Below are 57,671 nucleotides of genomic sequence, written 5' to 3' on the forward strand. Positions count from 1 at the left end.
GATATAATCAATGTTGTCTTTGCGCAGCTCATGCTCCTCCAGGAATTCATAGACAAAGCCGGGCATGTCGCGGATGACCTTGGCGGCAATCCCGCGCCCGTCCGCCCAGCTCATGAAATCCATTCCCTCGAACCTTGGTGCGGGCATATGGATTTTGGGCGATACATACAGCGACAGCTCCCAATCCGCATGGTTCCTCTGCTCCCCGTAGTACTTAATGGACTTCTTGCCATTGTCGGCACTCAGCAGCATCGCGGCGGCTCCGGCTCCGGCGAACAGCAGATTCATTTTGTAATCCGCTTCTTCAAAACTGCCGACCTTGCCCGCATAGTTGGAGGCCTCCAGCAGCTCCAGCGGATTCTCACTGGTTACAACGAGGATATTGCGGTATTTGCCCGATTGAATATAGAGGCTGGACAGCTCCATCGCTTTCAGGAACCCGTTGCAGGTGTCGTTGATGTCGTAATAATTGCCCCGGGTCATTCCCAGCTCATGCGCCAGAATAATCGAATACGACGGCTCGCGGAAGGGATTGCACACACCGACGAACAGCAGCAGATCGATGTCGCTTGCGGAAATTCCCGCTTTGCGGATCGCTTCCTGCGAGACCTTAACGGCCATTTGCACAGAGCTCTCCTCCCGGTAGTCCGCAGAGCAGGAACGGTTCGTGATTTCCAGGAAATCGAGCTTGCGCTTGCTGCCGTACACCAGCTGCTCCAAATCATCCTTCGGCAGATGGTGAAAGTACTTCTCCGCAAACAAATCTACGATCTCCCCGTTGGTCATCCGCCCCTTGGGGATGTAATAGGATAGGGCACGTATAGACAGATTCAACATGGTCATGCTCCTCTGCATCAAGATGATTAACTGCCGGTCTGCGCGTCCCGGACCAAACTTCTATAGTTGTCAAACAGCTCATAGGCTTCGCCCAGTGTCCGGGTCATTACCCGGTCTTCGGGATTGAACATGACCTGGTACTCTCTTTCGAGCCTAAGCATCACATTGACCAAAGATAAAGAATCCACCCCCAGCTCCAGCAGCAGATTGACCTCAGGGGTCAGTCTTGAAGCTTCAATCCCCAAATATTCGGCAAAGATTCCCTGGAACTGTGCAAAGCTTATCCGTTCTTCCATATGCTCACCTGCCTACTGTTATGTTTTGTCTAACCTGTTCAATCAGGAGCGGCACCGCCTCGAACAGATCGGCAACAATACCGTGCGCTGCCAGTCCCAGAATAGGGGCTGTCCTGTCCCTGTTGATAGCAATCACGGTGTCCATTCTGCGGATGCCCACAGTATGCTGAACCGCTCCCGAAATGCCGACGGCGATATAGATTCTGCCGCTCACATTCCGGCCTGTTAAGCCAATCTGCCGGGAATAATCCAGCCAGCCCTGGTCAATCACGGGTCTTGTTGCACCCAGCTCTGCACCCAGACATGCGGCAAGCTCTCTGACCAGCTCTATTCCTTCCTTGCTGCACACGCCCCTTCCTGCGGCAACGATAATACCGGAAGCGGCGGAGCCTGGCGCCTCTCTGCTCTTGATCACCTCAAGGATAGAGGTGCGTAGCACGGATGGAAGCTGGAGCTGCGGATGTATAATCCGTCCGGTCCGCTGCGGATCGGGTACGCAAGGGGGCATGGCCCCGGGCCGGACTGTCGCCATTTGCGGTCTGGCCTCCGGGCAGCAGATGGTCGCCATTAACGCCCCTTCCCGGGCTGGCCGGATCTGCAGCAGTACCCGGCTAGGCAGATCAATGTCTAGCTCTGTGCAGTCCGCAGTTAATCCGGTGTTAAGCCTTGCAGCTAATCTTGCGGCGATGGATTTGCTATGTATAGTGGAGGGAAGCAGCAGGATTTCCGGTTTAACCTCCAATACCAGCTGATGCAGCAGCTCCGTATGAACCTCTTCGCTCAGCGGACTGAGGCCGGGCTGATCGAGCACATAGACGGTGTCCGCGCCATGGCTGATGCAGGAGGCCGTATAGGCTGAAGTACCGCTTCCGATAAGCACGACGGCAATGTCCGTCTGCAGTTTCCGGTTCAGCTCACGGGCTGAGCCCAGCAGCTCATATACAGCCGGGCTAAGCTGTCCTTCCGCGTATTCACCGGCAATCATGAGACCTTCATATTCTCTGGCCCGCAGGCTCTGATCCGGCATGGGAGCCTCCTTATCTGAATGAAAATAACAAGTGGAAACGGCTTTGCCGTCCTTTTGTAAGAACGGTACTGTTTCAGCGAGAAATAGAAGGATAAGTTATCATGTGAAACATATAAATTCTTATATTTTAGAAAAAGCATCATATACCCGGTGACATATTCTTAGCTGTCAAAAGCTGCGCGATCTCCTCAATCTGCTCCCGCAGGCTCTTGCCGCTTACTGTGAAGGGCACCTGCCGGTCTGCGGCATTCCGGGTTGCCTGCACCCGGGTGGGCGATCCCGCAAGCCCGCAGGCTTGCTTGTCCAGGCTCAGGTCCTGGGCGGACAGCCTGGTGATTTCACAGCGGTTAGCCTTCAGAATTCCATTAATGGTCGCCATCCGCGGCTGATTAATGCCTTTATGCACCGTTATCAGGGCCGGGAGCATCAGCTGCACAATTTCAAAACCGGTCTCTGTCATCCGCCTGCAGGTGATGTGCTGCTCCTCCAGGGCGAGGATCTCCAGCACATGCGTGATGTGCGCAGTGCCCAGCTTCTCCGCCAGGGCGGGACCGACCTGCGCGGTCTCCCCGTCAGTCGAATGGGTGCCGCAGAGAATAAGATCCGGCTTGCCTGTTAGCTCAAGCCCACGGGAGAGCACAGTGGCCGTTGCGAGTGTGTCCCCGCCTGCGAACAGCCTGTCCGTCAGCAGCACGCCTGCATCCGCACCCAGTGAGATGCAGCTCCGCAAGATCTGGGCTGCGGATTCTGCTCCCATGCTTACGGCGGTTACACTTCCGCCCTGGCGCTCCCTGATCCGCAGCGCCTCTTCCAGGGCAAAGACATCCGCCGGGTTCATAACAGGCCCCATGTGAGCGGAGGGTACCTGCTTGACACATACAGCGATTTGCAATCCGCTCACTCCTTCCTGGACACGGGCCTGCTCATGAGGTCTGGCGCAGTTCCTGGAGAATCGGCGAAATGTTTTCTTTACGCACATCGTCGCAGTTTCTGACCATTTCTTCGGCCATTTCCTTGCCCATGAACAGCCGGGTCATTTTCTGTCCGACCTTCATCATGGTTTTATCCTTGTCGGCCAGCTGTTCAAAGTTAAACCGGCCTTCCAGCGGGAAATATTTCAGCCCGGCACGGATTTTTTCGGGTATGCTTTTGTTGTAGTTTTTGACGGAGGCTTCGCTTTGCACAGGCGTTTTGGAGACGGAAAAGAGGATGACCTTCTTATGCTTCAGCTGGTCCCAGACCTTCTTGAGATAATCGGCAATGACCAGCTTCTGAACCCGGACATAGGTACCTATAATTACGGTGTCATACGGGCCTACCTGCTTAATGTCAAACGTGTCGATGTCCGCGAGATCGGCTCCAAGCTCCTCCGCGATCCATTCTGCATACTGCTTCGTACTTCCATAGACGCTTGTGTAAAGGACGAGACTTTTCATAAAGCACCTCCTGAAATGGTTGATACTCTTACGTTATAATGGCAGCATCTCTTGCAGACATTGCATTAACCGGGCTTCCGAGCCGTCAGTCATGGCCTTGGCCGGAAGCACAATGGTAAAAACATATTCACGGCGCAGAACGGATATGGCCTTGAATTGCGGGAAATTCTTGAACTGGCTGATCACTCCATGTCCGCTGCATGCGCAAGCTTTGATTTCGAACAGATCGGTGGGAACGGTGAAGCCGGTCTGAAGCACCTTGGACATCGCTTCCTTCGCCGTCCAGAGCAGGGTCAGGAAGAACGGCGGCGCAAGCTCAGGTCCTATGTCCTTCATCAGGCCCTCTTCCTCCTTGGAGGTAATCCTTCTTAACGCGTCCATCGCCTTCTCATCCACAAGCTCCATGTCAACGCCCAGCAGCAGGCGCGGGTCATAATCAACCGCCGCTCCCAGGGTGTCGCAATGGGTAATCGTAATCTTCCGGTCCCTTCCGGCCACCAGCGGCTGACACATAATCCCGTGATCGATCTTAATTTCGGACAGATCATCCTGCTCCCCGGCCACGGCCATCTTGGCGGCCAGCTTGCCGAGCAGGTAGCTGTTGCGGCGTCTGGGATATTTGAAGCCGAAGTATTGCTCCTTCTCCGCCGCACTCAGATAATCCAGAGGCCCGTCCTCCTGCGGCAGGGAGACCACACTCAGCTTCAGCCCATAACGATCCTCCGGGCCTTCCAGATCAAAGCTGAGCCTTCTTACCGTCTGGGAGAGGAACTGTTCATATTGCCTTGCGAAGGTTGTATATAGCATCTCTGTGCCCCTATTCTTTTTCCCAGGGAAATCTTTTGTAACGCACATAATTCTGAATGTTCTCTCTGACTTCTGCGGAAGCGGTCAGCTTGTCAATCTCGGCTACGGCGTCATTTTCCATCGTTTCGTTGATAATCCACATTTGCCGGAAAAAGCCTTTGATCTCCCTTACTGTCTGCGGCGTGATCCGGCTGATTCTCCGGTATAGCCGCAGAATGCTGGCATCCGGATCAGCAGCCACTTCATCGGCCAGTCTGCACCCTAGCGCTTCTTCCGAGGACAAGGGCAGTGTGGTCAAGGTCATCTTGTACGCCTGCCAATAGCCGGTCCGCCGGATTAGATAAGGACTGACCAGAGCAGGCACGAGGCCCCAGATCGCTTCGGGCAGGGCAAAGGTGGAACGCGGCGAAGCGACCACATAATCACAGGCAGCCATCAGCCCCACACCACCGGCAAGCACCTGCCCGTCTACCTTGGCGATCACCATCTTGGACAGCTCGCCGATCCTCTTCATCGTCTGCAAAAAATCTACGGATGGCGGGGCGGCAGAATCACCGGGTGCGTCGACCTCCCCGTCCGTAAACGCCTGAAAATTCATCCCGGTACAGAAATAGCCGCCCGTACCTTCAAGGACAATCACCCGGCAGGCGCTCAGCTCTTCCAGCATCCCTAAGGCATGCTGCAGCTCTGATACCAGGGTGGCGGTGATACTGTTCTTATGCTCCGGACGGTTCAGCCGGATGCTGTAGAGCCCTTCTTCCAGGTGACTTACGGCAATAGAATGATACTCCATAGCAGTCACTTGTCAGCTCCACGCATATTTGCGGTGAAAGTCATCGACTTCGGTCAGAACCAGATAACCTTTGCCCTTGAAAAAGTGATCATAGATGCGGCTGAATCCGGAGAAATCCACCTTCTTGTCCCGAATCCCGAACAGCCACTCCACGTTCTGGTCCAGGATGTCGTCATATTCCTCAAAGCTGAGCTTATATCGGCTGTCCAGCCCCGCCTGAATATTCATCGCACTTAGCTTCCTTACGGATTCCGGCGTAATCACCCCGCTGTAAAATTCCGAAGAGCAGCCTGAGCCGTAGGAGAATAACCCGACTCTGCGGTAATCCGCAATGTCCGCCTGATCAATCAGACTACATAGGCTGAGGTATAAAGCTGCGGAATAGACATTGCCCACCTGCATGCCGTAGGTCAGGGACGGGGCGACTCTTTTGTCAAAATCCTGCTGGACTGCCGGGCCTCTCAGTTTCAGCTCCTCATGGATCAGCTTGCGGTGTGCACCTTTGACCATGCCGCCGAAGGGCGTATGGAAGGCCAGGAAATCAAAGGTTTCCTGAAAATGGACGCCGTCCACCTTTTCTTTATAATTCTTATAGGCATTCTCCAGGCAGTCCAGATAAGACAGCAGCGACAAATCCGGGTTCCCGGTCTCGATCTCCGGCAGCGGCCGGCAGGTATCCATCACCTCATAGCTGTAATGTCCGGTTGCGCCGAAATCCAGCTCCAGAATCTCCGGATTGGCACTGATGAGCATGGCCACGGCTCCAACAGCCTGAGTCGGCTCACCGTAGGTGCTCTTGGCTGCGGCTCTCGCTACATCCGTGGCGATGACCAGCGCCTTGGCTCCGGGGGAAGCACCCGAGGCGATGAAGCAGGCAGCCATGTGCAGCCCGGCTGTTCCGCCGTAACAGGCCTGCTTCAGCTCGAACAACCGGCAATGGCGGCTCAGCCCCAGATAGTCATGGATATAGGTACTGAGCGATTTGCCAAAATCCACACCGGACTCGCTGGCTGTAATCACCAGCTCGATCCGGTTCTTGTCCTCTTCGCTTAAGGCATCGATGATCGGCTTCGCCGCATTGACTCCGCCTGTTACAGCATCTTCGCAGGCTACACCCACAGATTTCCGGTCCATCATCAGATTATCGAACCGGCTGAGGTCAAGGCCTCTGCCTTCAAAGATACTGCGGGCGGAGATCACCGCCGGCCCCCCGTAAAAGTTGATACTCTCAATTCCTACTCGCATTCAGCTTGCTCCTTTTCTGATGATAATGCTGGTATTGATTCCTCCGAAGCCGTAGGAATTGCTAAGCCCATAAGTAAATCCCGCCGGTTCCGCCAGGCTGGAAGCGAAATAGTGCTCACGGCTGATGGGGTCCTCCAGAGAGGGCAGCGGATGAAGGAAATTCCCCTGCAGCTGAAGGATCGTAGCCACGGCTTCCACCACTCCGGCTGCATACAGGCAATGTCCGGTCAGCGCTTTGGTCGAATTCAACCGGATGTGACTTAGCTGGCCGCCAAACACCCGTGAGATTGATTTCAGCTCCGTCACATCCCCCAACGGTGTAGAAGTGCCATGCGCATTGATGTAATCAATGACAGAGGGGGCGATTCCGGCGGTGTGGAGCGCCTGCTCCATCGTCCGCACCTGTCCATCTTCGCTCGGGTCAGACAGGCTGTGTCCGTCCAGAGCAGCCGCCCCGCCGGCTATAGTTGCCAGTACCTCCACTTGCCGGGCCTCAGCACTGTCCTCCCCCTCCAGGATCAGGCAGGCGGAAGCCTGTCCGAAGATGAAGCCTTCATGCCTGCTGTCGAACGGCCGGCACGCCGCGGCGGGTGCATCATGGAAGCTGCGGCCTCCGTACGCCCCAATATTGAGGAAGCCCTGCAGCTCCAGCGGGGACAGATCGGCCAAAGGTCCGATAACCATACAGACATCGACAATCCCGAGCTGGATTATTTGCGCTGCCCTCAGCACCGCCGCATTGCCGCTGGCTGAGGCGCCGCCAACCGTCGCCCCCTCTCCCTGAATGCCGAACATTTCACTAAGTACCCCAAGCTGATGGGTATCCATGTAATTCAGCGCATATCTGGGATGGAGCAGCTCCAGCTGGTGTCCGCATTCCATCATTGCTGCATAGCTGACCGCCGGAGAAATATTGCTTCCGGCAATGATCAGGCCGATCCGCTCTGCCTCCGGCCTGCTTACATTCAGCTTCGCCTGCTGCCATGCCTCAGCCCCGGCCAGCGCCGAGGCCTTGACCGACTTGCCGGAAATTCTGAACAAGCGGCCGGCGTTCCGGGATAAATCCCCTTCATAGCGGCCGAAGGATTCCTGCAGCCCTTCCCCGCTCAGCTCAGCACCGATCAGCGGCTGTCCGTCCGCATAGGTTAATCCTGAAAGATAGCCAATTCCGCTGCGGCCGTCTTTCAGGGACCGCCCGAAGGCTTCCACACCGCTTGCTGCCGGGCTGAGGATACCCATCCCGGTGACGGTCACCAGGCGGAAATCCTCAAACCGCCAGCCGGCTGCACCGTTATAGATTCTCATGCAGGAAATCTACGACCTCACCGATATTCTTCAGGCTCCCGAACTGCAGCAGCGGGATCTTAATATTCAACTCATCCATGGTGTCGGAAATAATATCAAAGCGGTCAATGGAGTTCGCGCCGAGGTCCTTCATGCTTACTTCTCTCTGAATCTGCTCGGTGGTCAAATCCGGCAGGATATCGATCATTTTACTCTTCATAATTTCCAGTACCTGGTCTTTGTTCATACGAGAACCTCTCCTTTTATGATCTGGGCAGCCCCGTTCATCATTGTGACGGCAATCTCGCCAGCCCGGCGGTTTCTCCAGGCTTCCAGCGGTGTTCCCTTCACCCACTGGTTGAAGGCTCCCATGGCCGGACCGCACATAATGCTGTAATTGACCTTATTGGCGGATTCACCGGCGATGGCGGATGCTTTGCCTTTGGCGATATACCATTTGAAGACGGCCGCAAGCTGCTGCTTCGAATCACCCTGGACAGCTGCTTTCTCCTCCGCAGACATTCCACGCTTGCATACCTCCAGGACGTCCGTCATCGGCTGGCCGAAATATTTGTCTTCCAGCTGAGACTTCGTCTTGCTGTCCAGCTGTGCAATAGAGCCGGTATTGCGGTACAGCTCATACAATTTGTTGGCTCTTGCCGAGAAGAACAACCCCTTCTTGAGCACCTGGGCCTTGCCGCCCAGCTCGAACAGCTCCAGGGAAGGGACATAGGCCATGTCGTAGACATTCACCTGCTCCAGAAGCTCCTTCACCTCCGGGCTTGCGCCGCTCTCCACCGTGCATTGATTAATCGATCCGGTCAAAATAAAGTCTGCGCCCATCAGGAATACGCCAGCTGCAGCTTCCGGGGTTCCAATCCCTCCAGCGGCACCGATGTGCATCTCCTGCACCGGAGCGAAGGTACGGGACAATTCCTTCTTCAGACGCAGTAGCGTCGGCAACAGGCTGATGAGATTGGCCTGATCGGTCGGTCCTGCCGAATCACCTGCTGCGCAAAGATCATCCGCCACCGGAACTAACCGGGCCAGCTCTGCCTGCTCTGCCGTAATCTGCCGGTCAGCCAGCAGCTTGTCCACGATACGGGCCGGAGCCGGAAGCATGAACAGTGTAGCGATATCCGGCCGGGATACCTTGGCAATGATCCGGTTGGCACGGCGCACAGATCCATCCTCCGCTCTCGTAAGTCCCAGCAAACGGTACTTTACAAGCGCCGGTGTCAGGGTGAGGTACGAGGAGGCTTCAACCAATTGAATCTTCTCTCTCAATAGAAGATCTATCAGCTCCTCTTCCCGGTTCGGATAGATCGGATGATAGGTTACGGCAACCCCAATAGATTTGCTGTTCCCCAGCTCCCGGCGGATATGGCGGATGGCATCTGCAAGCTCTGCCGGCTTCATCCCGCCTGCGCCCAGAAAAGCGAGACAGCCTGTCTTGCCAGCCTGTACAACCAGTTCTGAGGAGGAGATTCCGTCATTCATCCCTCCCAGCAAATACGCATAATCCAGTCCGTAGCGCTGCTTGAATGCCGCGCTTCCGAGCCGGGTTCCGGTGAAGGCAGTCTGTACCAGCGCCTCTTCCTGCGTCTGGACAGGCTCCGGCTCCACTGTGAAATCTGCGGCCGGAGCTTCAACTACAGCAGGCTCAGCTGTGTTCAGAGCTTCAATTGCTGCATCGGACTCAGCCGTTTCCGGCGCTGTCTCGGCTTCGGCAGTTGATGCCGATTCGGCAAATAACAGCCGGGCCTCGGCGGCATCATCCACGATCAGCGGCTCCGCTTCCCGTTTGATTTTGCTGACCAAGCCTGCGATGACGTGACCCGGGCCGATCTGGGTCAGCTCCATTTCGGGGTGTCTGCCCATGAGGTAACGGACCGATTCGGACCATTTCACGCTGCTGACCATCTGCTCTGTCATGTAATGTACGGCATCACCTACGGAATAAGGCCGCGCCGTCAAGTTGGCGATAACCGGAATAGAGGGCGGAGCGAACTCGAACTGGCTGAGGAACTCCTGAAATTGCAGCGCCGAGCTGCGCATATACCGGGAGTGGAAGGCGCCGCTGACATTCAGAACGACATAAGCAGAAGCTCCATTCTGTTCAAAAATCTCTTTGGCGGCCTGCACATCCTCCATCAGCCCCGAAAGGGCAATCTGCGTAGGCGTATTCAGGTTGGCCACATCCAGCTTATCGAGGCGGTGGTCGGCGAGAATCCGGTGAATGGCTTCCTCGGTCAGCCCGATGACGGCGGCCATACCGCCACCGGTCGCCGTGTTCATGAGCGCGCCTCTCTTTTGCACAATCTTAAGTCCGGTCTCGAAATCGAACACGCCTGCCGCATACAGCGCACTGTACTCGCCTAAGCTGTGTCCGGCTACGAAATCGGGAGCCTCCCCGGAATCCCGCAGCTCCTTAAGGTAGGACAAGACATTAACGACATAGAGCGCGGGCTGCGTATAAGCGGTAGTATCCAGCAGCCTGCTGCTGTTCTTCAGACATAGCTCTTCAATGGAGTAGCCCAGCACCCGGTCGGCAATCGCGGTGTATTCGGGGAACTCCTTGAACAGTGTGCCTCCCATACCCATGAATTGCGCGCCCTGTCCCGGGAATAAATAAGACTTCATCTTCATCTTCGCCTCCCACGCTTCTTTCTTAAGGTTCATTTGCCCATACTCAGCCACGATCTCATTCAGCTTCTTCAGCTCGCTGCCCATTGGCGTAATCACAGAGCGTACCTGCCGGGCCTGCGGCTGCTCCAGAATGTATTTACTGAAATTCTCCAGCGTACCCGACGGACCCAGGTCGAGAAACAGCCGCTCCCCGCCGGAGGACAGGCTCTCCAGTGCACCGCGGAAATTCATCGGCTTCCTTAGCACATCCCACAAAAAGGACTCTCCCACAGCCTGCACGCTCCCCCCGGTCATAGCCGATACCAGACGGACTCCCCGGGCTGGAGTCTTATAGTCAATCTTCTGCAAATATGTACGGTAAGGCTCCTCCAGTTCATCGATGGAAGCGGAATGAAAGGCATAGTTCACAGGCAGCTTCAGACTGGCGATGTTACGTTCCTTGATGAACTGCTGGATCTCTTTGACATGCTCGCGTTTGCAGGCGATTGTAAAATGCTTCTCAAAGTTCACAGCAATCAGCTCCGAGCGGGTGTTCAGCTCCGCATTCCCGTGATACAGCTGTTCATTGTCCAGAATGGCAATCATCGCACCGGTTTTGCAGGTCTTTTTGAGCAGCTCGACCTGCTTCACGATAAGCTCCAGCGCTTGCTCAGCCGTCAGCACCCCAGCCACCGCCAGCGCCACATATTCCCCCAGGCTAACCCCCAGCGTATAGCGGGGAGTCATTCCCTCAGCCTTCAATGTCTCCGCCAGCGCATATTGAACCATGAAGATCGCAGGATGGGTATACAGGATATCCTCGAATCTGGAACCCTTGCGCTTGGTGTTGAGATATAGCTCTTCTATTACGCTTTTGCCGGTCAAATCATGAAAAATACGGTCCAGCTGTTCCATGGCTTGACGAAACACAGGCTGATTCTCGTATAATTCAAGACCCATTTTGTTGTATTGCGAGCCTTGCCCGGAGAACATAAACACCATTTCACTGTGCATTACGGTACCTCCTGAATTTGAGCAGCTTATTTGAAATCAAAAACTCTGGCATTGTTCTTTCTGTTCCTGTATTTCACAAAATGATTGATGTCATCGATTTGGAAATACAGATTTCTTTTATAGAGATAGCTCATCTCTTTGCCCGGCGGATCGCCGAAGGAATGGCCCGGGAAAACACGCACATGTGCCGGAATCAGCCGGATCAGCCGGTGGATGCTGTAATACATATCCTCTGCCGAGCCCCCCTCGCTGTCGCATAAGCCGCAGCCTTCGATAAATACCGTATCCCCGGAGAAAAGGTTGTCTTCACCCCAGTAGCAGACACTTCCCTGCGTATGCCCGGGAGTCACCAGACAAGTAATCTGGGTGTCACCGATACGTATCCGGTCCATGTCTTCAACGGTTCTGAGCCGGGTGCAGCGGTATCTGTAGTAGTCCGCCTCTGTTCTGGAAATATAGACCGATGGGTGATAGAGCATTTCCAGTTTTTTGACCATATTGGTGTGATCGAAATGAGAATGCGTCAGCAGTACAGCCTCCAGGGAAGCGCCCTGCTTCTCCAAAATCTGAATCATCTGCGATACATCCCAGGACGGATCAACAACAAAAGCTTTACGGGAGGTCTTGTCAATTCCGAGATAAGCGTAGTTAGAAAAAGTCATACACTGCGTTTTGATGGTAAACAGATCATACGTTGCTTCCATGTCCGCCTCCTCGAAAATCTGGTTTGTCATATTTCCACAATTTTCTTGATGAATCTACTAAATTATCATCTACGATTTCCTTCAATGTCAATGAATGTTTATGCTGTATAATGTTAAAATTAGTATCATATTTTTGAATTTTTACCTTTTATGCGCTGCGACAAGAACACAGTCGGCCATAAAGCGCCGTTCATCGTCGCCAGGGAAGACCTGAATGTCCTGATAACCGGCATTCGTGAATACTTTCTCCCAGGCATACGGGTCAATAATCGGAGATTTATCGCGCAGGCTCCGGTCCTCGAACATCCACCAGCCTTCCGCCAACCCCCAGACCATATCCACCCAGCGCAGGCGTTTGCAGGCCTCAATCAGCAGCATCAGACCATCCGGCACAAGCAGCTGCCGCAGATTAGCCAGCGTTCCGCCGATATCTTTAGTGGCATGAACCACATTCAGCCCGAGCACAACATCAAAGCTGTACAGTGCCAGGCCCTGCTCCGCCGGATTTTTGCTGATATCAAAAGTCTTAAAGCGCAGGGAAGTGAATTCGGGCTCATCCTTCGCCTTGTTAATAAAATACTCGCCGATATCGGTGAAATAGTAGTTCACATTCGGGAGTTCTGCCAGATCCAGCAGCTGCCGGGTCAAGAGTCCGGTTCCGCCGCCGACCTCAAGGATATTAAGCGGCCCGCCGCCTCCATCCCTGGAGATCAGCATGGAGAGAATATCATGCACCACCCGGGCATAGACCCGTTCCCTGCCATGCTCCACGGTATCCCGGTTGCTCCGCTCCAGGGCGTCAGAGCTGCCCTTAGGGAACAGCACGCTGACCGGAGGGACCCGTCCGCTAAGCGCATCCTTATAATTGCCGGTGCAATAATCCAGGAACTGGAGCATCCCCCGGAACTCAGGGAAATCCTGCAGACAGGCCTCATACAGCTCCTGCGGCTGGGGAATCTCCGCTTCGGCCTTGATGAATTTGACGCGGCTGTTCAGCAGCTTCACTACACCGTCTTCTGCCAGCATGTCGATCATGCAGTCCAGCAGCTTGGTATACCCGGGGAGGATCTTCAGCCGCTTCACCCACTCTGTCCGGTCATGAATCGTGCCGGGAGTGGTGTCGAGACCGCACTGCCTGATATAACGGTAGGCATAGCTCATGCACAGCTCATTCAGACGCTCTTCCAGTCCCTCGTAGCCTTCGATTCCCCGTATATTCAGCTCTGCTCTACGCAATTGCTCAGCATCCAGAATTTGCGCATAGCTGTCCCGCAGGCTGAAGGGTTCAGCCTCCGGCCGGAAGATGAACTCTTCCATCGCCCGGTGCAGCTGCTCATGATGCGTCATGAACAGGAAGTGGGCGGCATCTTCCATTTCAACGCAGCGGGCCCCCGGAATTGCAACTGCCATTTCCTTGGATTGCCGGGTATTGATGATGGTGTCGTTCTTGCCATAAACGATCAGTACAGGCACCTGAATGCGGCCGATCAGCTGGATGGTCGAGTAGCTTTTGTGATTGCCGGGCAGATAATATTCCATGTACTTCGTGAAAATCTGCTTGTTGATGCTCTTCCCGTATTCCATCAGCTCCAGGGAATCCAGTCCCCGCTCGACTGCTTCAAGATCCTTCTTCATCGCTGCGTCGGCATTCATTTGCGGATTCTCATTGACGATTTCATAGATGGAGCTGACCAGGATCAGGCTGGAAACCCGCTCCGGATACTCCACGCTGAACGTTTGCCCGACGAGTCCCCCCCAGGAAATGCCGACAAAATCCACCGGCCCACTCACTCCCAGATTGTCCAGCACCTCCGCAATCACCTTGACCCTGTGCTCCAGCGAGTAATTGTCAATATCCTCACTGAGTCCGCAGCCCGGATTATGGATACTGATGACCCGGCAGCGGCTTGAGAAATAATCGAGCTGATGCAGAATCATCGGCGAAGCCATACCCACACCTCCGACAATGACCAGCGGCTTGCCCTGACCGGAGATTACTACCTCCATCTTCTGACCGGCCGAGGTATTCACCAGCAGCTGGATGTATTTGTGCGGGACGCTATCCAGCTCAGCAGTGGACAGCGGAGGATAACCCGTCCCGGGAGCGTTGATGGAGGAGTCGGCAAGCTTGCTCCAGAAGTCGAGGAAAAAGGTATCTGCACTGTTGACCAGCCACAGGAAATCCTGCCGGGCAGGGATCAATTGCCCAGTCTCAGCGGGGCTTTGAGAAGGCAGGTGGCCCGTTGGCTGTACAGCAGGCTCCCCGCTGAAGCTGACGTCTGCACCGGAGGTTTGGGTCAGTAGAAACCCGGTTAAGGTGTGGATTGTGCTGTATTCAAAGAAGACATCCAGGGGAAAGCTGAATCCCAGCTTCTCTGTCAGATAGCTGTGAAAGGCCGTGAAGCTGATGGAATCAAACCCAAAGCTTTTCCAGTCGGCATCCGGGTGGATTTTGCCCGCCGGTACCTTAAGCAGCGTGGCTACTCCCTCCACCAGGAGCTTGTTCAATTGCGAGCCCAAATCCTGCCGGTCCCCAGGAACCGCGTTAAGCGGATCCTCCTGAATCGGCGGCTGCGGCTGATGCTGTGGCTGGCCTGCAGGACGCTGACTGTTCTCCCTGATGATCTTCAATGCTTCCTCCGGAGACATTTGCTGGTTCTCCACCAGCTTTAACAACTGCATTCTCGAATAGGTGCTCATTCCAAGAGATCCCCCACTAACAGATTTAAGTTCTCGGCGCTTATTTCCCCTTTGTGTACCTTGTTCAGCCACAGCAGCAGCTGATCGTCATCCAGAACAACAGGCTCTTCTTCCGCATGTGCTCCTGCTTCCGGAGTATGAACCGGGCTTAGGACAGATTCTGGCGCGCTTATGCGGTCCGGTCCGGGCAGCCAGTATCTCTCCTCATCAAAGGCATACTCGGGAAGCGGCGTCTTGCGCAGCGGCTGCGGGTACCAGGCCGTCCAGTCGATGGCAACGCCCTGCACCCATAGCTGGGCAATCTTGTCCAGCTTCTCTCCCAGCAGCAGCTCATTCATGAACAAGCGGCTCTCCTCGCCGTCGAACAGCTTGCTGAGCGCCGAGCGCTGGCTGCTCTGTCCTTCATGTATGCCCGCCTGATCCTGCTTCCCGGACAGGTACATTCCCAGCTTCCCGTGAAGCGTGCTCAGGCTGTCGGCCACAATGGCCAGCCGTTCCGTCATCTCAGCGCGTCCGGTCTGCAGACTGTAAGCCAGCTGCTCCAGGGAGAGGCTGTCCGGCAGAGCAGTTCCTTCCAGGTGCACTACACTGCGTCCCGCCGCGTAGTAATTGCTGATCCCGCCGGGGTCGTGCTGCAACAGGAACATCACCAGACTGTTCAGCGAAGAGAAGCCGTACACGGCGTCCTTGAATTCGAGCGAGAATTTGTCCTTCAGCAATTCCAGCAATTGCACGTTCTTGACCGCGTCCAGTCCGTATTCCTCAAGCTCTGCCGCAGGATCAATGTCCTCACCGTCAAGAACCATCACCTGCCGGAACAAGGCGATGACATCGCGCCGCAGGCTTGTTTCCAGACTGTGGGCGTTGTCCTCCGCAGGAAGGGCCGCCTCTCCCGCAAGGCTGCGGGCGACAAAGGCCTGGAGTCTGCGGCTGTTCTCCTTTAGACTGCTTTGACTTTTGGCAGACAGGATAATGATGTGCCGGGAGCGACTGTTTGCAGGCAGCTCAACCGGCGGATTGCGGTATTCTTCCAGAATAATATGCGCATTGCTTCCGCCTACACCGAAAGCGCTGATGCCCGCCCGGCGCGGAATCTCGCTGCCCCGGCTGCCGGTGAGCGGCTTCCATGGGGCTGTATGCGCTGCAATGCTTAGACCGCTGCCTTCCAGCTTGATATAGGGATTCAGCTCCTTGAAGTGGATATTGCCCGGAATCTTCCCGTGCTTCATGGACAGTAGCACTTTGCTTACACCCGCTATGCCAGCCGCCGATTCCAGATGGCCGATTGCTGTTTTGACCGAGCCGATTACGCATTGCGGCAGCTCTGATTCCAGCTTGCCCCACTCTTGATACAGAGCCTTGAATGCCTTTTTCAGTCCCTCTACTTCAATCGGATCGCCCAGGCTGGTGCCTGTTCCGTGCGTCTCAATATAAGTGACCGTGGAAGGATCTATGCCTGCCCTCTCATGTGCGCGGATAATGACTTCCGCCTGGGATTTGGCATTCGGGGAAGTAATGGAATTCGACTTCCCGCCATGATTGACCGCCGTCCCCCGGATTACGCCATGGATATAATCCTTATCCCTTAGCGCGGCAGACAACGGCTTCAGCAGCAGCGCCCCCGCTCCTTCGCCTCTCACATACCCGTCGGCGTCCTTGTCGAAGGTCTTGCATTTCCCGTCCTTGCTCAGCATCCCCAGGCTGCTGCCGGCAATGAACAGGTTCGGGCTGGCAATCAGATTGATTCCGCCTGCGACTGCATAGGGGCATCCTTCATGCCAGATCGACTCCACCGCGCGGTGGATGGCTACCAGCGAGCTGGAGCAAGCCGTATCAACCGGTTCGCTGGGTCCGCTCCAGTTGAAGAAATAGGAGATCCGGTTCGTCAGCATCGTGCGGGTCAGCGTGGTGGCAATCTCATCCTTCAGCAGCAGCTCCTGATAATCCCCATTCGATACCCCGATGTACACCGAGGTCCGGGTTCCCGACAGCTGCTCCGGCTTGTAGCCCGCATTCTCGAGCGTATGCCATACGGTCTGGAGCATATGTCTTTCCTGCGGGTCCATCTTCTCCGCTTCCACCGGCGAAATGCCGAAGAAGAGCGGATCAAAGGTGTCGATGCGCTTAAGGAAAGCACCGTATTTCACATCGGTTCTGCCCGTCTCCCGGCGCGGGTCGCCGTAGCGGTTCTGCCAGCTCCAGCGGTCTTCAGGAATGGTCGTGACCATGTCCTTCTGTGCTTCCAGATTGGACCAGAACTGCTCCAGATTGTCCGCTCCGGGCATCATCCCGCTCATGCCCACGATAGCGATAGGCTCCTTGGTGTCCGGCAGGGCACCGGTGTTCCGCCCTGAACGATCCGCCAGGTCCGGGAACAAGGAGGGATCCGGTTTGCGGTGCAGCAGCCTGAATGCAGTCTCCGGCTGAAGGTACGGGTGCGGCGCTTCCGCTTGCAGAGCCTGAACCGGGAGGCGTTCGCCGCCTCGTTCCGTCGGGGCAAAATGAAGGTCGATCACCGTCCGGTATTCACTGTATATCGCTTCCGCAATGGCAGCCGGAGTAGACTGCTCGAAGAACAGCGTTGGTGTAATCTCCACTCCTAAGGCCCTGTTGATGGCATTCGACAGCTCAGTGAACGAGATCGAATCAAAGCCAAGCTCACTGAGATCGGAATCCCGGCTGACCTCGCTCCGGCTGCTCTTGAGAATATCCGCCATGATGCCGATGAGCGCTTCCTCCAGCTGATGGCTTTGTCCGTTATCCCCAGGCGCAGCGGCCGCAGCGGTGAAACTGCCTTCCGGCTGCCGGCTTTGCCGGCTGGCCTGGCGAAGTTGGCCGGTGAAGGTACGGATGAGCTTCTCCCTGTCTCCCGATACCGCCATCACCTGATCCTCCCGGAAGGACAGGCTATCTTCCAGGGCCCGCAGTCCCTGTTCATCGGACAGCGGGTTCATCCCGAACTTTGACCACAGCAATTCCCTGGTAGCGCCGTCCACCTGCATGCCGCCATTTTCCCACAGGGACCAGTTCACTGCGGTATCGCTTCTGCCCCGCTTCTCATTCATCAGCGCCACATAATGATCCAAAAAGCTGTTGGCATAGGCATAATCGCACTGGCCGATATTTCCGACTAAGGCGGTTGAGGAGGAGAAGGGCACGAACAGCAGCTCCGGATTTTCCCGTGACAACGCCCGGTACAAATATACCGTTCCGTATACCTTGGGACTGAGCACATCGGCAAAATCCGCCATGTTCTTCTTAACCAGCAGCGAATCCTTGATTACACCGGCGCAATGAATGACTCCATCCAGCTGATTAAACAAATTCTTAACCTCAGCTACCGTAAGCTCCACCGCTTTCGCATCGGCCAAATCCATCGGAAGATAGACCGCGTCTGCACCCAGCGACTTCAGCCGCTCAAGCTTGGCCGGGTCACCTTCCGGGCTTCTGCCGCACAGCACCAGGCGCGCCTGGTAATTCTCTGCGAGATGCTCGGCAACCCTATAGCCCAGTCCGCCGAGTCCGCCGACGATCATATAGACGCCGCGGGCCTTCAGCCTGCGCGTACGCTCCCGGGGCGGCTGTGCAGGAATTAACTGTCGGGTATATCTGCAGCCCGCTTCATATTTCACCTCATGCTCAGGCTGGCTGGCTGATAACTCCTGTTCCAGCACATGATTCAACCTCCTGTGATCCTTAATATGGATCAGGCTGCCCTGCAATTTGGGACTCTCCAGCACGGCTGAGCGGAAGAAGCCGGACAATGCGCTATAAGCGGCCACTGTTTTCTCATCGCGGTATATGCAGAACAGTCGGACCGGGCTTTGAAACCCGAAGGAAGCCAACCATTTGGACAGATGGAACACGGGATAGACGTCCTGAGCCACACACTCTCTGACCGTCCGGGCGCCTGTGCCGCTAAGCAGATAAACAATCTGCAGCTTCGTATCCTCAGCAATGCCGCAGGCTTTCGCCAGTCTCGTATAACTCTCCGGATCGGCTGGATCAATCTGAAACTGATTAACGGCTAGTGCCTTGTACACTGAGCCAAAGCTTACCCGTACAGCTGGGTCCCCAAGTGAGTTTGTCATACTCGCCTCCTTCTCCGCCAGAGCGCCGCCCATGAGCAGTAGTCTGGTTCCCGGAGCAGACGGCAGCGCAAGTGGATCTATGGGACTCTCCACCCAGCCAGGGGTCAAATAGACTAGCTCACTTCCGGCGAAATTCGGCTGCAGCAATGCTGCGGAGGCTCCCGCCAGCGGGTTCACCTGAAACGGACGGATGGCAAGCTCCCTCATTCTTGAAACCACTTGTCCTGCTTCTGCCAGAAAAGCGATATCGAATTTCAGTCCCTGACCCGGCGAACGCTGAACATAGGCGTAGGCAGGCTGTACTGAAGCATCCAGAATTTCGAGCTGTCCCAGCACGAACGGCACAAACAGCACCTGCCGGTCAATCAGCCCGGTCCGGTAGGCAAAAGCCACCGCAGACTGCAAGCCTCCGTCGGTCAGGGTCGGGTGCAGCTGATAATGATCCAATGTGGTCATAAGATTGTCCGGAACAGCCAGCCTGGAGACGGCTTCAAACGGATTGCAGTACAAAGCCTGAATCCCCGAGAACCGGCTGCCCAGCTCAGCGCCCAGGCTGCCCAGCAGCTCATAATAGGCACGCGCTTCCTGTTCGCCTCCGCTGCTTCTGCCGATTAAGGCGCTGATATCCAGGCTCTCCTGCCGGAAGTTCCCGGAAGAACCCAGCTCCAGCTTGCCCTGGGCATGGTCCACCCGCTGCCCGCCTTGCTCGGAGTAAATCCTGAAGTCAATCCCTTGGGGTCCGGGCTGCACAGCAGTTCTGACCAGTAACGCTTCCTTGTCCACAAGCACCGGAGTCGACCAGACCACATTGCGGATTCCGGTTACAACATGCTTAGGATCGGCCAAGGCTCCGGCTGCCCGGACCATCTCCAGATAGACAACGCCTGGCAGAACATGCCCATGATCAGCCAGATAGAACTCGTCGCCCTGAAAGGTCTTCCCGAACTCCTGTTCATACAGCGTCGACAGGTTGCGGTCGATCAGGGCGTGCAAGGCTGGCTCCGAGACCACCGTCTTGACGGAAGCGGGGTCTGCCTTCTTCAGCGGCATCCAATACCGGGTCTGTGCAAATGGATAGCCAGGCAAGGAAACTCTCGCCGGACGCTGATTCCCATATAGCTCGGTCCAGGAAATACGGGCTCCGGTTGACCAGGCCTTGGCGAGGGTAACGTGATCCGTAGCCGCCAAGGCATGGGCGATAACCGCTTGTGAATAGTCCTCAGCTCCTGTCTCTGAACGGGATTTCTTAACGCTGCCCGTGTACAGGCCGGATGCTTCATATCCGCCGCAATAGGCGGCAAGCCTGTCCCGCAGCTCCTCTGCAGTGGCTGCGACGATAGCCAGCCGTTCCTCCAGCTCTTCACGTCCCACCTGGAGCGTGTAGGCGATCCCTCGCATATCTACAGCCTCAGCTAGAGCGCCGCGGAAGAGTGCGGCGTATTCGCGCAGCCGGTCACGATTCTTGGCCGACAGGAGGAATACTACAGGTTCATCCGCAGTTTGAGCAGGAGCCGCAGACGGCACATACTCCTCGATGACGGCATGGGCGTTCGTGCCGCCGAAGCCGAAGGAGCTGACACCTGCGCAGCGTGGTAAGAACTGGCCGGACGCGTTCACCTTGGCCTCCCAGGTCTTCGTGCGTTCCAGCACGTAGAACGGGGAGCCTTCCAGTTGAATGTAAGGATTCAGCTCCTTGAAATTCAGGTTACCCGGCAGCTTGCCCCTGGAGAGGGAGAGCAGAACCTTAATCACTCCGGCAATACCGGAAGCCGGCTCCAGATGCCCGATGTTCGTCTTGAGCGCGCCCAGACCGATCTGCGGACCGGGGCACGGAGCCTGGCCCCGGCTCTGGTAAAGCTCGGAGAAGGCTTTTTTCAGCCCGTTGATTTCCACCGGGTCGCCCAGCTCCGTTCCTGTTCCATGCGTTTCGATATACGATACCGCAGCCGGATCTACGCCCGCTTCGGTGAAAGCCTGCACCACCAGCTCAGCCTGCGCATCCGGATTGGGAGCGGTAAGGGAATGCCCCCGGCCGCCGTGATTCTCGGCTGTGCCTTTAATAACGCCGTAAATGTGATCGCCATCCGCCACAGCCTGATCCAGCGGCTTCAGCACTACAACGCCGACGCCTTCTCCTTTGACATAACCGTTCGCACTGCGGTCAAAGGTTTTGCACTGTCCCTCCGGTGAGAATACCCCCATAACTCCCGCACCTACATAGGTATTGGGATCAAGCATCAGGCTCACCCCGCCGGCCAGCGCAAGGCTGCTCTCGCCGTGCTGAATGGATTTCACCGCCCGGTGCAAGGCTACGAGACTGCTGGAGCAGGCGGTATCAATTGATTCACTGGGCCCTTTGAAATTGAACAGGTAAGAGACGCGGTTGCTGAGCAAGGCCGTTGCGTTGCCGATGCTGGACTGGGCCTGAATCTTCTCCATATTCGCGGACAATAACTGCTGGTAATCGGTAAATTGTACGCCGGAGAATACACCCACCGGCTTCCCGGCAAGTGTAGACATTTTATAACCGCTGTCCTCCACCGCTTTCCAGACCGCCTGAATATATAATCTGTGCTGCGGGTCCATCAGCTCCGCTTCGCGGGGCGACAGCTGGAAGAACTTGGCGTCAAAGGTATCATGGCCGCCGATAAAGCCGCCCCAGCGGGAATTGGTGCGGTTCTCAGCCTGCGGGTCGGTGCTGTAATAGGCTTTCCAGTCCCAGCGGTCTGCAGGAATCTCCCGGATCTGACTCTCCTGGCGATCGAGGAAATTCCACAGCTCCTCCGCCGTGTCCGCACCCGGCAGCTTGAAGCTCACGCCAATCACCGCCACATCCCGCCGCGCCGAAGCTTCCGGCACGGCCTTGGTGCGGCTGGTCTTGCTGCGGCCGGAGAATTTCTGTGCCAGCGGCAGCAGCGCAGGCGGCTGTGCTTCCCCTGCACCTGCTTCTATGGAGCGGGGCAGACCGGCAGGATCCTCCTGCGGAACAGATTGCGGTGCCGGAGCGGTCTGTGGCTTCAGCTGAATTGCCTCCTGTGCGGGCAGCGGTGCAATACGTATCTGCTGCTCAAGTGAACCAGTCACAAGAGTCGCCGCTGCATAATGAGCCTGAACCTCCCGGCTGAATTCCTCCATCAGGAACGGGGTCAGCTCGCTCAGTGTGGTTTTGGCGAAAAAGACAGCCGGAGACAGTTCAATTTCATACAGCTCGCTTAACCCGTCAGCAAATTCCTTCAGTGAAATCGAATCAAAGCCGAAATCGCCCATGTTCTCCTCCGGATTCAGCTTGCCGGGCTGTGTCTGCAAAATTTGCGCCGCCAGGTGCAGCACATCGCGCATTACCTGTTCTTCCATGGACTCGGTTGTATTCCCCGTATGCTCCTCCAACTTAGCTATTCCTCCTCTGGCCTGCTCGGCCTCCTTCGGCTTCAGCCTCAGCTGCGTTTCCAGCCTTGTTCGTTCCCCGTACACTACTGCAGCTTGCTGCTCCTGGCCTGCCAGGATGGCTTCAAAAGCACTGATGCCCAGCGCCTCTGTTAAATACCCCATTCCGGAAGTCTGCAGATAGAGCTGTTCCCCCTGATTGTCCAGGTGCATTCCGCCCGCTTCCCATAGCGGCCAATTCAGGCAGAGGCTTCTGCCCTGCCGTTCGCCCTTCTCGGTCTTTTGCTGCCTGCGGCGGCAAAACCGGTCCAAAAACCGGTTCGCCACGGCATAATCACACTGTCCGAAATCACCAAGCAGGGATGAAGTTGAGGAGAAGGCGGCAAAGAAATCCAGCGGCTCCTGCTGCGTGGCTTCATCCAGAGCAGCAATACCCGCGATTTTCGGCTGGAGAATCTCTGTGAAGGCGGCCGTGCTTTTCTGAAAAATAAGCTGATGGCTCGCTTGTCCCGCCGCATGAATCACACCGTTAAGGACTCCGTAATGCTGCTTGGCCAGACGGACTGCCGAATGCACTTCAGCGAACTTCGCAATATCGCAGGTCAGATACAGCGCGTCTCCACCGGAGGCACGCAAGGCCGCCAGTTTATCCTCCAATGAGGCTGTAAGCGGACTTCTTCCCAGCAGAACCAGCTTCGCCCGGTAATTCTCCGCGAGATGAGTGCTCAGAATCATGCCCAGCGCACCGGCTCCGCCGGAAATCATATACACGCCGCCTTGCTTCAGAAGAGCAGGCCCGTCTGTCCCCAGGTTAAGCTCGCTGAACCGCTGCTCCAATCGGCAGCCACCCGTATATCTCACTTCATGTGCAAAAGCAAAGCGGGTCAGCAGGCTTTCCTCCCGGATGAGTTCCGCCAGATTCGTTTCTCCACCTTGCAGCCCGATATGGGTGAAGCGAAGACGCGGATATACCCGCTGCAGCGAGCTGCCGTAGGCTCCCAAAGCTTCGATTGCAGGCTGCTCTCCGCCGCCGCTCCGGGATACGGACAACCAGCGGATATTCAGCCGCAGCTTCAGGGCATGAAAGGCCTGGACCCAATGAAAAATAGTGAAAATAGCACCGGTGTCCGGCGGTGTCAGTAAATCATCCGGCGGCGCGGTATTCTTCCAGAGCATCGCCATATAGGCGATTTGCAGGTTGTCCATGGCAGCTTCAGCCAGCACAGCGGTATAACCCTGCTCCACCGCAGGATTGATCGTGTACGTATGACCGTCCTGTTTGTGAAAGGAGTTTCCCGCCAGCACGGTAATTACAGTGAAATCCCGGCTGAGTTCCTTCGCTGCCGCCTGGCCCTCCATGTCCTCTGCCTCCATAAACAGCAGCATTGCCTTAGCCTCTTCCTTAGAGGGGATCGCCCGGGCTTGCGGAACGGGGGCGGATTCCGCCCACAGCTCCTGGAAATAGATTAATTCCTTACGGTCTTCCGGTTTGTCCATGCTCATTGTGCTGACCACCAACCTATGTTTGATATGCTATATTCTGGCGCTTGCCCTCTTCAGACGGTTGCGGGTACTCCCCGCCGTTCTGCGTCTAAGACTGAGGCTCCTGTGAGCTTCAGGGTCAGCTCTTCCATGGTCATCAGAACCCGCGCTTGCGGATCAAGGATAGAGATGTCAACTGCCGTCAGCCCGTCACTCATCGTCCGCCACCGGGCGAGTACCTGAACATCCCGGGTCATCGGACCGAGCACCGTACATCTCAGCATCTTGCGGTATTCCACCTGGTCAGCCTGTACGGCCAGCTGCATCAGGCTAGCCAGCAGTTCTTCAACAGCTGAATAGTGAAGCAGCGCCCGGTTCTGCGCGGAGTCCAGAGTTTCCTTAAGGCGAACGCTGATTGCTGCCTGATGTGCGCCGGTCCGCAGCTCATGAATAGTCTCAATATGCTGAAAGGCGGTGGTATTAGGCTCAGGCCATGCAGCGGGCGCTCCCAGTTCAGCCATACGGAATGGCATTACTGCGGCTGCAGGTCTGTAAGGAGCTGCTGTGACTTTTCCCTGGGCACAAATAACATAATCGCCTTGCTCGTTGTCATAGCCTGTCTCACATTCAATGTGCGCACCAGCTTCATACAGGGAAGTCATAAGGCTGTCCGCCGCCACAGGCTGCGGCTGCACGCCCCAAATCACATCCTCAATCACATGGCAGGGCGACTCCAGTGACAGCTCTGCGGTGATACGGAACAGCTCGATAAAGGCTGTATTCGCCAGTCCGCTGTTCCTATCAGACGCCTGAAGGACCGTCTCGTACCGCTGCTTGCTGAAGCTGGACAGGTTGCGGTCCACCAGCGGATGCAGCTTGCGTCCTTCCCCGCCCTTTGCGGAAGCCGGCGATTCGGTCCGGGTAATCCAGTAACGCTCTCTTTCAAAAGCATAGGTCGGCAGCGGTATAATCCGCACTTCCTCGCCCGAATGCAGCTTCGGCCACTCAACCTCGGCCCCCTGCACCCATTCAGCTGCCACTTCTGCAGCATCTCCGGCCGTAAACACTGTCCCTTTCGTCCGCTTGGATACCTTGCCGGAAAAGATGTCTTCCAGGTTCTCACCGGCCAGATAGCTGTCCAGCTTCGCCTGTAATTCCGCGATGCTGGTACATACAAAGGCCAGGCGGCAGGTCATTTCTTCCCGTCCGGTCTGTAAGGTGTATGCGGCATCCGCAAGCGCGGTATCCGGATTGCCTTCCAGGAATGAGCGCAGCTTCACGGCCATTTGCTTCAGGGAATAAGGTGTCTTGGCTGACAGCACGATGAACTGAGCGCCGCTGCTGTGTCCGTTACCGGAACCAGACTGTGCCGAAGGCACACCCGCCTGGACTTCAGCGGTGTATTCCTCAATAAGCACATAGGCATTGGTTCCGCCGGCCCCGAAGGAACTGACACCGGCCCGCCTTATGGCTGAGCCGTCCGGTCCGGCCACCGTCCAAGGTGCCTGCTCATGCTGTACTCGGAAATAAGAATTCGCAAAATCAATATTGGCATTGGTCTGCTCCGCATGGATGGAAGGGGCAAGCTGCCGGTGTTTCATCTGCAGAAGCACCTTCGTAATGGAGGCAATGCCTGCTGCCGCTTCCAGGTGGCCGATATTGGATTTGACCGAACCGATGGCACAGGACTGCTTGGGCGGATTCGCTTCAGCAAATACCTGATTGAGCGCATTAATCTCGATGGGATCTCCCAGCTTGGTCCCTGTGCCGTGCGCCTCGACATAAGAGAGGTTGCTAGCATCCACTCCCGCCTGCTTCAGCGCCTTGGAGATCAGGCTGACCTGGGCATTCGGATTCGGAACGGTATACCCGCTGACCTTGCCGCCATGGTTGATTCCGGTCGCCTTAATCACGCCGTAGATATGATCTTTATCCTTAATCGCTTCGCTCAGAGGCTTTAAGAGAACGGCCCCCACCCCTTCGCCGGGGACAAAGCCGTCAGCGGCATCGCCGAAGCTGTGGCATTTCCCCGTCGGAGACAGCATCTTGGTCTGGCACATCAGCACATATTTATAAGGATGCAGATATAAGTTCACTCCGCCCGCTACCGCGAGGCGGCATTCTTTGTTCTTCAGGCTCTCGCACGCCGCATGAATGGCCGCAAGTGACGACGAGCAGGCGGTGTCTATCGCCAGGCTGGGACCGCTGAAGTTGAACATATAGGAAATCCGGTTGGCGATGGACCAGGGTGACACGTTCGGCATGGCCGAAAGATTGCCCCGTTCCCATTCCTCCGGTCCCCACAGCTGGTACGAATAGGTGGTCGCTCCGGCAAAAACGCCGATATTCGCGCCGTTCTCCTCCCCGTCCCGCTGCAGCTTCTTCTTGGTGTAGCCCGCATCCTCCAGAGCCGACCAGACCGTCTCGGCAAACATCCGTTCCTGCGGGTCCATGATCACTGCTTCCCGCGGCGCAATATTAAAGAATGCCGGATCGAACTTGTCCACATCATCGAGGAACCCGCCCCACTTGCTGTACATCTTGCCTTCCTGCACCTTCTCCAAGCTTCCGCCCAGATATTTCTTGTAATCCCAGCGGTCTGCGGGGATCTCGCGGATACAATCCCTTCCGCCAGCGATATTGTCCCAGAATTCGTAAATATCTCCGGCCAGCGGATATTTCCCGCTTAGACCGATAATTGCGATCTCTTCGCCCTTCCCGGCCGCCGCATGGGCCGTACCCCTTTGCCCGCCTTGTCCCGCGAAGGAGGTCAGTTCTTTCCATAACGGCGGCTGGGCGGCAGAGATTACCGGCTGGCCTGCCAAATCAGCGGTTGAAGAAGTAATAGTCTGCTCCATGGGCTCCCGGCTTGCCCCGTGAACGCGGAACAGCTTGTTCAAAGCACCGGTGTAGCGGCTGACCATATGTGCAGCGAGGCTCTTAAGGGTCTGGTATTCAAACAGCAGGGTCTTGGAAATCTCGCCGAGATCCTCTTCCAGCTTGCCGTTGAAATAGCCGACCATCACCGATTCAATGCCGTATTCTTCAAATTCGGCGGTAATATCAATCTCTTCCGGCTGAAGCTTAAGCAGTCCGCTGAACAGCTCCGTCAGGTAGTGCAGCGTCCGGTCCAGCAATTCAGTGTCAGACAGGCTGCTGTCTTCAAGCTGATCCGGGTGAATCTCCGCTTCCGCCGGATCAACGCGGTTAATCCGCTCCAGCAGCCTGCTTACGCGCTCCAGCTGACCGTATCCGACAATCAGCGGATTGATATTGCCCTGCTGGAGCAAGAATTCAAAAGCTGCGATGCCATGCTGCACAGGGAGCGGCGTCAGGCCGGTCTGCAGCTCCAGCATCCTCCGCTGTTCCGTGGTCAGCTGCATGCCATCTGCTTCCCACAGCGGCCAGGCCACCGAGAAGGTGCGCCCGGACCGTGCGCCTGCTTCGGCCAGCCGTTCGCGGTAGAGCGCGAATTCATTCATGAAGCTGTTCGCATAGGCGTAATCCGCCTGCCCGGGATTGCCTGTCTCTCCGGTAATGGAGGAGAACAGCAGGATGAAATCCAGCTTCTCCTCCTGTGCAGCCTGATCCAGATTCAGTGTGCTGAGGATCTTGGAGGAGATGACCTGGTCAAAGTCTGCCTGTTCTTTGTTCAGAATAAAAGCATCCCGGTGAATCCCCGCACAGTGCAGAATGCCGTCAATCCGGCCGTATTTCTGCTTCGCATAGCCGACAAGCTCCCGTGCTCGCTGTTCGTCTGCGGCGTCCGATACGAGGTATTCGGCAGAACCCCCGTGCGCCCGGAGCGCCGCGAGCTTCGCCTCCTTCTCCCGGTCCAGCGGCGAACGGCCGGTCAGGACAAGCTGCGCCTGCGCCGTTTCGGCCAAATAAGCGGCGAACACGCGCCCCAGCCCGCCAAGCCCTCCTGTAATGATGTACACACCGTTTGCTCTGACGGTTACCGGAGTGCCGGGCTTTGCTTCACTTCCGGCTTGAACGAGCCGCTTAACGAACCGGCCCGCGCTGCTGTATTGAACCTCTTGCTCCCCAGGGTCCAGCAGCAGCTCTTGTTCCAGAATGGAATGAAGCTCCTCCTGCGGCAGCGAAGCTGCCAGGGAGACGGTCTTGAAGTTGTAGTTCGGGCTTTCCAGGTGCAGCGTCTTGATGAATCCGCCCATTGAGGCATCCAGCAGACTGCCTGCATCCCCTGTCTCCCTGAAGGCATACAGCAGCCGGATGCCGGCCGCAGCCTTACTCTCCATCAGCGCCTGGGTCAGGAACAGCAGCGGGTATACGCTGTGGTTTAGCTTGTCGCGCGGCTTCATTGCAGCCGAAGCTGCCAAATATATAATCTGCGTCAGGCTTACACGCCGCGCCTGCAGAGATTCAAGCAGCATATGAATATGCTGCTTGTCGTCAAAGCGCAAGCTGTAGAGATTGTCACCGAGCTGGGCATATTGCTCCCCGGCGGTGACGAAGATCAGCCTAGCGCCCGCTGCGAAGCTGCGCTTGAAGTGCGGCAGCTCCTGCATATCATCCAGGAACAGCACTACATCACCCGTCAGATTTCCGGCCGTCTCCTGCGGACTTAGGGTCCATGCGGGGGTGTAATACTGGACGGTTTCCCGTTCCTGTACCTCCTGTACCTGAAGACCGGTAAGACGAACGCCTTGCATTATCCAGACCACTGCCCCATCTCCGGTTAATACAGCCAGTGTGTATTCATCCCCGGCAATGCGCTCGGCACGAATCACGAATTGCTGCAACGGCTTGTGCCGGAATGACATTTGATGGATGGAATGCAGCACCACCGGATGCTGCGGCTGCTCCAGCGCAGCGAGGGCCAGCAGAGTGTGGCAAGCTGAATTCACGGCCTCTGCGGAGAAGGAGTCCGCTGCCGGAGCTTCTCCCAGATCAACAAAGGCCAGCAAGATGTTCTTGTCTTGCCGCAAGCCGGTGACATGCTTCAGTCCGGACTCCATGCCATAGAGTAAGCGGAGTGCCTGCCGGGCCTGCTTCAGGACCGGCTCCCCTTGTCCTGCTTCCGGGATATCTTTCTTTGCATAGACCGCATCTACGTTCTGATTAGCCTCTTCAACTGCCTCACATTGAAAGACGACTTGCTCCCCGATCCGGATCTCGCCCGCTGCGGTTCCCCTGTCCGGGAAGATGTGAATGTCCAGTGCCGGTGGAAGCTGCTGCCGGTCCATCAGACCCGACCAGGCCATGTTCTCCAGCAGCAGCCCTTCCTGCTTATAACCGGCCAGCTCCAGTGCTTCCCGCGCAAACGCCAGCAGCCCGAAACCGTTCATATATTCTTGTCCCTGCCAGGTGTAGGGTTCATAGCAGCTGCTGATCACCGCAGACCGGGAAGAGAAACGGTAGCCGTCAATGGTGGACAGATTATGCTCGACCAGCTCTCCCATACCGGCAGCCTCCGGGACCAGAGCCGGGATGCGGATTTCCCGCCGCTTCACCTCGCTGACCCAATAACGGTTCCGGGCAAAGGGGTAGGTCGGCAGCGGAACTCTTGTGCAGCTGTCCGCTTCGTACAGCTTCCGCCAGTCGACATCCAGTCCCAGGGACCAGAGCTGGGCTATTTTACCGGTATTGCCGCCGTCCAGCAGCAGGTCTACATAAGAGATTCCCGCCTGACCCGCGTTGAACAGCTCGATATAATCCTTGAAGCCTTTGACATTGCCACGGTATACCTTGCCGCCCGGCAATCGGCCCTGATTGAATTCATCCAGTAGCGCTTTAAGCTCGGAGACCGAACCGGCAATGATCGCCAGCCTCTCTGCAAAAGACTCCCGTCCCACCTGCAGCGTATAGGCAATGTCCTTAAGATTGGCCGCTTCCGCTTCAGGCAACTCCAGATACTGTGCCAGCTTCAGCGCGTAAACCTTCAGCCGGTCCTCTGCTCTGGCAGATAAGACAATGATGTGCGGCTCTCCGCTGCCTTTGCTGTCTTGACTGCTGCTCTGCGGGGCCGGGATATATTCTTCCAGAATAATATGCGCGTTGGCTCCGCCTGCCCCAAAGGAGCTGACCCCTGCCCGGCGCGGATATTCCTTCTGACCCCCGCCTTCCGGCAGCGATACACGATCCCACGGACCCGCCTGCCGCTGCACATAAAAAGGCGTTTCCTCAAAGTTAATGTGGCCGTTCAGCTCCTCGGAATGAAGCGAGGGAACAAGCACACCGTACTTCATTTGCAGCAGCACCTTGGTGATGGCCGCGATGCCGGCCGCAGATTCGCAGTGTCCGATATTGGACTTCACTGAGCCGAGGGCACAAAACTGCTTGTCGCCTGTCCCCTCCTTGAAGGCCTTGACCAGTCCGCTGACTTCAATCGGATCACCGAGCGAGGTTCCTGTACCATGGGCTTCAATATAATTGACCGTACGCGGATGAATCCCAGCAGCCTGCAAGGTCTCCTGGATCAACGCACCCTGCATGGACGGATTCGGCACAGTATAGCCTGTGGTTTTGCCGCCATGGTTGATGGAGCTGGCTTTGATTACGGCATAGATATGATCGCCATCCTGTACTGCCCGGTTCACCGTTTTCAGTAGAACAGCGCCAACGCCTTCCCCGGGAACATATCCGTCTCCGCCTTCACCGAAGCTTCTGCACCGCCCATCACTGGCCGCGAACTTCTGCTGGCTTAGGAATATGTATTTATCGGGATGAATGGAGATATTCACGCCCCCTGCGATGGCAAAATCGCTCTCGCCCCGGCGGATACTGTCACAGGCAAGATGGATCGAAGTGAGCGACGAGGAACACATCGTATCCAGTGCGATACTCGGTCCATTCAGGTTGAGATGATAGGACACCCGGTTGGCAATCGACGCATAGACGGAGGATAGGGCGATTTTATTGCCGTCAATCTCGGCATCCAGGAGCTGATACTGGCCATACATCACACCGGCAAAAACACCGACCTTGCGGCTGCCAAGCGTACCCGGTGTATATCCGGCATCCTCAATGGCGCTGTAGGCGCACTCCAGGAACAGCCGTTCTTGCGGGTCCATAATCTCCGCTTCCCGGGGCGATATATTGAAGAACAAAGCGTCAAAGCGGTCTACATCATCAAGGAAACCGCCCCATTTGCAGTACATTTTGCCGAGCTGGTTCTTATCCGTAGTGTAATATTCGTCAATGCTCCAGCGGTCTGCGGGAATCTCGGTAATGCAGTCCTGCGCCTGAAGCAGGTTATTCCAGAAGGCTTGCAGATCCGGGGACATCGGGAATTTCCCGCTGACGCCGACGATCGCAATATCCTCATTCGCCCGGCTGCGGTCCCGGTGCCTGGCAGCCTGCACGGCGTTTGCGGAAGGCTGAATCCGCTTAGGCGGAATAGGCGTTTTGCCAGAGAGCTGCAGGCGCGCATCCGGGCGAAGGGCCTGCGGCGCAGCAGCCTTTTTGGGGGTCGGAGGATCAATCAGTCCGGCGAGTGCCTCACTGTGCTGTTCAGTGAAATATTCGCTTAATTCCCGCAGCGTCTGGTATTCGAACAACAGCGTTTTGGACAGCTCGCCGAAGCTGGCCTCCAGCTCCTCGTTAATGCTCATCGCCATAATGGAATCAAAGCCGATTTTCTCAAACGAATCATCCAGGCCCAGGGCATGCGGCGGAATTTTGGTGACTTTGATGAAAATACTCTTCAAATATTGCTCCGCGCCTTGCTTCAGCGCCTCCGTATCTATAGATATAGTGGGTGATGCTTCAGGCAATAATACTGCTCCGCCACCGGCAACCGCCGTGTCAGCCCTTGGCTTGTCCCTCTGCTGCGGATAATTGATTGCCTCTACCGCTTGCTCTATCCGTGCAGCGTCGCCATAGAGTACTAAGGCATTCTCCACCATTTGACGGCTGAGCTTATCGAACGCATCCACTCCCTCGGCTGTAGGCAGGACCGATATCCCTAGGTTCCTCCGCATAATGTCCAGGCTGTCCGCTGTCGTCATCATCCCGCCCTCCTGCCACAGCGGCCAGTTGACGGAGAGGATGTTTACACCGGCAGCGGCTCTTTTCTCATTGGCAAAATGGTCCATGAAGCTGTTGGCATAAGCATAATCGCATTGCCCCACATTGCCGGTCACGGCGGAGATGGAGGAGAACAGCAGCATGAACTCCAGCGGCTCTTGCCCAAACGCCTCATACAGGTTCTGCGTACCGGCAACCTTCGCGGCCAGCACCCGTTCAAACTCTTCCCGCTCCTTATGCAGGATGAAGGAATCGCTGGTCATTCCGGCACAGTGCAGGATGCCATCAAGCCGGGGGAAGCTGGCTTGGACTTCGGAGAGCAGCGCCAGGGTATCGGCTGGACTTGCCACGTCGGCACGGACATACCTCACCTGATTGCCGTTTCTGTGCAGCGCCTGCAGCTTCTCTTCCAGCGCACGATTCAGCGGCGTTCTTCCGGTTAGAATAAGGCTGGCCGAACAGGTATCCGCCAAATGGCGGGCTAGCGTGTAGCCGAGCGCACCCAGTCCGCCTGTGATGAGGTAGACCGGATGAGCTGCGGGACTTTGCTGCCGTACAGGGACGTGATCTGCCGGAGCAGTATACCGTTCAAGAACCGGCACATACCGCCGGGAACCCCGGTAATGGATTTCCCGGTGGCCGTTCAGCATGGAGCCCAGCTCCAGCAGCAGCTGCTCCAGCAGCTGCGGGTCAAAAGCTTCGCGGCCAAGATCGGTGGATACCGTCTTGTACAGCAGGCCGGGATTCTCGATCATGACGCTTTTCACAAAACCGTCCAGTGCAGCATGCACCGCATGATTCTCTGCATGTTTATATTGGAACAGGATATTAACCTTTGCGCGTTTTTTGAAGGAGAGCAGGGCTTTGGTCAGCGCAAACATTGAATATACACCGCTCTCCATGGCAGCATCCGTCTCTCCATCGGCCACTTCCTCCTGGGACAGGAGATGAAGAATGCTGCCGGGAAAACGTCCCTGCTGCTCCAGGCCGGACAGCAGCCGTGTATAATCCTCCTGACTCTGCAAAGGAGGCCTGTCCTGCCCAGTTTCCGCGCCAGTGCCGGCTTCATCCGCCGTGACAAACGTAAGCGACTGGAACAAGGAGGCAAACTGGCCGCGCAGCTTGGGCTCAAGACCCCTATCGGCTGCCAGAACGAGCACATGTCCGAGAGAATCCCCTTTAAGGTCTGTAAGCGGCTGTTCCGTCAAAGTCTTGGTGAAGGTTAGGCACACTTGCTTATCCGAGCGCTTAAGCGCCGCAATCTGCCGGAGGCCTTCCTCCTTGGAGATGGCTCCGCTGGCGATCCTTTCAATAATTGATCTCACTTAGATTCCCCCCCAGCATTCTCTCAACTTCGTCTACCCCGGCTTCTCCGTTCAGCAACTTGGTAAGCATCTCATCCAGCAGCGCAGTCCCCGCCAAAGCCGCCGAATCTGCTTCCGCCGCCCTCGTGTTCTGCGCCGAAGACGTCAAATCTCTTCCTGAAAGACAGGAGAAACGCACCGCCGGCTGGCCTGAGCTGTCGAGCAGCAGCAAATCGAACTGCATATCCTGCTCCTTCGCATAAGCGGCAGGCGCAACCAGACAATAGCTCACAGGTGTCAACGGTCTGTAGACCTCTACAGTCTGTAAGGCAAACGGAACAAAGGTTCCATACTGCCGCTGGCCGCTGAGCACCGAATACAATGCTGTCTGCATCGCTCCGTCAGCAAATCCGGGATGCAGGATATATTCCTGAAGCGGCATTTGCGTGTGTACCGGCAGTGTCAGCTTGGACAAGGTGCCGTGATCCCCGGTATATACCGCTTCAATGGTCCGCAGATTCGGGCCGTATTTCATTCCGTGAGCCGAGAACAGCTCATAACAGTCTTCGCGGTAACGGGTGTGGCTGGCTGTTTGGAGGATGCGCGGAATATCCACAGCATTCACATCCGCGGCTTCGGCTTCACCGTCCGTATAATTCACCGTACAGGTGCAGTACAGTACTCTTTGACCGTTCCCGTTCAGGGAATAGATACTGGCTCCTATCCCGTCTTCCTGGGCAACCAGCGCCACAAAGATGTCCTGGACATCCTTGTCTGCCGGCAGCTCCAGCGTTCTGCGCCATTTCACATCGTTCACCGACTGCACCTTCCACTCCCGGCTGGAGAGCGCCCCTGCCCGCCAGGCCATTTCGAGATAGACCACTCCCGGCAGCACCATCCGGCCTTGGACCACATGATCGCGCAGGTAGGCATCGGCTGCGCTTAAGCTTTTTTTGTAGCATTGCTCCTCAAATACCGATTCATTGGAATCGATGACCGCCGCCAGCGCTAAGGGTTTGCTGCTGAATACTGCTGCAGCGGCTTCCGCCGAGTTATACCAGTAGCGTGTCCGGTCGAACGGATAAGTCGGTAAGGAGATTCTGCCCGGCTTGCTCTGCGCATACAGCAGCTGCCAGTTGAAGCTCACCCCGCTAACCCACAATCTGCAGAGCTGGCTCAGCTTGCCGGACTGCAGCAGGGACAGCAGGAAGGCTTCCCCTTCCTCACTTTCCGAGAAAACGTCGCGGATCTCGCTGCCGGCGCTGATATTTCCCGCATAGACCTCGGAGACTTTGCGGCTGCCGGCCAGAAACTGGTTCAGCTTCTCCCTCAGCTCCTGCGTACCGGATACCACGATCGCCAGTCTTTCTTCCATGGGCTCCCGGCCAACCTGAAGTGTATAGATCAGCTCTTCCAGGCGGAAATCATAGACGGCCGTACGGTTCGCATCTATTGCGCTTTCCACATCTTCCGTTGATTCTGCCGTTCCCGCTCCAAGTCCGTGGCTGGCCGTAATGGCTGCAGAACCCAGCTGCTCCAGCAGATGACCGGCAATGCCTTCAATCGTGGCGCTGCCCGTCAGGAGGCCCATAGGCAGCCGGACCGGATAAGCTTCATAAAGAGCGTCCGCAGCAGCCATCAGCTCTTCTTTGGACAGGCCGTATTCCTCAATGGCCTCCTTGGCGCTGATGTATGCAGGCAGGAGGGCCGATTGCAGGAAGCAGGCGGTGATGTCGGCGATCACATATTTTCTAAGTGCAGTGCTGCTGATCTCTTCCGGCGCATTTCCCTGCCACACCGTGTGCAGATCAATGTAATCAAGGACATGCTTGGCATAAGCGTTCAGCCGGTCCTTGTTTTTGGCGGATAAAATAAAGATGTACGGCCCGCAGCCGCGGTCAATGTGCGGTGCGGACAAGACACTTTCCGGCTTCCCCATGTATTCCTCCAGGATGACATGCACGTTCGTGCCGCCTGCGCCGAATGAGCTTACCGCCGCGTAACGCGGGCATTCCTTGGACACGCCCCCCTCTTCAATAATGGCAGGCTTCCACTCTTCCAGGCGGCGCTGAACATAGAAAGGGGTCTCCGCAAAGTTAATATTCGGATTCAGCACCTCGGAATGGAGCGAGGGTACAAGCTGCCTATGCTTCATTTGCAGCAGCACTTTAATGATGGAGACCACCCCGGCCGCCGATTCCAGATGACCGACATTGCTTTTGACCGAGCCGATTGCGCAGTACTGGTTATCTGCCGTCCGGGTTCTGAAGGCTTTGGTCAAGCCGCTGATCTCTATCGGATCACCGAGCGCGGTTCCCGTTCCATGTGCCTCCATATAGCTGATATGCCGTGGATGGACGCCCGATTTGCGCAGCGCCTCCGCGATAATATTCGACTGCGCATTCGGATTGGGAACGGTGTAGCCGTTCGTCTTGCCGCCATGGTTGATCGAGGTTCCCCGGATCACCCCATAGATGTTGTCTCCGTCCTCCATTGCTTTGGCGAGCGGCTTCAGCAGCAGTGCACCCACCCCTTCGCCGGGCACATACCCGTCTCCGCCGCTGCCGAAGGCGCGGCATTTGCCTTCACTCGAGGCGAACCGCTGATTGCAGAGGAACAGATACTTATCTGGGTGAATGGTGACATTCACTCCCCCCGCGATCGCAATCTCGCTGTCTCCCCGGTAAATGCTCTCGCAGGCGAGATGCAGCGCAGTAAGCGACGAGGAACACATCGTATCCAGCGCAATGCTGGGCCCGCTCCAATTAAAGAAATAGGACACCCGGTTGGCGATAGAGGCATACGACGAGCTGAGTGTCAGGGTATTTCCTTTGGCGGTCTCCTCCGCTCCGTACAATTGATAGTGGCCGTACATGACACCGACGAACACACCTGTCTTACTGTTCCACAGGGATTGCCGGGTATAGCCGCCATCCTCAATGGCGCTGTGTGCACTCTCCAGGAAAAGGCGTTCCTGCGGGTCTAGCTGCTCCGCATCCCTTGGCGTCAGCTGAAAAAACAGCGGATCAAAGCAGTTATATTCGTCGATAAAACCGCCCCATTTGCTGTACACTTTGCCTTTCTTGCCTTTCTCCGGATCGTAGAACCGGCTGTGATCCCACCGCTGCGGCGGAATCTCGGAAATGCAGTCCACACCATTCTTCAGATTATTCCAGAATTCATCCAGGTTCCGGGCACCCGGAAAAACGCCGCTGATGCCAATGATCGCAATCCCCTCGTCCTTTGCCGGATGAGCCTGCTCCACTTCCTGGTCCCGGCTCTTGCCGGGCGTTACGAAGGATCTATATTTCTTCGAAGGTTCATCACTCTTCTTGTGAACCGGTGCAAGGTCTGCCGCCGGTACGGCGGGCTTAACCGCCTGGTGATTCTCGCGGGTCTGCCGGTACCCGGCCTGCCCTTCCAGCAGCTCCCGCTGATTCTGTACAAAATACCCGGCAAGCTCAGCCAAGTTACCGTATTCGAACATCAGCGTCTTCGGAAGATTCGGAAAATCCTTGTCCAGCAGCGAGTTGATCTCCATAATCGCCACCGAATCCACCCCGTACTTCTCCAGGCTCTGCCCCGCATTGATCCGGTCTGTGTCCAGACCGATGACCTGCGAGAGCAGCCCCTTCAAATACTGGACAGTATAGTCATGAAGCCCCTGGCCTCCCTGTGCCTCTGCATTTGATCCGGTTGCCCGCTTGGTGTCTGCTGGCACTGCGGGCTGGCTTTTCAGCTGCCGGATCAGCGTATAGCCCTGCTCGGGGTCTATCTCTCCCCGCTTGATCTGCTCCAGAATTCTGCCCATTTCCAGGTTTGCGTCACTCATCGTAGGCCCCCCATCCACTGTTCCACTTCCGCTTCGCTCATCTCTCCGGCCTGCAGCCGGGTCAGCAGGTCAACAATGGCCTCCTTGTCCTCTAGCGGAACTTCTTGCACCGGTGTGTTTTTTTCCAGCTTGAACGCATGATCAATCTTGGGCTTGTTCCCCGCAGCAACTATGATATTGCCGCAGCCCGCCTGGCAGATGGCTTCAAAAGCCCGGATGCCCGTATCTTCATCCATCATGCTCATGCCCAGGTAGCTGGAATAGAATGCCGACTCGCTATCGGGAATTTCAAATCCCCCGTCCTTCCACAGCGGCCAATTGACCGAAATCGTCTGGCCCTTGCGCTTCCCTTGTGACACTGATTCATTTCTGAGCTGTGCATAACGGTCCATGAAGCTGTTGGCCATGGCATAATAACCGACGCCCAGATCACCCAGCTCCACCGAAATGGAGGAAAAGAGGATCAGAAAACCGAGATCAAAATCCGTACTGAACAGGTCCAGGTGGATCAAGCCTTGTACCTTGGAATTCATGATCTCCCGGCCTGCCGCGCGGTCCGCTTCCGTTACGGGTACTGATCCGCCTTGGCCTGCACAGTGGATGATACCGTCAAGCACGCCGAACCCGCTTTTGATGATGCCCATGATCTTCTTCACATCCCCGGCGCTTGCGATATCGCCCTGAAGATAACGGCCCTCTCCTCCAAGCCGCTCCAGCTCCTCCATGAAGACATCCGTCCGCTCACTTGCCGGCTGTCTGCCGGTGCAAATAACGGTGGCCTGGTAAGTGCGGGCAAGATATCTGGCAAAAATCATACCCAGCACGCCTGTACCGCCCGGAATCAGATACACACCGTTTTCTTTAAAAACAACGGTGCTTGACACGGCTGCCTTCCTGCCGCCAAGCTCCAGCGGCTTAATCTTGCGCACCTGCCGCTGTTCTACGGTATAGCGGATATCCGTATGACCTGTGTTCTCTGAAGAGAACAGCTCCTGATAAAGTCTTTCCTGGAAGCCCACACCGCTGATTGTATGGTCATCCGCCGATACGCTGGCAATCTGGAACTTATGGTGCAGCGTTACAATCGACTTCGCGAAGCTGGTAAGCAGTTCATGAGGAGCCGAGAAGGCTCCCTGGTCTGTCCGGTAGATGAACAGCAGCTTCAGGGGCTGCTGTCCGTACACCTGAACGAAGGCTTTAAACAGTGAGACGACGGAAAATACGCCGTTCTCCAGCATCTCTGTCAGCACAGGCTGGATCATGTCATCACTTAGCGCAGTCAGCCGCAGCGGCGCTGCCGTTCCTGCCCACTGATGCAGGACATGGGTGGCGTCAAAGCCGCTCTCCCGCAGCTCCTGCAGCAGTCTCACATAATCCGCTTCCCTCTGCGGGTTAATCGCCATATGATTTCCCTGACGTGCCCGGTATTCCGTATGCGGTGTAATCCAGACGCAGCCGTCTGCTCCGCTTGGCATCATGTGCAGCGGCGGATGAGCGGCATCCTTATCACCGTTGCCCCCGCCGCCTGCCGGTTCGCCAAAGATCAGAACATTCCGCCGCTCTGCACCCATTACCGGGACAAGCGCTTCATTCTCATAGACCGGAGTATAGTAGAATATCTCCTCCTCCGGGCGACGGCCTTCCGGCTTACCGGCAAACGGCCGGACGATGAAATCCTCGATTCTGACCACTTCATGGCCGTCCAGGTCGAGAATGGCAATATCAAAAATGTTCAGTCCCTGGTTGTTCTCTCCCGGCTGCTCCTTCACCCGGGTGTACACATAGCAGTCGGCAGGAATTGGTGCGAATATCCCGATGTTCCCCATCGAGAACGGAATGTGCGTGGCTCTGCCTGCTTCATCCCTGCCTGCGGCCACCGAGCGTACCGCCCCGTCGAATAACGCGGGGTGAAGTACAAATTCAGGCAATGCGGCTCTGTAGGCCTCGTTCAGGGACAAGCGGGCCAGCGTCTCTTCCTTCCCGCTCAGCACCTCTTCTGTCACCTGGAAGGAAGGACCGTAATCGAACCCAATTCCTTTGAATACATGCTGGTAGCATTCGTATTTATCCTTGCGGCCCGGGCAGCGGCCCTTGATTCCATCCAGGTCCAGGCTCCGGCTTCTCCGGGATGCAGGCACCTCAGCGAATTCCAGAACGCCTCTGGAATGCACAACCTTGCCGCTCCGGGCATTACTGAAGATTTCATAATGCACGGCCTCCCCTTCAGGCTCCAGAACGATATCCAGGTCCATGGAATCCTCTGTCATCACCACCGGCTTCAGCCAGACAATGTCCCGGACCGCGCTGACTGTGGCTTCGGCTGCAATTTCACCTGCAGCTCTGGCCATCTCAATGTAAGTGACCCCGGGCAGCAGCATCTGCTCCGCAACGATATGATCCCGCAGGTAGAACTGCTCGACAGAGAGCCGCTTGCGGAACCGCTGCTCGCGCAGTGTGGAGATATTGACATCCACCAGCGGGTGCAGCGGGTGCAGAGAGAGCAGCCCTTCAGGCATTAGACCGTTCTCCGCTTGTCCGTTCGCTGCAGTTACAGCTATTCCTGTGCTGATGCTGCCCGTGTTCTCCAGCCAATATCGTTCTCTGGCAAAAGGATACAGCGGCAGGGAAACCTTCTGCGGCTTATAGCCTGCAAAGAGCAGACTCCAGTCAATCGGCGTGCCGAGGACCCATAGCTTCGCAATTCGTTCCAGCTGATTCTTGCGGGCCAGCGCGGCGATATAAGCAATGTCCTCGGGGTCATTCCCGAGAATGGCGGCTCCGTTCGTTAGCGCCGCAGCTGAATTGCCTTGGTGTACCCCTTCGTGGACAACACCGTCCGCAATAGCTTGCAGGGCTGACTTCAGTTCATCCAGTGTCGAGGCGGCAAAAGCCAGCCGTTCCTCCATTTCCTCCCGGCCCGTGCTCAGCGTGTAGGCGATATTTGCCAGTGTGTATTCTCCCGTAAGCGGTGCTTCCAGGAAACTGTGCAGCTCATGAATCTTCTCCATGAGTCGTTCCCGGTTCTTGGCGGACAATACGATCAGCTTGCTTCCGGTAATTTCTGCAGCGGCCTGCGCCGGTACGTATTCTTCGGCAATCAGGTGCACGTTGGCTCCGCCTGCCCCGAAGGAGCTGATGCCGGCTCTGCGCAACTCTCCGCTGCCCGGAGCTTGCTCCCAGCGGTCCAGGCTGCGCTGCACATAGAACGGTGTATCCTCGAAATGGATACCGCTGTTCAGTTCCTCCGTATGAATCGACGGTGCCAGCATCCGGTGCTTCATCTGCAGCATGACCTTGGCTACTGAGGCAATCCCTGCAGCAGATTCTAGATGTCCGATATTCGATTTGACCGAGCTGATCGAGCAGAACTGCTTCTCGTCCGTGTACTGGCCGAACGCCTTGGACAGTCCGGCAATTTCAATCGGGTCGCCCAGTGAGGTCCCGGTACCATGCGCTTCGAGACTGGTGATTGTTCTGGGATGTACGCCCGACTTGCGGAGGGCCTCGGCAATAGCCGCAGCCTGGGCACCCGGATTCGGCACGGTGTAGCCGCTGGTTTTACCGCCGGAATTCACTGCCGTACCCTTAATGACTCCGTAGATATGATCTCCGTCTTCTATGGCCTTGCTGAGCGGCTTGAGCAGAACTGCGCCCACACCTTCACTGGCCACATAACCGTCTCCGCCTTCGCCGAAGGCCCGGCATTTGCCTTCACTGGAGGCGAAGCGCTGGCTGCACAGGAACACGTATTTGTTGCGGTGGATCGTCACATTGACGCCTCCGGCAAGCGCAGCCTCGCTCTCACCGCTGCGGATACTCTCGCAGGCCAGATGAATCGCGGTCAGCGAGGAGGAGCACATGGTATCAACCGCCATGCTCGGCCCCTGGAAGTTGAACAAGTACGACACCCTGTTGGCGATGGACGCGAAGGACGAGTTAGGCGCTACCAGATTGCCTGAGGCGTAGCCTTCCGTCCCGATAAGCTGATAATGGCCATACATGACGCCGACAAAAACACCGACCTTGGAGCGGGCGAGCTTCTCACGGGTGTATCCGGCATCCTCAACGGTGTGGTAGGCGCATTCCAGAAACAACCGTTCCTGCGGGTCCGTCAACTGGGCATCCCGCGGTGTCATCTGGAAGAATAACGGATCGAATTTGTCCACATCGTCGATAAAACCGCCGTATTTGGTATAAATTTTGCCCTTCTTGCCCTTCTCCGCATCGTAGTCACGCATGTAATCCCAGCGGTCAGCGGGAATTTCGGTTATGCAGTCCCGGCCTTCCCTCAAGTTATCCCACAGCTCGGAAATATTGCCCGCCATCGGGAATCTGCCGTCCATGCCGATGACCGCGATATCCATACCGCCGTTGTTCACCGCGTTTCTTACCGGCGGTGCAGCTTCCCCTGCCTTCGGCAGGAAGCGTCCGCCCTGCGCTGCGGCACCAGAGCGGCCGACAGAATTGCTGCTGTGCATTTGCACTGCTGCACTTGCCGCAGCCTGCGGATCTACTGACAATTTCACCGCCTCCGGGTTCTGCGGCTGCTCAAGCTTCAATAGGGAAGCAAGCTGTGCTCCGTAATGCCCGGTGAAGTAACCGGCAAGCGATTCTACCGTGTTATATTCGTAAAATAATGTGGTCGGCAGTCCGCTGAAATCGCGCTGGAGCGACTCATTCAGCTCCAGAATCATGATCGAATCCAGACCAAAGGCATCCAGCGGTGAAGCCTGGCCGATCCGGTCCTTGGAGATGCCCAGAGTCTTGGCAAGCAGGCTAACAAGATAAGCCTGCGTCCGTACCAGCAGTTCCCCGCTGTCAACGCTGCTGCTTGCTGATTGCGCCGCTGTCGCCGCCTGACCAGCTTGACCAGCTCCGCTTATACCGAGCACCCGGGCGATTTTGTGCGGATCGCCGTAGCCGACGAAGGCCTGCACGGCATCCTCTTTTAGCACAGCCTCCAGAATATCCAGGCCTGTTCTGCTGTCCAGCAGGTGCATGCCATAATAATCGGCCAGCACCTGCTGCTGGGCTGCGGCAACCTGATATCTTCCATCCTGCCAGAGCGGCCAGTTGATGGATACGGTCTTGCCCTGCCGCTGATGCTGTGCGGCAAGACGGTCACGATAGACGGCAAACCGGTCCATGAAGCTATTGGCAGCCGCATAGCTGCCCGCTCCCATATCCCCGATCTGTGCAGAGGTGGACGAGAACAGGATGAACAAATCCAGCGCTTCCTCCTTGCTGGCCAGATCCAGATTCAGGGTCCCGTTGACTTTGGGGCCGAGAATGCGGGCAAAGCCTGCTTTGCTGCTCTCCGCTGCCTTCACCGTCTCGCCGATTCCGGCACAATGAAGGATGCCGTTAATCCCGCCGAAGCGAGCTTTGGCTTGTCCGATTAACCGGACTGTACCGCCCATGTCGGCAATATCGGCCTGAAGGTAGACCGCTTCTGCGCCAAGACCCGCCAAATGCTCCAGCTTCGCCTGAATTTCCACATCCACCTGCTGCCTTCCGGCCAGCACCAGCCTGGCTTGAACCGTAGCGGCCAGTTCAGCCGCCACCAGCATGCCGAGTGCTCCGGTGCCGCCGGTAATAATATAGACACCGCCTCTGATGAACCTGGATTCCCCGGCCTGGTGAAGCATGGGCTGCGGAAGGAGCTTCCGCAGATAACGTGCTCCGCCGTCGTATCTGATCTCTGTCCCGCTGGCAAGCTGCGGCGGCAGTAATTCTTGAACCAACCGCTCTGCAGCTTCTGCTGGTGCCGCTGCATTTAGCTGAACAAGACTCAGTTGGAACAACGGATGATCGGCAGAGATCGAATGGGCTAATCCGGCAGCCATTTCATTCAGCGGCGTCAGCACATGTTCTGCACTGTCATAGGCATATAAGCATCTGATTCTGGACTTCGGCTTCGATGCTGACACCGCCTGCAAGAGATGCAGCAGGGAATACAGCCCTTGATCCATTTGCACCTCCAGAAATTCCGCCAGCCCTTCTTGCAGACTTCCCGTATCTTCCAGCGCAGCCCCAACCCCTGCACCGGCATCGGCATTCACATTCCAGCCATGCACAATATGCTGTAGCTCCACGCCCTGAGTGTTCAAAGCTTCCAGTAACCGGAGGTAATCCGCTGCCTGTCCCGGGTTGATCACATACTCTGTGCTGCTCAGCCGGGCATATCCGGCCCCGGTCTGAACCTGAATACAGCGGTCTGGCGCCAAGCCTTGCTGCGTAGCCTGGCCCCGGATAGAACCGGCCAAAGCCGCTGAGCCGAACACCACAATTGAGGACAACGCAGCGGATTCCTGCGGCAGACCAGCTTCTACCCATTCCGGAGCATACAGCGATAAACCGGCAGCTTGCCCGGGTGCGGCTCCTTTGGCTGTGGCGTACTGCTTAATCGAGAATCCAAACAGCCGCACAACCTCCCGGCCTTCAATATCTGTAATCCGGATATCATACTTCCGCGTTCCCTCATCATCCGTGCCGGTTGCCCCCTCTGCGGTCTTCGCATAGGCGTAGCACTGCCGGGGAACCTCACCGACCAGCTCCATACGGTCCAGGGCGAACGGCACCCGGAGTGTCAAGTCCTCATCGCTGCGGTTGCCTGCCCAGGAGAGCGACCGCACCGCACCGTCAATGATCGACGGATGCAGCACATAGTCCGCGTAATCCGCTTCTAGATGCTCCGGCAGAGAAATTTCGGACAAGCCCTCCTGTATAGAGCCATAAGCAGTCTTCGTCACCCGGAAGGAGGGGCCATAATCGAAGCCGACGCCCTTGAAGATATGGTCATAACACTGTGCATGATCGAAGGTGGATGTACTTCTCTCCTTGATCATCGCAATCTCCAGCGTTTGGGCGGAAGCCGGTGTCTCCTGCAAAATAATCCCCGAGGAGTGCAGAACGCGCTGATCCCCGGCTTCACTGAACACCCGGTACTCCAGCTCTCCTGATTCAACAAGCCGGAAAGAGGTGTAAATTTCCTTCCGGTCTACCTCCAGCTCCGCGGCCTTAATCCACCGGACATCCTTCAGCCCCGTTACCGGGGTGATTCCCGCCAAAGCGGCAGCAGCTCGTACCATCTCCAGATAGGCTACACCAGGCAGCAGAACCTTCCCGCCAACCACGTGATCCTTCACAAAAAACTGGTCCAGCCGCAGCACTGTTCGGAATTTCTCCTCTTCCATAGTGGAGACATTGCTGTCAACCATCGGATGGAGTACGGCGGCAGCCGCTTCTGCGGAAGACAGCTTGGGAGCGATACGGCGTGTATTTTTACGGACCCAGCAGATTTCTCTGGCAAAAGGATACACCGGCAGCGGAATGCGTCTGCCCTTCCGGTTTACATACAGGCTGCTCCAGTCCACCGCCTCTCCGGAGGTCCATTGTTTCGGCAGCTCCGAAAGCTCCAGGGCTGTAACCGGCTGCGCCGATAAGCGGTCTACGGCTTTGGCGGACAGCGGTGGTGCAGCCGCAGGCTGTGCGGACACCTGACCGTAGCACACTGCATAGGCTTGTTCCGGCCCGGCGAGGCAGCTGCGCAGAATGTTCACCAGCTCCTCCTTGCCGGTGGCGGCAAAAGCCATCCGCTCCGCCATTTCTTCTCTTCCTGTCTGCAGCGTGAAGGCGATGTTATGCAGCGTAAGCTCTTCCTTATCACCATGAAGCGTCAGGTAGCTTAGAAGCTGCTGCACCTTTTGCTGAAGCTGGGGCTTGGTCTTTGCGGACAGAATGATCACGTTACCCTGCCCCGACTCCCCGGATTGCCCGGAACCGGAGCCAGAACCGGAAGAATCCATGGCGGCTGCAGGCGTATAATCCTCCAGTACCACATGGGCGTTCACCCCGCCGAAGCCGAAGGAGCTGACCCCCGCCCGTCTTGGCGCATCTTCAAGCGTTGTCCATTCCTGCGTCTTCTCCACGATATAAAAAGGCGAATGCTCTAGCTCGATATAAGGATTCAGCTGGTTAAAGTGAACGTTCCCCGGCAAAGTCTTATGCTTCATCGCCAGCACAACCTTCAGGATTCCGGCAATGCCTGCGGCGGCTTCCAAATGGCCGATATTGGTCTTGACCGCGCCCAGTCCGCAATACTGCTCCCGGCTCACCGGGATTCCGTGTCTGTGATACAGCTCTTTAAAAGCGCTTTTCAGCGCATTGATCTCCACCGGGTCACCCAGGCTGGTACCGGTGCCATGCGCTTCGATATAACCGATAGTATCCGGGGGAATGCCGGCTTTATCATAGGCTTCCACCAGCACCTCTGCCTGCGCCTTCGGATTCGGCACCGTCAGCGAGCTGACCTTGCCGCCATGATTGATCGCCGTTCCTTTGATAACCGCATATATATAATCCCCGTCTGCTTCGGCCTGGCTTAACGGCTTCAGAAGAACTGCTCCTGTACCTTCTCCGCGCACATAGCCGTTTGCGCTTTGATCGAAGGTTTTGCAGCGTCCGTCCGGTGACAGCATGCCTGCACGGCTGAAGGAGATGTGCAGGGTTGGGGCGGCAATCACGTTCACACCGCCGGCAATCGCCTGTTCGCAGTCGCCGTTCTGAATACTCTCCACCGCCCGGTGCACGGCCACCAGGGAACTGGAGCAGGCCGTATCAATCGGCTCGCTTGGTCCGCGGAAATTGAGCAGGTAAGAAATCCGGTTGGCGAGTACGCAGTGAGAGCTGCCTGTGGAAGAATAAGCTTCAATCTCGATGTCGTTATCCTGCAGAAGAGTGCTGTAATCATTCGTAGAGACCCCGACGAACAGCCCCACCTTCTTGCCTGACAGCGCCGAAGCCTTATATCCGGCATCCTCAAGGGTGGACCACACGGTTTCCAGGAATATCCGCTGCTGCGGGTCCATCAGATCGGCTTCACGCGGGTTAATGCCGAAGAAGCCCGGGTCAAACTTGTCGATGTCCTTCATGAAGCCGCCCCAGCAGGAGATCGGCTTGTCCGGGCCGCGGCCCTTCAGCCGGTTCAGTTCCTGAATATCCCAGCGGTCGCCGGGAATCTCCGAGATCAGATCCTTCTGCTGCCGCAGCTGGTCCCAGAATGTCTCCAGATCCCTCGACTCAGGCATAGCTCCACTGATCCCGACAATGGCAACCGGCTCGCGTTTGACGGCTCCGGCTGACTCCGGCTGAGGCAGCTTCCACCCTTGTCTGGTCTTCGTACCGGAGGTCCCCGCCTTAACCGGCCCATAATCAACAGTAGCTGCAGCTGCCTGCACGGCTCCTTGGCTGAAATATCCAACTAATTCGTCCGCATAGCTCTCCGCCAGATGGGCAGATAATGCACGGACCGTCGGATATTCAAAAAAGACCGCCGGTGTCATCCGCACCTGAAACGCATCATTGACCGCATTTGCGGCATCAGTGAACGTAATGGAACTCATACCGTATTCGCCCAAATCCTGATCGGGATGGATCACAGCTTCATCCAGCTTCATCAAGCGACTGATGACTCCGGTGATGGCTTGCTGAGTCTGCTCCAGTAATTCGGCCGCCAGATTCGCCCGGTGACCGGCTCCTTCTCCGGTTATAGCTGCACCGGAAGCCGCTGATTCAAGGCCAAGAATGCCGCTGATTTTCTTGCGGTTTGCCTGAAGCGGCAATATGTGTGGTACATTCCCGTTCAGGATTGCCTCGAAATAGCCTAGTCCCGCCGCAGTATCCAGCGGTTTCAGACCCACGGTATTCCGGAAGAACAAGAGCGTCTGTTCCTCTACCTGCATCCCCCCTTCTTTCCAGAGCGGCCAGTTGATGGAGATGGACTTTCCGTATCTGTGACCCGATCGTACCAATGCATGTCGGGATAGCATATATTCGTCCATAAAAGCATTGGCATACGCGTAATCGCTCTGCCCGGTATTTCCTGTGACCGCAGCTATTGAGGAGAATGCCGCTATGAAATCCAGCTTATCCTCCTGCGTTGCCTGGTCGAGATAGATCAGCCCCTGGACTTTGGCCCCAAGCACTTCGCCGGCCTGCTCCGCGTCCTTCACCTGGATAAGTGCATCGCGGGTGACTCCCGCCGCATGAATGATGCCATGCAGACTGCCGAACCGGCTCCTTGCTTCGGCAACAGCCGCTGCTACTGCCTGTTCCTGCGAAATATCCGCCTGCACGTACAGCACTTCTGCACCGAGCTTCTGTAAACGGATGATTTGCTGTTCCTGCTCCGGCTGAAGTACGGATCTGCCAATCAGCACAAGCTTGGCCTGAACCTGCCCGGCAAGATGCTCCGCCACAATCAGCCCCAGCTTGCCCAGTCCGCCTGTTATGAGGTAAACGCCCTGTGGCCGGAGGATATCACGCGCGGCTTCCTTCTCGGGAAGAGCGATCTCCTTGAGTGCATGAACATATCTTCTGCCCTGCTGGTACAGCACTTCATCGTCAGCCGAGCGAACCTCGGCGGCAACCATCCGGTACAGCTCCTCCGTGCTGGCCTGTCCGGTGAACAGCGTGCTGAAATGCAGCTTGGAATGTTCCAGCTTGAGCGTTTTGTTGAAGCCTCTCAGTGCTCCAAGCTCCGGTAGTACAGCCTCTTTCTCCCCGCCCTTGCATAACTGGATCACCCGGGTATGCCGGTTTTCCTGGCCAGCCATCAGCGCCTGCGCCAGATACAGCTGGTGCAGATATGCCCCCGCGGCAGCGGCCCCGGTTGAAGCAGCAGTAACCTCAGGTTGTTCATACACGATGGTCTCCAGCGTACAGCCTCTGCTCTTCAATTCACGAATTAAGCGGGCATAATCGGCCGGCCGCTCCGGGTTAATCCGGTAATGCGTTTCTCGGTCCTGATGGTACTCTGCACCGGCTCCCACTATAGTTAACTGGCCCTGATCAGCCCGGCTTTTGGCCTTGGCAAATTCCTTGTATAGCTCCGGCTGCCCGGTAAATACGAGTACATCGCCTTGAATAGTATGCTGCTGCGGAAGGGACGTACCGTTCTCCTTCCACTCATAGGCAAAGCTCATCTCCTCTGTACTCTGCTGTCTTCCCTGATGGAAGACCTTCAGTACAAAGCGGGTGAACTTCAGCAGGACCCGGCCCTGCCCGTCGGCCAGCACGACGTCGAACTCCTGGTCACCGCCGGTATTGGCGGACTCCCGCTTTTTCACATAGGATACACAGCTCGCCGGCAGGGTCCCGAAGATTTCCAGCTTGTCAAAAGAATACGGCAGAGCCACCGCACCCTCCAGTTCTTCCTGAGAGCTGACCAGACCGATGACTGCTTCCAGTACTCCGTCAACCACGGTGGGATGCAGTGTAAATTCCTTGAAGCCTTCGCGTAAATGTGCAGGCAGTTCGATGAAAGCTAACGCTTCTGTCTCCCCCGCAAACATTTCGGTTATCGACTGAAAGGACGGGCCGAGCAGCAGCTGATGTTTTCTGAACTTGTCATAGATTTGGGTTCCGCTGATGCGCGTCTTCCCTTGGCTTAACGCGGTAATATCCAGGGTGTCCAGCAGATTACCAGACGGTTCTTCCGCTGTATAACTGATACTGCCCTGGCTATGAACGACCGTATTTCCTTCGGACAGGCTTGTAATCTCGTAATCTAGTTCAGCTTCCGCTTCTCCCGGATATAGGCGCACCTGCACAGTCTTAGCGGCTTCGCCGTCCTCCAGTTGAATCGGGTAAGCCCAGACAACACCGGTTATCCTGCGGACCGTTGTACCCGGCAGTGAAGCAGCCGCAGCGGACAAAGCCATCTCCAGCTGGACCACACCAGGATGCAGCTTATGTCCGGATACGATATGATCGTTCAGGTAGAACTCTGTGCCCGTCAGCTTTTTCGCAAAACACTGTTCATGCACCGTAGACTGGTTGCTATCCAATACCGGGCTTATCGCTTGTACCGCAGCGCCTCCTGTTGCAGCTAAAGGCGCTGCGGTGTTCAGCTCCAGCCAATACTGGTGTTTCTGAAACGGATAAGTAGGCAGCGGTGTTTTGTTATATTGGCGATCGCTGTACAAGACGTTCCAGCTGCAAATGCAGCCTTCCATATACAGTCCTGCGGCCTCATCCAGCGCTTGCCGGGAGACTGGAGCCCCACTTGTCCCGTCAGCTATTCTTTTCCCCACTATCCCGTCCAGCCTGCGCTGATCCTCACGCCCGTTCTGGTTTCGCCGCAGCACACGGGAGGCGCTGCCCGTATCCGCAGCAAGCGCCTCATGGGTGCGCAGCAGCTCCGTTTCCAGCTCCTGCAGATCGCCGGCAATCACGGCCGCCCGCTCGGGAAAGTGGCTTCTGCCGACGGATAACGTGTAGGCGATATTTCCGACATCCGTGCTGGCATCCGCCTCTTCCTTGATCCACTCTTGTAGATCCGCAAGTCTCCGAATCAGGCCCTCCCGGGTCTTGGCTGAAAAGAGAAACAGATAAAAAGGGCGTTCGCCGCTATGTATGCCATTATTGCTCATCTGTTTAGCCTCCACTTCTCTTCCTAATGAATGTATGAATTTCGGCCGCTCTTACAGCTCCTAGCTTCCCCTGCGGTATTCTTCGATGACGATATGGCAGTTCGTGCCACTGAAGCCAAACCCGCTGATTGCAGCCATTCTGGAGCCCCGTTTGTTCTCCGGCCAATCTACCAGCTCGGTGTTGATGTAGAAGGGGCTTTCGTCCAGCCTGATCTTCTCATTAAGCCGGTTATAGTGGATCAGCGGCGGGATTTGTCTGTTTTTCAGGGACAGCAGGATTTTGATCATTCCGGCGACACCGGCGGCCATTGTGGCATGTCCGATATTGGCTTTGACGGACCCAAGCGCGCAATACTGGCTGTCCTGTGTAAATTCGCGGAACGCTTCGGTCAGGGCCTTTACTTCGATGGGATCACCCAAAGCGGTGCCCGTTCCATGCGCTTCGACATAGTTGATCTCGGCCGGATCGATGCGGAACTTCTCATACACCCTTTTCTCCAATTGAATCTGCGAGTTCACGCTAGGTGCGGTAATGCCATTGGTCCGGCCGTCCTGATTCACACCTGAGCCGCGGATTACACCATAGATATGATCCCTGTTCTCCAGCGCCTGCTTCAGCGGCTTCAGCACCACGACCCCTACGCCCTCGCTCAGCAAGGTTCCGTCTGCTTCCTGATCGAAGGGTCTGCATACGCCCTGCGCTGACAGAATCTCCATCTGACTGCTCTGCACCATGCTGTCCGGGGTAATCATCAACCGGATGCCTCCGGCCAGCGCCATGTCGCATTCCTCATTCCAGAGGCTGACACATGCCTGGTGTACGGCAACCAGCGACGAGGAACAGGCGGTATCTATTGAAATGCTCGGGCCTTTCAGATTGAGAAAATACGAGATTCGCGCAGCCAGAATCGACGAAGAAGTCCCGGTAAACGCATCTGCGGTATTGCTTAGACGGTTCGCTTCCAGATGCTTGGTATAATCGCTTGGTGCACAGCCGACAAATACGCCGCAGCGGGTATCCTGCACCGCCTGGTCGGAATATCCGGCATCCTCCAGCGCCTTCCAGGCCTCCTCCAGAAAAATCCGCTGCTGCGGGTCCATAATCTCCGCTTCTTTAGGAGATATATTGAAAAACAACGGATCGAATTCATCCACATGGTCAAGCAGTCCGGCAACCGTGCAATAGGTTTTCTGATCCGCCTTCCGGTCTTCGTCATACCATGCCTGAATATCGAACCGGCTGGCGGGAATTTCTCCCGTGCTGGCTACGCCGTCTCGGAGATTACGCCACAGCTCTCTTGCCGAAGCGGCACCGGGAAACCTGCCTGATAACCCGACAATCGCAATGCCTTCTGCCGCAGCGGCTGTGGCTTGGTCAACGGAAACTCCTGGTGGAGCTTCCGGCATGATCTTTACCGGTTCTTCCGCAGGGCGGGAGGCGGCAAAGCCCAGTTTGATTTTACCTGTAGCCTCTGTACTTGAAGCTGCGGGAGCTATGGGGGCTGCGCCGGTTTTCAGTGTCAGCTTGGGCGCTCCAGAGGCCGGTTGTCCAGCGGAAAAGGGAGCCTGCGGCGCAGGTGCTTGTTCCTCCTTGGTCTGACGCCCGGTTAGTGGCTTCAGGGATCGTGTGGCTGGCTCCTTCATTGGCGCTTTCGGTTTGACCGGCGCTGCTGCCGGTTTGTTTGTCGAGAATTGGTCGATTAGATCGTTCATATATTCATATCTGTGGTTTAAGCGTTGGGATTGGACAGGTTCGTGTATCTGCTCTTGCGGGTTCGCATTCACAGCATTGGGATTTATTCCCTTCTCCGGCATTGCGCCGCTGTTCTTCTGAATCTCATCTACCATATACCGGGCCAGCTCGGGAATGGTCGGATAATCATAGAGCACGATGCCGTCAAGCTGGATATGCAGCGCTTCATTCAGATCCCGGACAATTTCCACACTGCTGATCGAATCAATGCCCATTTCCTTAAAAGAAAGCTCATAGCTCAGCTCCTCCGGCTGGAGCTTCACTACCCGGCACAGCACATCCTTGACCTGCTGCTCCACGGCTTCCGGAGAGAGGGTCTGCTCTGCACCGGAAACCGCATCTCCCCGTTGCTTCAGCTCATGGATGCGTCTCAGACCTTCGCGGGCCTCCAGCTTATGGTCCTTGATCTGCTGCAATATGTCCTTGATCGTCTCGCCGTTACTCATAGTACACCTCCAAAAACTGGGCTACTTCGTCCACATCCAGCTCATCCTCGTTCAGCCTGGACAACAGCTCCAGCAGATCACGGTCCTCCTGGTTAACCGATGATGTTCCTGAGACTGCCAATACTCCCGGTACATCCGCTTCTGGAGCCAGGGACAGGGGTCCATGCTTACGCCCGATATGCGCTGCCAGAAGGTTAAGGGTGTAGTAATCATAAATATCGATGGTATCGAGCTGCAGGCTGAAGCTCTCATTCAGATCGCGTACAATCTCGACGCCGCTGATGGAATCCACACCCATATCCTTGAAATTCATATCCTCGTCCAGTTCCGTTTCATCCAGTTGTATCCGGTTAGCGATGATCCGGGTTAGCTCGTCCTTGATGTTCCGTCCGGCTCCTGCAGTGTGTATGGAAGGACTGGAGCCAGCAGAATCTGTTGAACTGTCAAAACCTGTTGAACCGGTATGATCCGTTAAACCGGCATGCACCAATATCCCCCCGGTCAGCAGGGTTGCCTTGTTTCCTTTATCTTCAGGTGCAGACAGGGGTGCTGCCGTTACAGCTTCCCGCTCATTCCCCACGGGTTCCGCGGCCCGGTATAAGTGGCGGATCTTTGCTTTGACCTCTGAGGTGGTGAAGGTAATCCGGTGCATTTCATTCTCACGTTCCACGCATTGCAGTAATGAATCCAGCACCCGGCTGGACAGCTCCTGCTTCAGCACACTGACCGTGGTTCTCGGCTTCTCGGCTATCAGCCGGGCAATCGACACCGCCTCTTGCAGCACCTTGTCCTTTGCCCGGAAGATGACGGAGGCTGATCTGCTTTTGAGCTGTTCGCCGGAATACATTTTGGCTGTGAACATCATCTCAACAGCGAGATTCTTCCCCAGCTTGTCCTGCAGAATGAAGGTTGCGCCCATCCCCGGAGTGAAGCCGTATTTGGCAAAAGCAGCGGAATACAAGCTCTCCTCAGCCATAACCACTATATCCGCATACAGTCCGAACAGCAGGCCGCCGCCGGAAGCATGGCCTTCCATTGCAGAGATCACAGGGATAGGGCACTCCAGCATACCCCTGTACAAAATCGGCGCATCTGTAAAGCTCAGCTTCGAGTCGGAAATATCCAGCAGCTGCTCCTGGGTTCCGCCCATGGAGAAGATCCGGTCATTCCCGGCAACCACAATCGCCTTGATCTGCTCATCCTGTTGTGCGGCCTGGAAGCAATGGGTAAGCCCTTGTATAACCTCGTGGGTAAACGTATTGTTATGCATCGCGTCCTGAATCCGAATGATAGCGACGCCGCCCTCCACATGCTCCAGCATAACTTCATTTCCCGCATACGCCGGAAATGCCTCAAGCGCTGCGAATCCGGCAGTTGGAGCGGGTTCTGCATACTCTTGTATAGTTGTAATTAGTTGTGAAGGGTTGATCGGTTCGATCCAATAGCTTTTACGGGCAAACGGATAATGCGGCAGCGAAAGAAGCTCAGGTGCGTCATTCCCGTATAATGTCCGCCAGTCTATAGCTGCGCCTTCCGCCCATGCCTGGGCCAGGCGTTCAGCATCGCGCAGCGTATACGGATTAGCCTGGATTTGTACATGGCTCTGCATTTTCGCCTTGCTTGCCTGCCCTTGTGCAGCCACACCTGCCTCTGACGTGAACAGTTGAGCGGATGCCCGCTGCTCCAAATAATCCCCGATCGTCACCAGCAGTTCACTGAGTGTACGGTACACGACAGCCAGCCGGTGCTTCATGGGTTCCCGGGCTACCTGAAGTGTATAGCTGAGCCCCGGCAACGACAGTTCCTGCACAGCCCCGGCCCTGACTTCAGCAGCCTCATGCCCTTCCAACCCTGCAACTCCGTATACAAGCTGACTGCTGAGCTCTTCCACTGTTAAGTCACCGCTTACGGCAGAAGCGTTTGCCTGGATGCCAAAGCTCCCCAGGAGCCTGTCGCACAACTGGATGAATTCAACAGGCCCGAGGCCCAGCTCCTCCAGAGAGTGATCCTGTCCGATCCCGGTGACCGGAAGGTCTAGCATTTGAGCAATGACCTCTTGAAGGGCAGCTATCATGTCCTTGTGACTACCGTGGCCCTTTGTTGTTCTTTGTTCCATAAAAGCTTTCATCCGCCGGGCATAGGCCTGCAGCCGTTCAGGGGTCTGCGCGGATAATATGAAGATATACGGATCATTATCAACATTCTGCTGATCCTGATTCCCGCTGCTTCTGCTGCCGGTATATTGCTCTAGAATGACATGGGCGTTAGAACCTCCCGCACCAAAAGCACTAATGCCGGCGCGTCTCGGGTACACCGTTGTCCGCCCGTTTGCGGTACGGGTGACCGGCTTCCACGGCTCCAGCTTCTGCTGAATATAAAAGCCCGAATCGCCAAGCCGGATATGCGGGTTAATTCGTTCAGAATGAATTGAAGGCACAAGCTGCCCGTGCTGCATCTGCAGAAGCACCTTGGCGATGGAGGATATGCCTGCAGCCGCTTCGGCATGGCCGATATTGGACTTGACTGAACCGATGGCACAGCTGAAGGCTTCGTCCTTATGGGGAGCAAAAGCATTCATCAGTGCCTTGATCTCAATGGGATCGCCCAGCGAGGTCCCGGTGCCATGCGCTTCGATATAATTGATGGTGACAGCATCGATGCCGCTTCTGCGGATCGCTTCGGACACGGCTTCCTCCTGCGCCCGCTGATTGGGAACCGTGAACCCGCTGGCCTCCCCGCCATGATTAATGGCGCTGCCTTTGATGACTGCATAGATCCGGTCATGGTCCCGCTCTGCCTGCTTCAGCGGCTTGATCAGAATTGCGCCCGCTGCCTCGGCGGGCACGTAACCATCTCCGCCTTCGCCGAAGCTGCGGCATCGGCCATCTGAGGAAGCGAAATTCCCCTGGGACAACAGAAGGTACTTATCCGGGTGCACGGAGAGATTAACCCCTCCAACCAGGGCCATGGCACAATCCTGATTCTTCACACTTTGACAGGCCATGTGCAGCGCCGTCATCGAGGAGGAACACATGGTATCAATGCCCAGCGAAGGTCCGGTCAGTCCAAAATAATATGAGACCCGGTTGGCAATCGACGAGAGGGTCGATGTGGAGACCTGCCGGCTGGTGTTGTAGAGCTGGTACTGCATCCACATGGCTCCAGCGAATACGCCTATCTTTTGACCTTTGAGCGCAGACCGGATATACCCGCCATCCTCGAATGCTTCCCAGGCCAGCTCCAGAAACACCCGCTCATGCGGGTCCATCAGCACGGCTTGATAAGGTGCCACATTGAACAGCAGTGAATCGAACTTGTCCACATCGCGGAGGAAGCCGCCCCACCGGGAGCTCTCCTTGCCCCAGCTCTCCCGGGCAATCTGCTGCTGCTCCTCATAACTCCACCTCTGCGGATCGATCTCCGATACGGCGTCCCGTCCTGCCTTGAGCAGCTCCCAATACTCCGGCAGATTGTCCGCACCCGGAAATCTCCCGCTGATTCCGATAATCGCGAGGTCATCCTCTTCTGTACTTCCGGCAGAACGGGGAATCGGATTGGGAGCCATCTCAGGCTGCGTGGCCGCCTTTTCCTTATGTAACTCCTCCTTCCACTCCCCGTCCCGGACCAAGACAGCATCAATCCTGCTTTCTTCCCCCGGAACCATGAGCAATAGGGTTTCTTCCCGCTGCAGCGCCCATTCCAGCGCCTCTATCCCTGCGGAAGTCTCCAGGAGCGAGATGCCAAATCTGTGTTTTAGCGCAAGCTCTGTATGTTCGTCTCCTTTCATACCGCCCTCGCGCCAGAGAGGCCACTTGACGGACAGGGATTTGCCGCTTCTCAGCCCCTGCGCTCTCCAGAGTTCTCTTTGCTGTATATAGGCGTCCATATATAAATTGGCATACGCATAATCACTTTGACTTGGATTGCCCAGAATTCCCGCCACGGAGGAAAATGCGGCAAAAAACGTGAGCGGCTCCCCCTTGAACACTTCATCGAGATTGGCCGTCCCCTCCGCCTTCACCCGCAGCACCTGACGCAGCTCATCACTGTCCTTATGCACGAGTAACGAATCGCGTGTAAGTCCCGCACAGTGAAAGATTCCGTCCAGTTCCCCATATTTCTCCTTCACAAAAGCATGCAGGCGCTCGACCGATGTCCGGTCCGTTACATCACAAGCCACATAATCCAGACGCTGATGCGCGCCTAACCCGGCTGCAGCTTCTTCCGGCAGATTGGCAGCTCTGCCGCAGAGAATGGCTGTCCCGCCTTGCTGCAGAACATGGGCTGCCAGCTTCTGCCCAATGCCTCCGGCTCCCCCTGTAATCAAGTAGACCTGATTGCCGCGAATGGCCGTTTTACCTCCGCCAGCTACGTGTCCTGCCTTACGGTAGGTCTGTATTCTCCGTATGTCCTGCTCATACACCACACGGCGTCCGCTATCCCAGCCCCTGTAGAGTTCATCTTGGAAAATAGTCCCGAGCTGCCTGCGGTTCTCCGCATCCAGGCCGATACATTTATAAGCCACCTTATCCGTTTCGGATTGGATGCAGTGCAGGAATCCCTCCATCGCTGCATCGCCCGGATGAGCGGCAGCCCCCTCTTGATCGAAGAAATACAGCACCTTTACTGCCGATTTAATTCTGCTTCTCAGCAGCTCCCGCAGGATATAGAACATGGGAATCACCTGCTGCTCGGACTCCGGCAGACCGCCCTGCTTCCGCCCGCCGCAATTCAGGCTGTTGACCAGAACTGTGGGAATGCGGTCCGCTAGCTGTAATTCATCTGCCAATTGCTTGTAATCATCCTCGCGGTTAAAGTTCATGCGGTAAATGCCGGCTTCTGCTGCGGCAAATTGCTCTCCCGGAAGCACGTAGGTGTAGCGATTGCCTGCCTCCATTCCAGCCAGAGACAGCAGTTCATCCTGCTGCCCGCATAAGACCAGTACCTGCTCCTGCTGCACAGGGTATCCAGACTCGCTATGCTCTGTTAGCGGGCTGTTGATCCAAGCAGACGTATAGGCGTGAATGGCCGCAGCGGACGGTTCCGGCTTGGCCGATTGATGCACATCGCCAGCCGCTGTATCGCAGTTAAAAAATGACTCGCTATGCTCCCGGAGAATATACTGGCTTAACTCCTCCAGCGTGGCGTATTCAAACAGCAGCGTTGGGTAGAGAGGGCTTCCCAGCTTCTCTTCCAGCCGCTTGACGATGTCCAGCAAATGCTGTGAGTTCAGCCCTTGATTGTAAAAGCCCTCATCGGTCCGCAGCTCAGCTTCATCCCTTCCGGACAGACTGCTTACCAGCCGCTTCAAAGAAGCGGTGACGGCAGCCTTGCGCATACCTTCTTCCGCCGGATCTCCTTTACGGGCCAGCGGAGCTTGGACTTTGACTTGGACCGGCTCCAGCTTAGCAGGTGCGGACGAAGCCAGTGGGGAAGCAGCTGGAGATTGAACCTTCTGAGGCCCGCTGATCAGTTCCCTGGAGCGGATCTTCTTCAGACCCCAGCGTCTGAAGCTGGCAATCTCCTGTCCTTGCCCGTTATACACCTCGATATCGAAATACATCAGGTCCTTGATGTCTCCATCCGGATAACCCTCATCCTTGATATAGACATAGATCCGCTCCTTCATCGGTTCATAGGAACGGAAGGATTCGATGAACATCGGAATGGAAGCCTGAATCTCCCTGGAGAAATCCAGCTCCTGCAGTACGACGAATCCCTGAACCAGCGTTGCCGCATCCAGATAACAAGGGTGCATGTAGAAATGGTCCATATATTCCCTCGCCAGCTCGCCCAGGGTAATCTCAGCCAGGATACGCTGATTGCCGTAATACAGCTTCCCCAGGCCCTTCATAAATTCCAGATGGCGGATATCAATTCTCCGCACATAGCTGTAGGCATGGTCCATATCTTCTATGCGATGACTCAGACTTTTAATCTGCTGAATGTCGATTGATTTCCGCTCGCCGGTGCGCGCAGGGGACAAATGCAGCTCACAGCGCAGGTTTTCATCCCAGGTACTTTCCAGGAGCTCGTGCTCCTTAACCTTCCGGCTCTGCGCCACGACCTCGTATCCGTCCGCTTTCTTGGTGAACGAGATTTGGATTTTTTTATCGTATTGTCCGCTGGTGGAGACCGGCTCGCTGAACAGAACCTTACGCAGCTCGATATCCCGCAGGTTG

18 protein-coding genes and 1 pseudogene (2 of these 19 cut by a window edge) are annotated in these 57,671 nt (G+C 56.3%); all 19 read right to left on the minus strand.

Features of this window, described 5'->3' with window-relative positions:
- Positions 1-837 carry the 5' portion of a 3-oxoacyl-ACP synthase III family protein gene (locus R50912_RS17325; protein WP_042236651.1) on the minus strand. The gene continues 237 nt to the left of window position 1, outside the view, so only the first 837 of its 1,074 coding nucleotides appear in the window; its start codon is at positions 835-837; its stop codon lies beyond the left edge, outside the window.
- Between the two features lie 26 nt (positions 838-863).
- The gene (locus tag R50912_RS17330; RefSeq protein ID WP_042236653.1) at positions 864-1,133 is read right to left on the minus strand and encodes an acyl carrier protein; all 270 of its coding nucleotides are present in this window, start codon (positions 1,131-1,133) and stop codon (positions 864-866) included.
- Positions 1,134-1,137: 4 nt separating this feature from the next.
- Positions 1,138-2,160, minus strand: a complete 1,023-nt coding sequence (locus R50912_RS17335) for an electron transfer flavoprotein subunit alpha/FixB family protein (protein WP_042236656.1) — start codon at positions 2,158-2,160, stop codon at positions 1,138-1,140.
- Positions 2,161-2,299: 139 nt separating this feature from the next.
- Positions 2,300-3,052, minus strand: a complete 753-nt coding sequence (locus tag R50912_RS17340; protein ID WP_042236659.1) for an electron transfer flavoprotein subunit beta/FixA family protein — start codon at positions 3,050-3,052, stop codon at positions 2,300-2,302.
- 31 nt (positions 3,053-3,083) lie between these two features.
- Positions 3,084-3,596, minus strand: coding sequence for a flavodoxin domain-containing protein (locus tag R50912_RS17345; RefSeq protein ID WP_042236661.1), 513 nt, complete (start codon positions 3,594-3,596; stop codon positions 3,084-3,086).
- A 33-nt stretch (positions 3,597-3,629) separates the two neighbouring features.
- Complete coding sequence (locus R50912_RS17350) at positions 3,630-4,403, minus strand: 4'-phosphopantetheinyl transferase family protein (RefSeq protein WP_042236663.1); 774 nt, start codon at positions 4,401-4,403, stop codon at positions 3,630-3,632.
- A gap of 10 nt (positions 4,404-4,413) precedes the next feature.
- Positions 4,414-5,196, minus strand: coding sequence for an enoyl-CoA hydratase-related protein (locus R50912_RS17355; RefSeq protein ID WP_042242612.1), 783 nt, complete (start codon positions 5,194-5,196; stop codon positions 4,414-4,416).
- Between the two features lie 12 nt (positions 5,197-5,208).
- Positions 5,209-6,441, minus strand: a complete 1,233-nt coding sequence (locus tag R50912_RS17360; protein WP_042236664.1) for a hydroxymethylglutaryl-CoA synthase family protein — start codon at positions 6,439-6,441, stop codon at positions 5,209-5,211.
- Positions 6,442-7,746, minus strand: coding sequence for a beta-ketoacyl synthase N-terminal-like domain-containing protein (locus R50912_RS17365; RefSeq protein WP_042236665.1), 1,305 nt, complete (start codon positions 7,744-7,746; stop codon positions 6,442-6,444). It abuts the gene before it with no gap.
- Positions 7,733-7,972, minus strand: a complete 240-nt coding sequence (locus tag R50912_RS17370; RefSeq protein WP_042236666.1) for an acyl carrier protein — start codon at positions 7,970-7,972, stop codon at positions 7,733-7,735. Before R50912_RS17370 ends, R50912_RS17365 begins: the two co-directional genes overlap by 14 nt.
- Positions 7,969-11,367 carry an ACP S-malonyltransferase gene (gene fabD, locus R50912_RS17375; protein ID WP_042236667.1) on the minus strand — a complete coding sequence of 1,133 codons (3,399 nt, stop codon included), beginning with the start codon at positions 11,365-11,367 and terminating at the stop codon, positions 7,969-7,971. The genes R50912_RS17370 and fabD overlap by 4 nt, the downstream gene beginning before the upstream one ends.
- A gap of 26 nt (positions 11,368-11,393) precedes the next feature.
- Positions 11,394-12,071 carry an MBL fold metallo-hydrolase gene (locus R50912_RS17380; protein ID WP_039291928.1) on the minus strand — a complete coding sequence of 226 codons (678 nt, stop codon included), beginning with the start codon at positions 12,069-12,071 and terminating at the stop codon, positions 11,394-11,396.
- Positions 12,072-12,212: 141 nt separating this feature from the next.
- Positions 12,213-14,771 (minus strand): alpha/beta fold hydrolase, encoded by a 2,559-nt coding sequence (locus R50912_RS17385; protein WP_042236669.1) that lies wholly within the window; start codon positions 14,769-14,771, stop codon positions 12,213-12,215.
- Positions 14,768-23,749, minus strand: coding sequence for an SDR family NAD(P)-dependent oxidoreductase (locus R50912_RS17390; protein ID WP_042236671.1), 8,982 nt, complete (start codon positions 23,747-23,749; stop codon positions 14,768-14,770). The genes R50912_RS17385 and R50912_RS17390 overlap by 4 nt, the downstream gene beginning before the upstream one ends.
- 53 nt (positions 23,750-23,802) lie before the next feature.
- Complete coding sequence (locus tag R50912_RS17395) at positions 23,803-33,045, minus strand: SDR family NAD(P)-dependent oxidoreductase (protein WP_042236672.1); 9,243 nt, start codon at positions 33,043-33,045, stop codon at positions 23,803-23,805.
- A gap of 145 nt (positions 33,046-33,190) precedes the next feature.
- Positions 33,191-36,655, minus strand: a pseudogene (locus R50912_RS17400) (beta-ketoacyl synthase N-terminal-like domain-containing protein); the annotation flags it as partial.
- A 197-nt stretch (positions 36,656-36,852) separates the two neighbouring features.
- Positions 36,853-49,290: an SDR family NAD(P)-dependent oxidoreductase gene (locus R50912_RS17405; protein WP_052416443.1), complete on the minus strand. Its 12,438-nt coding sequence runs from the start codon at positions 49,288-49,290 to the stop codon at positions 36,853-36,855.
- 60 nt (positions 49,291-49,350) lie between these two features.
- A complete protein-coding gene (locus R50912_RS33355; RefSeq protein ID WP_052416445.1) occupies positions 49,351-51,489 on the minus strand; it encodes a beta-ketoacyl synthase N-terminal-like domain-containing protein in 2,139 nt (712 codons plus the stop codon).
- On the minus strand, positions 51,482-57,671 hold the 3' portion of the coding sequence (locus R50912_RS17410; RefSeq protein WP_042236673.1) for an SDR family NAD(P)-dependent oxidoreductase. 146 nt of this gene lie beyond the right edge of the window; 6,190 of the gene's 6,336 nt are visible here — the last part of the coding sequence; the start codon falls outside the window, past its right edge — the gene reads right to left on this strand; the stop codon is at positions 51,482-51,484. The genes R50912_RS33355 and R50912_RS17410 overlap by 8 nt, the downstream gene beginning before the upstream one ends.

It is taken from the genome of Paenibacillus sp. FSL R5-0912, assembly GCF_000758605.1.
GTDB lineage: Bacteria > Bacillota > Bacilli > Paenibacillales > Paenibacillaceae > Paenibacillus_AQ.

Bases quoted from the DNA above. Each gene is read 5' to 3' on its own strand.
- R50912_RS17330 (WP_042236653.1), bottom strand. From the start codon at position 1,133: ATGGAAGAACGGATAAGCTTTGCACAGTTCCAGGGAATCTTTGCCGAA.
- R50912_RS17335 (WP_042236656.1), bottom strand. From the start codon at position 2,160: ATGCCGGATCAGAGCCTGCGGGCCAGAGAATATGAAGGTCTCATGATT.
- R50912_RS17345 (WP_042236661.1), bottom strand. From the start codon at position 3,596: ATGAAAAGTCTCGTCCTTTACACAAGCGTCTATGGAAGTACGAAGCAG.
- R50912_RS17350 (WP_042236663.1), bottom strand. From the start codon at position 4,403: ATGCTATATACAACCTTCGCAAGGCAATATGAACAGTTCCTCTCCCAG.
- R50912_RS17355 (WP_042242612.1), bottom strand. From the start codon at position 5,196: ATGGAGTATCATTCTATTGCCGTAAGTCACCTGGAAGAAGGGCTCTAC.
- R50912_RS17360 (WP_042236664.1), bottom strand. From the start codon at position 6,441: ATGCGAGTAGGAATTGAGAGTATCAACTTTTACGGGGGGCCGGCGGTG.
- R50912_RS17365 (WP_042236665.1), bottom strand. From the start codon at position 7,746: ATGAGAATCTATAACGGTGCAGCCGGCTGGCGGTTTGAGGATTTCCGC.
- R50912_RS17370 (WP_042236666.1), bottom strand. From the start codon at position 7,972: ATGAACAAAGACCAGGTACTGGAAATTATGAAGAGTAAAATGATCGAT.
- fabD (WP_042236667.1), bottom strand. From the start codon at position 11,367: ATGCACAGTGAAATGGTGTTTATGTTCTCCGGGCAAGGCTCGCAATAC.
- R50912_RS17380 (WP_039291928.1), bottom strand. From the start codon at position 12,071: ATGGAAGCAACGTATGATCTGTTTACCATCAAAACGCAGTGTATGACT.
- R50912_RS17385 (WP_042236669.1), bottom strand. From the start codon at position 14,771: ATGAGCACCTATTCGAGAATGCAGTTGTTAAAGCTGGTGGAGAACCAG.
- R50912_RS17390 (WP_042236671.1), bottom strand. From the start codon at position 23,749: ATGAGCATGGACAAACCGGAAGACCGTAAGGAATTAATCTATTTCCAG.
- R50912_RS17405 (WP_052416443.1), bottom strand. From the start codon at position 49,290: ATGAGCAATAATGGCATACATAGCGGCGAACGCCCTTTTTATCTGTTT.
- R50912_RS33355 (WP_052416445.1), bottom strand. From the start codon at position 51,489: ATGAGTAACGGCGAGACGATCAAGGACATATTGCAGCAGATCAAGGAC.